This is a genomic window from Myroides sp. LJL119 (genome assembly GCF_054871605.1).
Map to the genome: position 1 here is coordinate 288357 of NZ_JBTXLO010000003.1, position 50185 is coordinate 338541.

The 50185-nt window shown below is 34.4% G+C and carries 35 protein-coding genes; 17 read left to right on the forward strand and 18 right to left on the reverse strand.

Annotated elements, in window-relative coordinates; translation table 11 throughout:
* The first annotated feature begins 163 nt into the window (after positions 1 to 163).
* Together ACYSNV_RS06225 and ACYSNV_RS06230 are read left to right on the forward strand one after the other, a co-directional pair.
* Positions 164 to 976: an META domain-containing protein gene (locus tag ACYSNV_RS06225; RefSeq protein ID WP_461761698.1), complete on the forward strand. Its 813-nt coding sequence runs from the start codon at positions 164 to 166 to the stop codon at positions 974 to 976.
* A gap of 44 nt (positions 977 to 1020) precedes the next feature.
* Positions 1021 to 1560, forward strand: coding sequence for an NADPH-dependent FMN reductase (locus ACYSNV_RS06230; RefSeq protein WP_461761699.1), 540 nt, complete (start codon positions 1021 to 1023; stop codon positions 1558 to 1560).
* A 438-nt stretch (positions 1561 to 1998) separates the two neighbouring features.
* Here ACYSNV_RS06230 and ACYSNV_RS06235 read toward each other — a convergent pair whose 3' ends face one another.
* The 3 genes from ACYSNV_RS06235 to ACYSNV_RS06245 all read right to left on the reverse strand — a co-directional run bounded on the left by ACYSNV_RS06235 (position 1999) and on the right by ACYSNV_RS06245 (position 5799).
* Positions 1999 to 3939 carry an OmpA family protein gene (locus ACYSNV_RS06235; protein WP_461761700.1) on the reverse strand — a complete coding sequence of 647 codons (1941 nt, stop codon included), beginning with the start codon at positions 3937 to 3939 and terminating at the stop codon, positions 1999 to 2001.
* A 178-nt stretch (positions 3940 to 4117) separates the two neighbouring features.
* A complete protein-coding gene (locus ACYSNV_RS06240; RefSeq protein ID WP_461761701.1) occupies positions 4118 to 4387 on the reverse strand; it encodes a hypothetical protein in 270 nt (89 codons plus the stop codon).
* Positions 4388 to 4677: 290 nt separating this feature from the next.
* Positions 4678 to 5799, reverse strand: a complete 1122-nt coding sequence (locus ACYSNV_RS06245) for a porin (protein ID WP_461761702.1) — start codon at positions 5797 to 5799, stop codon at positions 4678 to 4680.
* Positions 5800 to 6021: 222 nt separating this feature from the next.
* Between ACYSNV_RS06245 and ACYSNV_RS06250 the strand changes: the two genes are divergently transcribed.
* The 4 genes from ACYSNV_RS06250 to ACYSNV_RS06265 all read left to right on the forward strand — a co-directional run bounded on the left by ACYSNV_RS06250 (position 6022) and on the right by ACYSNV_RS06265 (position 14054).
* Positions 6022 to 6450 carry a hypothetical protein gene (locus ACYSNV_RS06250; RefSeq protein ID WP_461761703.1) on the forward strand — a complete coding sequence of 143 codons (429 nt, stop codon included), beginning with the start codon at positions 6022 to 6024 and terminating at the stop codon, positions 6448 to 6450.
* A gap of 324 nt (positions 6451 to 6774) precedes the next feature.
* Complete coding sequence (locus ACYSNV_RS06255) at positions 6775 to 10626, forward strand: efflux RND transporter permease subunit (RefSeq protein ID WP_461761704.1); 3852 nt, start codon at positions 6775 to 6777, stop codon at positions 10624 to 10626.
* A complete protein-coding gene (locus ACYSNV_RS06260) occupies positions 10613 to 11929 on the forward strand; it encodes a TolC family protein (protein ID WP_461761705.1) in 1317 nt (438 codons plus the stop codon). Before ACYSNV_RS06255 ends, ACYSNV_RS06260 begins: the two co-directional genes overlap by 14 nt.
* On the forward strand, positions 11919 to 14054 hold the full coding sequence (locus tag ACYSNV_RS06265; RefSeq protein WP_461761706.1) for an efflux RND transporter periplasmic adaptor subunit: 2136 nt from the start codon (positions 11919 to 11921) through the stop codon (positions 14052 to 14054). Before ACYSNV_RS06260 ends, ACYSNV_RS06265 begins: the two co-directional genes overlap by 11 nt.
* A gap of 208 nt (positions 14055 to 14262) precedes the next feature.
* Here ACYSNV_RS06265 and ACYSNV_RS06270 read toward each other — a convergent pair whose 3' ends face one another.
* Positions 14263 to 15138: a prephenate dehydratase gene (locus ACYSNV_RS06270; protein WP_461761707.1), complete on the reverse strand. Its 876-nt coding sequence runs from the start codon at positions 15136 to 15138 to the stop codon at positions 14263 to 14265.
* Positions 15139 to 15623: 485 nt separating this feature from the next.
* On the opposite strand from ACYSNV_RS06270, the gene ACYSNV_RS06275 reads away from it, so the two are divergent.
* The 3 genes from ACYSNV_RS06275 to ACYSNV_RS06285 all read left to right on the forward strand — a co-directional run bounded on the left by ACYSNV_RS06275 (position 15624) and on the right by ACYSNV_RS06285 (position 18278).
* Positions 15624 to 16124 carry a glutathione peroxidase gene (locus ACYSNV_RS06275; protein ID WP_461761740.1) on the forward strand — a complete coding sequence of 167 codons (501 nt, stop codon included), beginning with the start codon at positions 15624 to 15626 and terminating at the stop codon, positions 16122 to 16124.
* An 80-nt stretch (positions 16125 to 16204) separates the two neighbouring features.
* Positions 16205 to 17863 carry a 2-succinyl-5-enolpyruvyl-6-hydroxy-3-cyclohexene-1-carboxylic-acid synthase gene (gene menD / locus ACYSNV_RS06280; RefSeq protein ID WP_461761708.1) on the forward strand — a complete coding sequence of 553 codons (1659 nt, stop codon included), beginning with the start codon at positions 16205 to 16207 and terminating at the stop codon, positions 17861 to 17863.
* A gap of 70 nt (positions 17864 to 17933) precedes the next feature.
* A complete protein-coding gene (locus tag ACYSNV_RS06285) occupies positions 17934 to 18278 on the forward strand; it encodes a DUF2853 family protein (RefSeq protein ID WP_461761709.1) in 345 nt (114 codons plus the stop codon).
* Between the two features lie 292 nt (positions 18279 to 18570).
* On the opposite strand, the gene ltrA is transcribed toward ACYSNV_RS06285, so the two are convergent.
* From ltrA to ACYSNV_RS06300, 3 genes are all read right to left on the reverse strand, one after another.
* Positions 18571 to 19962, reverse strand: coding sequence for a group II intron reverse transcriptase/maturase (gene ltrA / locus ACYSNV_RS06290; RefSeq protein ID WP_461761710.1), 1392 nt, complete (start codon positions 19960 to 19962; stop codon positions 18571 to 18573).
* 598 nt (positions 19963 to 20560) lie between these two features.
* A complete protein-coding gene (locus ACYSNV_RS06295; protein ID WP_461761711.1) occupies positions 20561 to 21016 on the reverse strand; it encodes a copper resistance protein NlpE in 456 nt (151 codons plus the stop codon).
* Positions 21017 to 21103: 87 nt separating this feature from the next.
* A complete protein-coding gene (locus tag ACYSNV_RS06300; RefSeq protein ID WP_461761712.1) occupies positions 21104 to 21598 on the reverse strand; it encodes an ecotin family protein in 495 nt (164 codons plus the stop codon).
* Positions 21599 to 22172: 574 nt separating this feature from the next.
* Between ACYSNV_RS06300 and ACYSNV_RS06305 the strand changes: the two genes are divergently transcribed.
* Complete coding sequence (locus ACYSNV_RS06305) at positions 22173 to 23309, forward strand: DEAD/DEAH box helicase (RefSeq protein ID WP_461761713.1); 1137 nt, start codon at positions 22173 to 22175, stop codon at positions 23307 to 23309.
* 39 nt (positions 23310 to 23348) lie between these two features.
* Positions 23349 to 23540, forward strand: a complete 192-nt coding sequence (locus tag ACYSNV_RS06310; protein ID WP_461761714.1) for a cold-shock protein — start codon at positions 23349 to 23351, stop codon at positions 23538 to 23540.
* Between the two features lie 411 nt (positions 23541 to 23951).
* Here ACYSNV_RS06310 and galE read toward each other — a convergent pair whose 3' ends face one another.
* The 4 genes from galE to ACYSNV_RS06330 form a co-directional block, all read right to left on the reverse strand.
* Entirely contained in the window at positions 23952 to 24968 is a 1017-nt protein-coding gene (gene galE, locus ACYSNV_RS06315; RefSeq protein WP_461761715.1) for a UDP-glucose 4-epimerase GalE, read from the reverse strand.
* A gap of 574 nt (positions 24969 to 25542) precedes the next feature.
* Positions 25543 to 26946 carry a nucleotide sugar dehydrogenase gene (locus ACYSNV_RS06320; RefSeq protein WP_461761716.1) on the reverse strand — a complete coding sequence of 468 codons (1404 nt, stop codon included), beginning with the start codon at positions 26944 to 26946 and terminating at the stop codon, positions 25543 to 25545.
* Between the two features lie 170 nt (positions 26947 to 27116).
* Positions 27117 to 27551: an adenylyltransferase/cytidyltransferase family protein gene (locus ACYSNV_RS06325; RefSeq protein WP_461761717.1), complete on the reverse strand. Its 435-nt coding sequence runs from the start codon at positions 27549 to 27551 to the stop codon at positions 27117 to 27119.
* Positions 27552 to 28079: 528 nt separating this feature from the next.
* The gene (locus ACYSNV_RS06330; protein WP_461761718.1) at positions 28080 to 29603 is read right to left on the reverse strand and encodes an NAD(P)H-hydrate dehydratase; all 1524 of its coding nucleotides are present in this window, start codon (positions 29601 to 29603) and stop codon (positions 28080 to 28082) included.
* A 346-nt stretch (positions 29604 to 29949) separates the two neighbouring features.
* On the opposite strand from ACYSNV_RS06330, the gene ACYSNV_RS06335 reads away from it, so the two are divergent.
* Both ACYSNV_RS06335 and ACYSNV_RS06340 read left to right on the forward strand, forming a co-directional pair.
* On the forward strand, positions 29950 to 30510 hold the full coding sequence (locus ACYSNV_RS06335; protein WP_461761719.1) for an NADPH-dependent FMN reductase: 561 nt from the start codon (positions 29950 to 29952) through the stop codon (positions 30508 to 30510).
* A 650-nt stretch (positions 30511 to 31160) separates the two neighbouring features.
* Positions 31161 to 31583 carry a hotdog fold thioesterase gene (locus ACYSNV_RS06340; protein ID WP_461761720.1) on the forward strand — a complete coding sequence of 141 codons (423 nt, stop codon included), beginning with the start codon at positions 31161 to 31163 and terminating at the stop codon, positions 31581 to 31583.
* Between the two features lie 87 nt (positions 31584 to 31670).
* On the opposite strand, the gene ACYSNV_RS06345 is transcribed toward ACYSNV_RS06340, so the two are convergent.
* A complete protein-coding gene (locus tag ACYSNV_RS06345) occupies positions 31671 to 32702 on the reverse strand; it encodes a WG repeat-containing protein (protein ID WP_461761721.1) in 1032 nt (343 codons plus the stop codon).
* Between the two features lie 353 nt (positions 32703 to 33055).
* Between ACYSNV_RS06345 and ACYSNV_RS06350 the strand changes: the two genes are divergently transcribed.
* Complete coding sequence (locus ACYSNV_RS06350) at positions 33056 to 33466, forward strand: hypothetical protein (protein WP_461761722.1); 411 nt, start codon at positions 33056 to 33058, stop codon at positions 33464 to 33466.
* Between the two features lie 41 nt (positions 33467 to 33507).
* Here the strand turns inward: ACYSNV_RS06350 and ACYSNV_RS06355 are convergent, their stop codons facing one another.
* From ACYSNV_RS06355 to ACYSNV_RS06380, 6 genes are all read right to left on the reverse strand, one after another.
* Positions 33508 to 33840 (reverse strand): DMT family transporter, encoded by a 333-nt coding sequence (locus tag ACYSNV_RS06355; RefSeq protein WP_461761723.1) that lies wholly within the window; start codon positions 33838 to 33840, stop codon positions 33508 to 33510.
* Between the two features lie 59 nt (positions 33841 to 33899).
* A complete protein-coding gene (locus ACYSNV_RS06360) occupies positions 33900 to 34463 on the reverse strand; it encodes a Crp/Fnr family transcriptional regulator (protein ID WP_461761724.1) in 564 nt (187 codons plus the stop codon).
* A gap of 431 nt (positions 34464 to 34894) precedes the next feature.
* Positions 34895 to 37369 (reverse strand): phosphocholine-specific phospholipase C, encoded by a 2475-nt coding sequence (locus ACYSNV_RS06365; RefSeq protein WP_461761725.1) that lies wholly within the window; start codon positions 37367 to 37369, stop codon positions 34895 to 34897.
* Between the two features lie 12 nt (positions 37370 to 37381).
* Positions 37382 to 38854, reverse strand: coding sequence for a SusD/RagB family nutrient-binding outer membrane lipoprotein (locus tag ACYSNV_RS06370; RefSeq protein WP_461761726.1), 1473 nt, complete (start codon positions 38852 to 38854; stop codon positions 37382 to 37384).
* Positions 38855 to 38868: 14 nt separating this feature from the next.
* A complete protein-coding gene (locus tag ACYSNV_RS06375) occupies positions 38869 to 42036 on the reverse strand; it encodes a SusC/RagA family TonB-linked outer membrane protein (RefSeq protein WP_461761727.1) in 3168 nt (1055 codons plus the stop codon).
* Positions 42037 to 42279: 243 nt separating this feature from the next.
* A complete protein-coding gene (locus ACYSNV_RS06380) occupies positions 42280 to 43566 on the reverse strand; it encodes an aldehyde dehydrogenase family protein (protein ID WP_461761728.1) in 1287 nt (428 codons plus the stop codon).
* Positions 43567 to 43890: 324 nt separating this feature from the next.
* Here ACYSNV_RS06380 and ACYSNV_RS06385 point away from each other — a divergent pair, with 324 nt between their 5' ends.
* The 3 genes from ACYSNV_RS06385 (at position 43891) to ACYSNV_RS06395 (ending at position 49837) form a co-directional block, all read left to right on the forward strand.
* Positions 43891 to 44220, forward strand: coding sequence for a DUF6660 family protein (locus ACYSNV_RS06385; RefSeq protein WP_461761729.1), 330 nt, complete (start codon positions 43891 to 43893; stop codon positions 44218 to 44220).
* 77 nt (positions 44221 to 44297) lie between these two features.
* On the forward strand, positions 44298 to 48653 hold the full coding sequence (locus ACYSNV_RS06390; RefSeq protein ID WP_461761730.1) for a CusA/CzcA family heavy metal efflux RND transporter: 4356 nt from the start codon (positions 44298 to 44300) through the stop codon (positions 48651 to 48653).
* Between the two features lie 5 nt (positions 48654 to 48658).
* Positions 48659 to 49837, forward strand: coding sequence for an efflux RND transporter periplasmic adaptor subunit (locus tag ACYSNV_RS06395; RefSeq protein WP_461761731.1), 1179 nt, complete (start codon positions 48659 to 48661; stop codon positions 49835 to 49837).
* Positions 49838 to 50185: the final 348 nt, after the last annotated feature.

Genomic DNA, 50185 nt, shown 5'->3' on the forward strand with positions numbered 1-50185 from the left:
CGCCAATCTTGCTATTAACAAAGTAAATTCAACAGGCATATAGTCTTTACTAATCGGATAAATCTATTATTCAAACCACCACTTTGCAAATAGGTTTAATTTTATTATGTATCTTGCAAAAGCAAAAAAACAGATTCTACAATAGATTACCTCTTAATTACCTATGTATAAAAAAACCTTATTACTACTTGGTATACTAACAAGTTTTAATCTTTACGCCCAGGAGATTTATGATACTAAATGGGTACTTTGTCATAGTTCCAATATAGATTCTTTGAATAGGGAATTAAGCATTTTCATACCTCAGGACAAAACCTATATACTGGGAGATAGCGGATGCAATAACTTTTATATTCCAATACAAGAAATAAAACAATCCGATCAACAATATATTTTCACTACCAAGGAATTGGTATCCCATGATTTAAACTGTGATGGTAAGATTATGGAAAACGAAAAAAAATTTCAAAACGCCTTTTCCAATCAAAATATTTGGATTCGAAAAGACATTGACTCCCTTTTTATTGGGAATGACCAAAAGCAAAGAATGGTGTTTACTTCTGAAAAGATAGATCGCCTTCGAGATTATATCCAAGATAATAGTTGGAAGTTAATTCAAATAAATCAAACCGATTTAAACCCAGAGAGTCAATTAATATATTTTCAATTAAACCTCGATGACCATTACATGGAGTTAATCACCCCAGAAATGGTGTATTTCGCAAAAGTATATTTAAACAAGACCAATACCAAGATTAGTTTTGAAACCTTTTATGCGTGTAATAACTTGGTGACCAAAAAAGCACCAGATACTGTTAAACAAGTAGTTTCCTTACTAGAGAAAAAGACCTTTGATTTTGATATTGCCGATCAAACCTTTAATATTTATAAGGATAATAAGTTAATACTTATCTTTGCAAGTTTTAAACCAGATAGTAATACTAATTGGAATCAAGAATCTACCGCTTTAAAATAAAAACACAAACCAATACCTTTAATAATTATAATAATCACATTTATATGAAAGCTATCCTCTTTAACGGTTCTTTAGACAAAGAATCCTTTAGAACTTCTAGAAGAATTGCTAGTTACTACAATGAAAAACTCCAAGAACAGGGTCTTAGTGTACAAGAATTACATTTATCGGATTATAATCTTCCCATGTTTGACGTAGAACTAATCAAACAACCACCTGTTGCGGTAAATAAGTTCGTAGCGGATTTTCAACAAGCAGATGTGTTTATTTGGTTGAGTCCTTTATACCATGGTTCAATCCCTGGAGTTATGAAAAATGCTTTAGACTGGCTAGAACTCCTTTCGGATAACGAAAATATTTATTTAACAGATAAAGTAGTTGCTTTTACCGCTTGGAGTGCTGGAAATCAAGCCATGCAAGCTATAAACACCTTGGATAATATAGCCAAAGCGCTTCGCGCTTGGTCATTACCATATAGCATAAGTATTTCCACATCTGATCTTTACACAGATAATGACATTTCAAAGCCTTATAAAGCAAAAATGGATTTACTGGTTGACCTGTTGGTAAAAAGCAGTAAATAAAACAACATCTTTGTAAATAGTTGTATTTTAACCTACAACGGATTGTAAAAAACAACTGTTTTTTCAAAAAGGGACTATCACACTAAACGATAGTCCCTTTTTTAATTTATTTAGCAAAGAAACAACCACAATTTTAATATGCTGTAAAACCTTAATCAAGTTTTTGTATCGTTCAGGTATTTAATAACTCATATATAATAGAATTACTTGTTAATAAAAAAACACCAAAAGATGATGTATCTTTTTTACAAATACTTTATAACCCCGTTGGATTTACATATACCCAAATTAATAAACTAATGGCTTTATTTTTAAAAACCAATAATCCTTTATCTACCACTTTTAGCTAAAAAACCTAGTATTGTCTTTTAGGTACTTATAAAACATCTAATTTTTGGATATCTGTGAAAAGCATACCTTTTTTATTTTAAAACCTGCTTATTTTTGTAAAATTATAAATTCACTTCGACGATTCATTGCATCTTGTAATTCACTACAATCTTTACAATCTACCTTGGGTTTTGAAGATCCGAAACCTTGATATTTTAACCTATCCGAGTCAATACCCTGTGAGATAAGATAATCATAAGTTGCTTTGGCTCTATCGGAAGATAGTTTTAAATTATAAGACTCTTTCCCTTTGCTATCGGTGTGTGAGTTAATTTGGACAACCATAGAGGCATAACGCTTCATTACCTTTACTAACTTATCCAATTCTTGTTTACTCTCAGGGGTGATTTCTTTTTGATCAAAAGCAAAATTAATATCAGCCAACTCAATAAAAGAGTCTTTAATTACTAAGTCTTGCAAAGGAGTTAATTCCACAATAACTTGCATTGAAGCATCTTGTTTTTTCACCACTACTTTTAATTGTTCATCCAGAAAATCTTCATGTGAAACATCTAAAGTAAAAGCTCCTTGGCAATTCAAAGGTATAGAAACAGTTCCTTTTAGATCTGTAAAGGCAGGCTCTAATTCTTTACGAACTGAATTGGTAAAAAGTACCTTGGCGCCATACACAGGCATTTGTAGCGTTTTACTTTTTACTATAACCTCAACTGGTACTTCACACACAGGGAACACTTTATAAATATCGGTTCGTCCAATTCTATTGGTTGAAACAAAACCTATGTTGTTTCTGGGATAAAAACTAAAGGCAAACTCATCTCTTGGGGTATTTAAAGGAGCTCCTAAATTTACCACCTTTGCTTTTGGATCATTTAAATCATAACTATAAATATCCATACCTCCATATCCTCCCCATCTATCGGAAGAAAAATACAACACGTTATCTTGACTTATAAAAGGAAAGTCATTTTTTGTACCTGAATTAATCACAGGTCCCAAATTCTGCGGCTCTCCAAAATCTATTGCATCGTCTAAAATTTCAACTCTCCAAATATCGAGTTCTCCGTAACTCCCAGGCATATTCGAAGCAAAATACAAATAAGTAGAATCTGGACTTATAGCAGCATTTTGATAAGTATAGTTACCTTGGGTAAAAGGAAGCTTTTTAATTTTTCGATACTTATTTTTCTTTTTAGTTGCGGTAAACAAATTCTTTATTCCATCTCGTTGTTTAACCTGTTTAATTTTTCGATAAGCGCGAAAACGATAACTATCGCTAGTGAAAATAACTTGGTTTTTTACCACCGATTGAATCAAAGGCCCATCATTGAATCGCTTATTGATTTTTCCTTTTAGTCTTGTTGAAATAAAAATTGGCTCCTTTGCATCTTTATACTGAGCCATATAAATATCAAAATTAGGCTCTCTTTTACTAGGAGTACGAACCTCAAATAATTTACGAGGAATCTTCTTTTTATGTTTTGTTTGATTCGAAACAAAAAATAGTGTATCCCCTGGAGTAAGTATAGCTCCATAGTCTTGAAACTGTCTATCGTTAAAACCAGTCTCGGCAAACATGAAATCCTCAGGTAATTTATAAAGTTCGTAATATGCGTCTGGATTTTTTAAAAAGTCTTTAGCCTTGGAGTCCTGCGGCTTTAAAGCTGCATAATCATCCATCATATCACGGGCAACTTCGTATCTACCTGTTTTTTGCAAAATTTTTGCATAACGATAGTAAATCTCCGCATCCACAGAAGCATCATTTTGTATGGCTTTACCATAGTACTTTGAGGCTTCAATATCTCGATCTAACTTATTGTAACAATCTGCTAATTGTAAATAAATATAATTATCTGTTCGCCTACCTCTCTCCAGGCGTTTATATTCTGAGGCTGCCTTGGTATACTCCTTATTTTTGTAATATTTATCTGCTAGTTTTAAACTAGGTTTTCTTTTACCGTGCATAGAAAAACTACACAAAACAGCCAAGAAGACCAATACAATTTTACTAGAAACAAGTTTATTCATAATTTGTTTTTTTTTTACATACCGCTACCTTGAGCTATTAACTATAACGCAAATTACATGTATTAGTTGTCTTTAAAAAGTCAAATTATAATTTTTTAAGGTAAAACCCAGGATTGTTTTACAATAGCTTGGAAAAATGTTGTAAAAATAAAAGCCCCGCTTTTAAAAAAACGGAGCCTTAATTATCAAAGAATTCATAATGTTGTTTAAATACTACTTTTTGATTTTTTAACAAACATACCCCTTTAGGATTTTGTAATAACTGATACACATCATCTTTAAATCCAGTATAATCGCCAGTTACAATATAAGGCAGATATATTTGTTTACCTTGTAGCTCAATCCTAGCCCATTTGTTATGGTTGTCAATTGATACTCTCATGGATTTACCTAAAGAGTCCTTATAGGTATGATCCGAATTAGCAATAGGCTCTAAAGTACAATACATACAATTATGGGGTTGTAAAAAAGTGCTTTTGTTTTGTTGCTCACATGAAATAAGTAGATAAAAAACAACAACTAAAAAAACAATTTTCACAGTCTTTATTAAAGTCATAAAAACACAAGAATATGGCACAAAAAAATCCTTGTCAAAAGTCCTTTTTCAATAACAGGTATAACCATATTATAGCTAAGGGACTCTTAACAAGGACAAAATTACTTGTTTTCTTAGAATTTAATAGTATAAATATTTAATAGATTGTTAAAAAACAGTATATCAAATAGATTCTACTTTATTTAAAAAATTGGTACCATCCAGCGAACACCTATAGCCACTTGGCTTTGGTTGTTATCACTAATAGGATTTACTTGTTGTTTATACTTATAATTATAAAAATTATATGCCGCAAAAAGTCGCAAGGCTGAAAATGCAGGATCACTAAAAGGGTTATATTCCACAACCCCAGAGATACCGCTATAAACATAAGAAATACCTTGATTGATATCTTGACGGTAGTTATGCATCACCTTTATAAGAGGTGTTACTTTATTTATTTTATACTTAAAGGTAGCCATTACAACATTATCCTTTACGTAATTTATTGTAGGGTTTTTTTGGTCATTCATCAACGCAAATTGCGGATCGGCTAAATTTCGGTAACCATAGATCCAATCTAATTCCATGGCAAAATCATTGATAGAAATCTGGTTACCTAAAGTTACCCAAGAGTAATACTTATTGGCATTGTGTTGAAACAAGCCATAACCATATCTTGTTTTCAAAATATCTTTAAATAACTTCCCTTCCCAAAGAAATAATCCTGCGTAAGCCTTGTCTTTATATGCCTGGGAAGCAAACTGTTCTCCTGGAGAAATTACCTGGAATTTAAAACTCTGCCCATGTGTTTTATAAGTTACACTAACCCCAGGAGAGAATAATTCAATGGAATTGATAATATTGGAAAACATATATAAATCCGCACTGTTGTAAGACAACTCCATGGATCCCCAAGCGGTAAACATTTTACCCATACTTATGGTCCAATTAGGATTAAAATGATACTCTAAAAACGCAAACTCTAACGCATTTGAGGCATCTTTTTCATTTAAACGGTAACGAAGTCCATAACTAATCTTATCCTTATAATCTCCTTTTAAATAAACACGGGTTTGAACTACTCGAAATTGACTTTGGTCAGTACCTTGGGAATTAAAGCTAGTTAAATTCTCGTATTTGGTATCTAAAAACATGTTTACAAACTTCTGCCTTTGTGTCGGGGAATGTCCCAAATCCTGCACTACGGCCTCGTAAAGCGTATTTGCCGCTAAACTATCTGCAGGTTTTTCGGAATTAAGACTTTGACAAAAAAGGCTACTGTGCACTAACACAGCTAACAAAGATGTAATAACATATTTCATTTTAATAAAATTTATAAACATGAAATATATAATTTAAAATCCTAATTATCGCGCCTTTTTATCCAAATATTTTTGCCTTTTTTTTTCGAAAACCTTTTAAATGTTAACAGACACACAAAACTTACTGCTTTTCAAAATATTAGTGGTGTTTTTACAAGAATTTATAAAAAAACTTTTATATTTGCTTTTATCTATTTAAAAACGAAAATCACAGCATTTCAGGTGAAAAAACAACTAGCCATATTACTTGTTCTACTATCTGTTTTCACAGTAGTGGGGCCTGTTATACAGTGGAGTTGCCAAGAGCAATCCATTGGTTTTTGTACCATGAATATGGATTCTAGTGACCATAAGGCTGCAGATTCATGTTGTTCACCCGATCAAAGTGAACCCATGCAAATGATGTGTTGTAACACAACTAGTTCACGTGTTATCAGTAATCTAGTGGATTTGCAAATACAGGTATCAAGTGATATTCAAAGACCAGAATCCAAAATTGCTGTTATAAAAAACAAGTGGTTTAATTCCAACTACTTAAGTGATTTATCTTTTGTTTTCCAAGGCATATCTAAATTTGATACCTACGCCACCGATGCTTTTAAATATAAAAGTACTCAGCGCCAAAACTTCCTATGTATTTATAGAATATGATTCTTTTTTAGGGATAAAACCTGATTTTATCCACTTGTTTCCCAAGAGACACTTTGATTAAAGTGTCTGATTTATTTGTATACCATTTTATCGCTTTGCATTTGACCTAGAAGGATTTAACTAGGAAAAATTCTTATTTTATTGTCTATAAAATAAACCGTTTATCCTGGGATAAATTTCTTACTGTAAGAAAAATGGATTATTTTCCTTTAGTCAAAGTCTCGGCAAAGCCTTGTTAGTAAATTGTACTCTTTTATAGGGTATTATTTACGGTATGGTTATACAATTAAAAAGTCATATTCATTCTTTATAAATACCCATACTATGCTTAATAAAGCTATTGATTACTTTTTAAAAAATAGAGTAATTACCTTATTAATTTTGGTGGTAATTCTTATCTGGGGACTTATCACCGCACCCTTTAACTGGCACAATGGAATTCTTCCAAGTGATCCAGTGGCAGTGGATGCTATTCCTGATATTGGCGATAATCAGCAAATTGTCGCCACCGAATGGATGGGGCGATCACCTAAAGATATTCAAGAACAAATCACCTATCCTTTAACTACTTCCTTATTGGGAATCCCTGGGGTGAAAACCATCCGAAGTAGTTCCATGTTTGGCATGTCGTTTATCTATATCATCTTTGAAGAGGATGTTGAGTTTTATTGGAGTAGATCACGAATATTAGAGAAACTCAACTCGCTACCCTCGGGAACCTTGCCCAAGGATGTTATACCAACTCTAGGACCAGATGCTACGGCTTTGGGACAAATTTTTTGGTATACCTTACAGGCCACAGACCCAAACACTGGCCAACCAACAGGAGGTTGGGATCCGGATGAACTACGAACTATTCAAGATTTTTATGTCAAATACTCTTTAGCATCAGCCTCTGGTGTGGCCGAGGTGGCCTCTATTGGAGGGTATGTAAAAGAGTATCAAATCGAGGTAAATCCCGAGGCCCTAAAGGCCTATAATATCTCTGTGGTAGATGTAATGATGGCCATTGAAAACAGCAATTTGGATATTGGAGCCGAGACCATTGAGATAAACAAAGTAGAGTATTTGGTACGTGGATTAGGCTATATAAAAGATGTAAAAGATATTGAAAATGCAGTAGTTACCCTAATAAACAACAAACCTATAAAAATAAAAGACTTAGCATTTGTTAGTCTTGGTCCTGCAACAAGAAGAGGTGGCCTTGATAAAGAGGGCGTGGATGCTGTGGGAGGTGTTGTAGTGGCGCGATATGGTTCAAATCCGATGCAGGTTATTGGCAATGTAAAACAAAAAATTCAACAAATGCAAAACGGTCTACCATCTAAGGTTCTTCCCGATGGTAGTGTATCGAAAGTTACTGTGGTTCCTTTTTATGACCGCTCTTCTTTAATCAATGAAACCATAGGTACCCTGGAGACAGCTTTAGCCCACGAAATACTTATAAGTATTATTGTTGTGATTGTACTTGTTTTTAATCTAAGGGCTTCGCTTATTATCTCTAGTATTTTACCCATTGGTGTACTAGCCACTTTCATTATTATGAAATACACCGGAGTGGAGGCCAATATTGTTGCTCTCTCGGGAATTGCCATTGCCATTGGTGTTATGGTTGATGTAGGAATAGTCTTTGTGGAGAGTATCCTCAAGGAAATGGAAAAGGCTAAGAAAAATGGACATTTACCCAAAGGCAAGGCTTTTTTAGATTTAATAAGCAAGGCGGTTGGTCAAGTCTCCGGTGCTTTATCCACGGCTATGTTAACCACTATTGTATCCTTTTTACCGGTTTTTGCCATGCAAGCTCAAGAAGGAAAGTTATTTAAGCCTTTGGCCTATACGAAAACCTATGCTTTATTATCGGCCTTTATTCTAGGTATTATAATACTACCTACTTTGGCCTATTACATCTTCTCGATACGATTAAACACAGATAAATTAAAAAAAGCAGCCAATGTATTGCTAATTATTTTTGGATTGTGTTTTGGCCTATATACCCAAGAATTTTTAAGTTTTGTATTGTGTTTGGTTGGATTAAACAATCTAATCACCCCTAAATACTACTCTTTAAAAATAGTGAATTACATCAATGTTGGTTTAACTTTATTTATAACCACCTACTACCTTAGTATTCACTGGCTTCCTTTGGGCACCTCGCAAAGCTCGTTTTTGAATTTTATCTTTGTGAGTGTTTCCGTTGGTAGTATTTTAGCCATGTTATGGATCTTGGTGATATACTACGAACGAATTTTACGTTGGGCCTTAACCAATCGCTGGAAATTTATGGCAATTCCCCTGGTAACCCTTATTATGGGAGTACTAATATGGCTGGGATTTGAGAAAACTTTCAGCTTTATCTCCTACCCCTTACAAAGCATTGGATACACACAGGTAAAGCAAAGTGCTTTATGGCAAAAAGGGCAAGCTAGTTTCCCAGGAATAGGTAAAGAATTTATGCCTGCGTTAAACGAGGGTTCTTTTTTACTAATGCCCACCACAATGCCCCATACAGGTATTGAACAAAATTTAGACTTTATTGCACTTTTAGACAAGCGAATCTCTAACATACCTGAGGTAGAATTAACCATTGGTAAATGGGGACGTGTTAACTCGGCTTTGGACCCAGCTCCTACCCAAATGTTTGAAAACACCATTAATTATCGCAGTGAATATATGCTGGATCAAAACGGGCATAGACAGCGCTTTAAGGTAAATAGAAAAGGCCATTTTGAATTAATTGATGGTTCGTTTTACGATTCTAAAAATCACTTTAGAATAATAGACCCAGATAGTTTAATTCCAGATAAAAAAGGAAAGTTTTTACGTCAATGGAGAGATCATATTAAAAAGGACCAAGATATTTGGCAAGAAATTATAAATGTTTCCCATATTCCTGGGGTGACCTCGGCTCCTAAACTTCAACCCATCGAGGCTAGATTAGTAATGCTAACCACTGGAATGCGAGCTCCGATGGGCTTAAAAATATCTGGTCCTGATTTAGCAAGTATTGAACAGGCCGGCAAGATTTTAGAGTCTGCTTTAAAACATGTTTCAAGCATTACCCCGGCGACTGTTTTTTACGACAGAAGTGTGGGGGCTCCCTATATTGAGATTGACCTAAACAGAGATAATATGGCCCGTTATGGGGTTATGGTCTCCGAGTTACAAAGTATTATTGAATCTGCCATTGGTGGAATGGCTATCACCACCACAGTGGAAGGTAGAGAAAGGTTTCCGGTACGATTAAGGTATCCCAGAGAGCTAAGAGACTCTCCTGAGGCATTAAATAATCTTTTAATTCCCACACCAAGTGGCGCTCAAGTTCCCTTGGGTGATTTAGCTAGTATAAATTATGCTAAAGGTGCCCAGATGATTCAAAGTGAAGATACCTTTTTAATTGGATATGTCATTTTTGATAAAGTAGCCAATATTAGTGAAGTAGATGCAGTAAATACAGCTAAAGATTACTTACAACAAAAAATAGATCAAGGACAAATTACCTTGCCAAAAGGTGTTAGTTATGAATTTGCAGGGAATTATCAACAACAAGAAAGAGCCTCTGCAAGACTTTTAGTTGTAATTCCCATGAGTTTACTGGCTATTTTGTTGATTTTATATTTTCAATTTCGAACAATCACAGCCTCTTTGATTCACTTCAGTGGTGTATTTGTTGCCTTTGCTGGTGGTTTTATACTGTTGTGGCTTTATAGTCAACCGTGGTTTATGAACTTTTTTGTCGGACAGGTTAACATGAGGGATTTATTTCAAATACATCCGATTAATTTAAGTATTGCGGTCTGGGTCGGTTTTATCGCACTTTTTGGTTTAGCTACCAACGATGGGGTTTTAATGGGTACTTATATCCATGATACCTTCCAAAAAACAGACCCAAAAACCAAGCAAGAGATCCGTGAGGCGGTAGTTTATGCAGGTTTAAAAAGAGTAAGGCCCGCAGCAATGACAACAGCCACTGCATTAATTGCCCTACTACCGGTGTTAACCAGTACCGGAAAAGGAGCAGAAATAATGGTACCTATGGCCATACCAACCTTTGGAGGGATGTTAATCCAGAGTATGACCATGTTTGTGGTTCCCGTATTTCAATGCATGTGGCGAGAATGGGCTATTAAAAAAGAACAAAAAAACAACCCTAAAATCAAAACAGATGAACTCTCGTAATATATTTACCTATTTAACATTAACTCTTTGTGGCTTTGTATTACTGCCCCAGCATTTAAAGGCTCAACAAGGCAGTTTACAGGATTATATAAAAATCGGTATATCTGAAAATCCCGGTTTACAAGCGCAAAAACTCAGTTTTTTAGCCACTGAAAAAGATATTGATTTAGCTGGGGAGTTTTCCGACCCCGAGTTATCGGTTTCTTTTTACACCAAACCAATGGATATTATTGGTGGTAGAAGTACTGCTGATTTTACCCTAATGCAGAGCCTTCCTTGGTTTGGAACAAAAAAAAGTGCTAAATCACAAGCCAAGCACAATGCCCTTGCGGCCTATCAAGATTATCAAATAGCCAAACAAGAACTAATTGTTTTGATAAAAACCCAATGGTATATTCTTTTGGATTATCAACAACAACTTATAAGTCTTAAGCAAAACCTGGAACTCCTAGAGCAATTAAAAACCCTTGCTTTACAGAAGTATACCACACCACAAAAAAGCCAATCAACTAGTTCCAATAGTATGTCTGATGTATTAAGAATTGGTCTTGAGATTCTTGAAACACAACATAATATAACCAACACACAGGCCTTATTGGACAGTGAAAAAGGAAAATTCAACCTATTGATTAATCAAAAAATAGATAATCCGGTTGATCTTCCAACCACTTTAAAGAAAGTTGATTTTTTACCCGATACCCAAGCTAACCTACAGCTTATTACCACGGAGAACCCGGCTATTGAAAAAATCAACCAACAAGCCCTGGCCTATCAAGCCAAAGGGCAAGTGGACAAAAAGATGAGCTATCCTATGATTGGGATAGGCCTTCAGTATATGGTAATTTCCAAGACAAGTGACCCTATGTTTGCCATGGGTAGTATGAACGGTAAGGATATGATTATGCCTATGGTTAGTGTTTCACTACCTGTGTTTAGAAAAAAATACAAAGCCCAAGACAATCAAAATAAACTTTGGTGGGAATCCTCTAGTTTTAACAAACAACAGGTAATAAACCAATTATCATCGGATTATCTAAGCTATATTAAAGAGCTTGAGAATGCCAGTAGAACAATTGATTTATATGAAAAACAAACCGAATTGGCCAAGACAACTTATCAGTTAATTGTAACGGAATTCTCAGCGGGTAAAAATGATCTAACCAATCTTTTTCAAGTTCAAAGCCTGTTGATAGATTATCAATTAAAACACACACAAGCCATCGTGGCATATAACACCCTTGTGGCATCCATAGAAAGTTTGATGCCCAATACCTACACTAATACTTTAAACAATGAGCAATAAGAAAAATATATGGAAAAACCCTAGCGTAAAATATGTAGGGATTCTATTAATAGGATTATTTATAGGTTGGGTAATCTTTGGGGGAACCAATGGTCACACCCATGAATTAACCTCTGAACAAGACCAAGAGAATTCGGTGATTTACACCTGTTCGATGCACCCTCAAATCAGACAAAACACCCCTGGTAAATGTCCATTATGTGGTATGGACTTAACTCCATTAAAATCTACTGATTCCGGGGAAGATCACCTGGATGATTCGGCTATTGTTATGAGTAAATCTGCGGTTGCTTTGGCCAATATCCAAACCTCAAGAGTTACCACAGAAAACCCTGTGAAAGACATTGAATTATATGGTAGTATTCAAGTTGATGAAAGACAACAACACTCCCAAAGTGCTCATGTCTCTGGACGCATTGAAAAACTTTATGTCAACTTCACCGGAGAGACCGTTAAACAAGGTCAATTATTAGCCACTATTTATTCCGCGGAGCTATTAACTGCGCAACAAGAGTTATTAGAGGCTTTAAAGCTTCAAGATTTCCAACCCTTGTTATTGCAGGCTGCTAAAGAGAGGTTACAATACTACAAAATGACTCCTTCTCAAATTCAAAAGGTAATTGATACTAAAAAAGCATCCGCACTGGTTAATATCTACTCCAATACCCAGGGAACTGTAATAAGTAAAAATGTTGACCAAGGAGATTATGTTGAACAAGGATCTATTTTATACAACATCGCAAACTTACAAACCCTTTGGGCTGTATTTGATGCCTATGAACAAGACCTGCCTTTTTTAAAGGTAAACGACGTGGTGAGTTATACCCTACAAAGTACCCCAGGAGAGGTCTATAATGGTAAAATCTCTTTTATCAACCCTATATTAGATGCACAAAGTAGAACGGCTAAGGTACGAGTGGAAACTCAAAATAAAAATCAGCAGCTTATGCCACAAATGTATGCTAAGGCAATTATACAGGCTCCTTTAAAAAATAGTACCAATGAAATTGTTATACCAAAAAGTGCGGTATTGTGGACCGGTAAAAGATCTTTAGTTTACATTAAAATACCAAACACAACCACGCCTGCCTTCCAGGTTAGACAAGTCACATTAGGTCCATCTTTGGGCAACAGCTATGTGATTCTTCAAGGACTTACCCCTGGAGAGGAAATAGTTACAAATGGGGTGTTTGTCTTGGATGCCAGTGCGCAGTTAGAGGGTAAAAACAGCATGATTAACTCGGATAATCAAACCACAGAAAACCCCACCTATACCCATTCATTACTAGTAAATGGCAATTGTGAAATGTGTAAAGATAGAATTCAAAAAGCAGCCAATAATATACCTGGGGTATTATTAAGTTCTTGGGATTCCAGCACAAAGATACTGGATTTAAAATTAGACACCACTAAAACCAGCCTGCAACAGGTTTCCAAACAAGTAGCCAAAGTTGGGCATCAAACCCAGTTTGACAATGTTAATGAAAAAGATTATCAAAACCTTGCAGCGTGTTGTAAATACGATCGAGATTCCTTTTCTAAGTTAGTGGGAGAAAAACAGTCCAATAGCTTAAAGCTTTGGGTAAATGGCAACTGTGAAATGTGTCAACAAAGGATACAACAAGCGGCCCTTGCCCTACCAGGGGTAAAGACTGCTTTATGGGATGTAAAGACCAAAGAATTAAGTCTAGAGATAGATCCAAAGAAGGTTACTTTGGATAAAATATCTCAAAGTATTGCAAACAAAGGCCATCAAACCCAACTTCACAATCCACAAGATAAAGTATACCAGGAATTACCTTCTTGTTGCAAATACACGCTAAGTGAATCTAAAGCCACCACACATAAAACATCAGACAATCTAACAAGTCTTGTGGTAAAAGGAAATTGTGAAATGTGTAAAGATAGAATTCAAAAAGCTGCTACCACCTTAAAGGGGGTTAAATCCGCTCACTGGGATATTGCTAGTAATTTATTGACTGTAGATATAGACCCAAAACTCGTTACCCTTGCTCAGATCTCTAAAGTAATTGCAGAATCTGGCCATGATACGGCATTAGATAAAGCAAGTAACGCTAGTTATATGTCACTACACACTTGTTGTAAATACACCAGAGAATCTTAAAGGTTCTTATTCTTTAAAAAAAAGAGCTATAGTTTACAAAAAACAATAAAGATTAGTGTTGTTTTTTCAATAAAAAGATGCCCAAGGTTTTAGACATAAGACAAACCCCTAAAAGTTAGATACTTTTGAGCTTTGTCCATTGGCTTTTACCTGGGGCATCTTTTTTAATTTACATTCATGCCCTTTTGGCATGTTATTTTAATTTGATTTAATAAATCATCGAGGCATCTACTTTTTGTTCTTCCGGTCTTTCAATAATTAATTTGTCCTCCATATACTGACCAATTACACTTAAATGACGCGTAACATCTTTAAGTTTTTCCAAAGCCTGATAATACAGGTCGTAATTTTTATTTACCAAAACAACATTTACGTGGAAAGAATATTGAAATACACTACCGGAGATAGGTACGGATTGAATTTTAGTTAAATTCATCTCATGTTGGGCTAGAATTTCTAATACTTTACTTAATCTTCCCTTTTGGTGATCAGTAAAAAAATATAAAGTAGCCTTATCAAAGCCATTTACATTCATTGGTTTGGTCCCAACTAAAAAGAATCTAGTAAAGTTGTCATATACATCATGTATATTGTGTTGCAAAATTTCTAAATCATACATTTTGGCTGCCAAAGCAGATCCAATTCCCGCTACGCCATACATTTGCTTTTCTTGAATATTACGAGCGCAAGTGGCCGTATCATCCATAGCTAAACGTTGCCAGTTTGGATTTTGATCTAAAAAATTCTCACATTGTAAAAGAGCCATAGGATGGGTTCTTACCTGGGTAATATCATCTAAGGTCTGTCCCTTTAAAGCCAATAAGTGATGCTTGATGGGAAGGGCAATCTCTCCTCCAATATATAGCTTTTTTTTTGTCATTAAGGAATAGTTAGGTAAAATCGAACCTGCAATTGAATTCTCCATGGCCATCATCCCATAATCTACCTTGTGATCTACTACTTGATTTACAAGTGTGGTAAAAGTAGGACTATCCACTATCTCTACGGGTTGTTCTTTGAAAAAACGTTCTACCGCCTCGTGGTGGAACGATCCTTTAATTCCTTGAATAATTACGGACTTCATATTTGTTTTGGTTTTTGGTAAATAAAATAACTATCAAAGTTATTATTTTCTGGGACAAAATTACGGTGGGTCATTTATTTTTATGCGATTTATCTAAAAACCATCTTTTAAATAAACAAACTTACATTTGTTGTTTGTTTTTTAGTTAATAAAATCAATACAATTATAAATAACAAAAAATATTGCACATCTTAAAATAAACAGGTGTTCAAATTTTAGTAAATTCATCCGATAAATCTTAATTTGACAACAATACTGTAAACACAGGATCTAGAAATAGTTAAAAAAAAGTTTTCTAAATTTTATCTGAGTAAAAATAAAATTAGATTCGTAACTTTAAGCCAATTAGAATTGTAGGACTAAAACAATTCATTTAAAAACAAATTACTATGCTTAGAAATATTCTCATGGCCTGTTGCTTAACCTTAGCCACTGGTCTTTATGCAAAGAACATTGATACGTTAAATCTACAAAACTCAAAACAAATGAATCAGGATAAAAACCAAGGCACTATCTACCAATTTAAAGTGGAAGATATTCAAGGAAACACCTTTGATTTTGCCCAGCTAAAAGGAAAAAAAATATTAATTGTCAATACAGCCTCTGAATGTGGTTTAACCCCACAATTCGAGCAATTAGAAAGTTTATACAAAGAATTTGGTCCTGACAACTTTGTTATTGTTGGATTTCCAGCTAATAACTTCGCGGGACAAGAACCGGGCAATAACCAAGAAATAGCAGCTTTTTGTCAAGCCAATTACGGGGTTAGCTTTCCTATGATGAGTAAAATATCTGTAAAAGGAGATGATATGGCAGATATTTACGCATTTTTAACCCAAAAAGACCAAAACAATTTGCAAGACTCCCAGGTAGAATGGAACTTTCAAAAATACTTAATTGACCAAGACGGGCATCTACAAAAGGTTATTTCACCTAGAACCCTACCAACCGATCCGGAGATTAAGGACTGGATTAAAGCCAAGTAAACTCCTTGCGAAAAATATAGAACGGTGTGTGTGCAAAATCTTAGGTTTGTTTGTATCTTTGAGCTTTACACCTAAGATATATGATTTATCCAGAGATACCTTTAGCACAAAGCATAATACAAATTTGCAAAGCGAAAAATATTCAAAATATTATCATATCACCAGGATCACGAAACGCACCTTTAACTATAGGTTTTGCTAGTGATCCTTTTTTTACATGTTATAGTATAGCCGATGAACGATGTGCTGGTTTTTTCGCTATGGGAATGGCCCAACAAACCCAACAACCCACAGCTTTAGTTTGCACAAGTGGTTCTGCTGTTTTAAACTACTACCCTAGTGTGGCAGAGGCTTTTTATAGTCAGATTCCACTACTGGTTATCTCGGCCGATAGACCTTTGAATAAAATTGACATAGGCGATGGTCAAACTATTCGTCAAGTAGATGTATTTTCCAATCATATTGTCTACAGTGCTAATTTACAACAACAAGCCAGTGAAAACAATGACATTCTTATCAACAATGCCATTAATGCCTGTATAGCTCAAAAAGGCCCCGCACATATTAACGCGCCCTTTGAAGAGCCATTATACCAAACCACAGAACATTTAAGTGTTAATCCTACTTTGATTAACCCTCAGATTATAGATCCTTTTATTATTGATTACCAAGCCTATGGACAAAAATGGTCTAAGGCCAGTAAAAAACTTATTCTTGTCGGGGTTAACAATCCCGGGGTATTAACCCAACAGGTAATCGATGCTTTAACTAAAGATCCAAGTGTTGTGGTTTTAACCGAGTCCACCTCTAATTTACATAACCCTAGCTTTATTGATAATATTGATCGTTTTGTAAACAAGTTTTCCTTGCAACAAGTACTGGAATTCCAACCAGATATATTAATCACATTTGGTGGAATGGTAATTAGTAAACACATAAAAAAACTACTAAGACAATATCAACCACAAGAGCACTGGCATATTGATATGTTAAGACACTATAATACATACGATTGTTTAACCAGTAAAGTCTTAGATACCCCAGATCGCTTTTTTTCTAATATGACCTGTTTATATCCCACCGATATTAAGAGCAATTATAAAGACTGGGCTACTGGAATTGACCATCAAAAAAATGAGCTGCAAAATCAGTTCTTAGATCAAACACCTTGGTGTGATTTAAAGGCTATGCAAATTATACTTGAATCCCTACCAGAGAATTGTATTACCCAATTAAGTAATTCCTCGGTGATACGTTACGCTCAGTTATTTCAAAGTAAATCCAGTATTTCGGTGTTTTGCAATAGAGGAACCAGCGGAATAGATGGTTGTAGCTCAACGGCTATAGGTGCTAGTGTGGCAAAAAAGGATAAGCAAGTTGTGTTAATTAGTGGAGATGTAAGCTTTTTGTATGACAGTAATGCTCTTTGGAACAACTATATTCCAACTAGCTTTAGAGCTATTGTTTTAAATAACCAAGGCGGAAGTATCTTTCGATTCCTTCCCGGGCATAAAAACACCCCATTGTTTAACACGTATTTTGAAACCACCCACCAACTTGGGGTAGAACATTTAGCCAATATGTATGGTTTAACTTATTTAAAGGCAGCTAATCAACAAGAGTTAAAACAATGCTTAGAAGAATTTTACAGCGATAGCTCCAAACCAGGAATTCTAGAGGTATTTACTCCTTTGGAATTAAACGATCAAATTTTAAAACAATATTATTCATCCATCTAATCTTAGAGTTAAAATACACTAGTTTATTTGGGATTTTTTACTTAAATTGTAGCGTTTAAAAAAAATTACTATGAGTAAAAGAGCAGAATTAATTCAAAAGTACGCAGAGGATCTAAAGTCTAAATGCGGTGTTACTCCGGATATGGAGTTATTAGAAAAAGTTACTATTGGCTGTGGACCTTCGATCTACAACAAAGATTCTTCCACTGTGGCTAGTAGCTCCGAAAGTGAGTTATTAACCGTGAAAAATAACTTTTTAATTAAAAAACTAGGGCTAAGTGAAAAAGATGACTTAGATGGTGGTATTTCTAAAGTTATGGATCAGTACGGATCTTCAAACCGCAATAAATACAGAGCCGTGGTTTATTACCTGTTAACCGTTCACTTTAAAAAACAAGCGGTTTACAATAAATAATCCTAGCTATAAAAAATAAATAGCTTAACAATAAAGGCTTATTAAAAGACTTGCCCCAAGGAGTTAAAAACTTTTTGGGGTATTTTTTTAAGATATACCAAAGCTGAAAATAGTCAATAGATAATTCTATTTCTTTGTTTAACAAAAAACTACTATAAAGCCACCCTGCTGGTTTTGCCCTGCCCCTATATTATATAGCCTTTATAAATCGAGTAGGAGGCTGAAGATTATTTCTTCAGCCGACCTCTCACACCACCTGGCATACGGTTCCGTACCAAGGCGGTTCTTAACTTTACGATACTTTTGAGTAGATGTCATTCAAAGATGTATAGCCTGCTCGTTTTAGTACTTGCTTATTTAATGTAGTCTGAAGGACAAAGCTCAAGGCCGTTCGACAGTAGCTCTTACGAGTATTTGCCCACTGATAGGCTTGATTATGATTGACTCCTAACCTTTTAAGGTTTACCACTCTTGTCTTTGTTTTACTCCAACTCTTCCATATAAACATGCGTATTCGAAAACGTAACCATTCATCTATACGCTTAATCTTTGTTGACATATTTGCTAGTTTAAAGTACGATACCCATCCTTGTAGGAACAACCTTAGGGATGCTTTTAATTTATCGTACCCTTTTCCATTATTACGTTTTGTAATTTCCCTAAGTCTTTCTTTGAGTTTACTGTAACTTTTAGGATGAATGTAGTATGCCCATTTCCTATCTTTAGTTACATAAAAACTATATCCTAGGAATTTCTTTCCTTTGATATAACCAGTAGTTGTCTTCTCTTTATTTACTTTAAGATAGAGTACTTCTTCTATGAACTTAGTGATACTTTCTTTCACGCGGTTGCAAGCTCTTTTACTTTTACAGAAGATTAAACAATCGTCTGCATAGCGTATAAAGCGTAGTCCTCGCCTTTCAAGTTCCATATCTAGTTCGTGTAACATAATGTTACTAAGTAAAGGACTTAACGGACCTCCTTGAGGTACACCTAAAGTACTCTCTTCGAATTTTCCTTCCACAACTACACCAGCATTTAAATATTTATGGATTAAGGATATTACTCGAGGGTCTTTCACTCTTTTAGATAGAAGTTGGATTAATCTGCTGTGATTAACCGTGTCGAAGAATTTCTCTAAATCTAAGTCTACCACATAGTGGTATCCTTTATCTAGGTGATTCTTTACTTCTTTTAAAGCGGTATGACATCCTCTTTTAGGTCTAAACCCATGACTGCTAGGGAGGAATTCCTTCTCGTATAAAGGAGATAGTACCTGAGCAATACTTTGCTGGACTACTCTGTCTACTACAGTTGGTATTCCTAGTAGGCGTACTTTCCCACTTTCTTTAGGTATTTCAACTCGGCGAACGGCTAAAGGAGAATATTTCCCGTCATTTATGGATTGAATTAATGACTCCTTGTTATTTCGGAGCCATTCTAGCAGGTTCTCCGTAGATAACTTGTCGATTCCATAGCTCCCCTTATTGGACTTTACCCTTTTATAGGCTAGGTTCATATTGTTAGAGCCAAGGATTTGAGCAAGAAGACTCTCGCTACTAAAATGTACTTCCATGAGGTTGTTTTCAGTTATCCCAATAAAGGTCTGCACTCCTTGGTAGCTTTCGGATTCCGTCCTATCCTTTCCAAGGTAGTTATCAATATATTTTGATATTTTCTGCATTCCTTCCTTCATTAGGTAACATTCATTTACTACTCATTTAAATTAAGTTCAGTCCTTCAGTATTTCGTAAGGCTCTTGGTATTGCCAAGCTTGTATCCATACCTACTATGACCTCTGCTGACTTCTTACAGCAATTGTTATCCATAGTTCTGTAAAAAAAACTTTCCTATGTCTGTAAGACCTCCCCAGGTAAGAACAGTAACTTTCCCCTCATATACCTGCTATATTTACCCTAAATATCTCCGTACAACTTTGGACTTCAGTTTGTTTTGCAACCTTATCCGATATTATTGAGCCTGATATAGTTTCTGTTCGTCAGGTCAAGGGTTTGCCTAGCGCTTCCTTCAGATTCCACCTCGCGATGGACACCCTTGCATTTGGCTAACACTTCCCGTTGTAGAGGCGTGTTCGGGACTTACACCCTAGAGTTACTACCCATGCTGGGCACACAAAACACAAAGGATCATATAAAAATTATATGATCCTTTTTTCTTACCCGGACTTCTACGATTTTTCGAAAGTAAAAGACCTTATTAGCCTTTGTTAAATAAGACCAACAACTAAGTTGGCACTTATAATATAATAATCTAACTAATCCCTATTGTTTTGTAAGTACGTAATTATCAGCTAATTCTCCTGTTATGATATTACCCTGGGTATCTAACATAACCATACTTCCTTCGCGAACTTGAAACTGAGAAACCTCATCTTTACTTTTTAAAGTAACTATCCTTCCATCTTTATCCCAAGTAAAAGTACCTACTTGTTTAAATGTTCCATCTTTTTTATCTTGATAAACATCCTCTCTTTGGAATGTACCATCCGGATTCAATACAATTGTAACCTCTATTCCAGGGCAATCAGCGCAAGGTAAAACTCCCTTATATGTGCCATCCCAATCTACTGAATTCTCAGTGGTATGCCCATCTTGACCAGTAAAGGTCTGTTGTTCAACTACGGTTTGCTCTACTTTTGTATCGGCTTGTTTTTTACAGCTTGTAAAGGCCAAGGCGCCACATAATAAAGCAACAGCTAAAATACTTTTGTTTTTCATGCTATTTATTTTACTATAAAATTAACGATAATTTTTATAATATACCAATTATTTATTTACTTTTATTTAAATAATCAAATTTAGTAACTACTGTTTTTTAGCAGCCACCTCAACACCTTGAAACTCCTCCTGGTCTGTTTTGTAAATTTTATAGCGCACTTGGTATTGATCTGGAACGTAGATTAAAATTGGCATTTTACCATTATAAGTGATAAGTTCAGGTGTTGAACTAACAAAGCTCATTTTTTGGGTATTATCCAAACACCCCATTTGCGTACTGGCCACAACCCCATCGCTTTGAAACACATAGTAACTATACCCCCATCCTGGTAAATCCTTTTCTTGTAATTCACCGATTAACCAATAAGAATTACATGTATCGGTAGAGATGGTCTCCCCTACATAGAACTCCACCTTTTTAGTTGAATCCTTCAAAGAATGTGGCAAATTTATTACAACCTGTTTATACCCTGGCATAGGTTCTGGAAAGATTCCTAGGTCTATCTGGGTCAGATTTTGTTGACCAAACATAAAACTTGTAAAGCCAAACACGGCCAAAAAAACAGCAATTGATTTTCTCATAACTTCTTATTTTGTTTTTACTATTTCATTTTTTTTATCTAACTGCACTAGATAACTTGCAATTCAACTACCAAAAGGTAGTAAAAAAAACAGTATAATGTTAATTCCAAACATAAAAAAATCCAAATACACCTAGGAATCAGGACCCTTAAAGTCAATAAAATGATGATGTTTATACCTATTTTATAAAAATATCTAAAAAAATTATTTTTCTTGGCTTTATAATTGTAGATTTGTGCCGTATTAAAAAGATTACTACCTAATCTATACCACAAAGAAGATCACAAAATCAATTGTACTCTTTACTTTAGTAGTTCGACCAAACCAGTAACTTTTGATTTTAGTTAAGATAAATATTTTATCGAACGGATTTGTGTACATTCTACCTATTTCTTTTCCATAAAATTATAGAAGCTTATTAAATATTTTTTTAAAATTGTGCATAAACAATAGGAATTTAAATAATTAAGCTATATATTTATATAAGACGACAATCGTTAATACGTCGATTTATAATATAAAATAATGCTGTTTTTTATATTTGATTCAATAATAAAAAACAGACCAAGTATCAATGAATTTTAAAGATTTTACTCTTTGCCCTTCCCTGTTAGATTCTATACATGCCATAGGATACAAAACACCCACAGCCATTCAGCAACAGGCAATTCCTGCTATTTTAGCCAAACACGATGTTTTGGGTTGGGCCCAAACCGGTACTGGTAAAACAGCCGCTTTTGCCATCCCTATATTAGAACTTGTCGCAAGAACAACTAGTAAGTCATCGGCTATACAGGCTTTAGTGGTTGTACCAACTAGAGAATTGGCCCTACAAGTAGAGAAAACTTTTGTGGATATCAATGCAGATAAGCACATAAAGATAATCAGTATTTTTGGTGGGGTATCTCAAGTAGCTCAGGTAAAGAATCTAAAGAAAAGCCCACAAATTTTAATTGCAACCCCGGGAAGGTTACTAGATTTAATTCAACAAAAACTTCTATCCATATCTCAGATTAAACAACTTGTTTTAGATGAGGCAGATCAAATGTTAGATATGGGGTTTGTTCATGATATTAAAAAAATACTTCGTTTGACTCCAAGGGATAAACAAACTTTATTTTTCTCGGCCACCATGCCGCAAAACATTGAGGAGTTTGCCAATACCATCTTAGTAAAACCTACTCGAATTCAGGTTAAATCCCAGAGCTTAACTGCCGATAAGATTCAGCAATTTGTTTACTTTAGTGAACAAGACAAAAAAAAGAATCTCTTAAAGCAAATTATATTGGATAATCCTAATACGCAGATTTTAGTATTTACAAGAACCAAACACGGTGCAAATAACCTTGTAAAATTCTTACAAAAATCCAACATAACCTCTGCTGCTATTCATGGTAACAAAAGTCAAGGCGCACGGGTAAAGGCTTTAGAGGAATTTAAAAACAAAACCAATAAAATTTTAATTGCAACAGATATTGCTGCAAGAGGAATTGATATAGATAAATTACCCCTTGTGGTAAACTACGAAATCCCGAATATTCCAGAGACTTATGTTCATCGAATTGGCCGAACGGCCAGAGCTGGAGAAAACGGCCAGGCTATATCCATGTGTAGTACCCAAGAAAAAACAGACTTAAAAAAAATAGAGAAGTTAACCAAAGTCAAAATAAAGCAACTTAAAAACCCTTTAGAACACACCAAGGTTAACTAAAGCTCTAAAAATTACATAATCATTTTAAATTTAATAATCATGCAAGAAGGAATCGTAAAATTCTTCAACGAAACTAAAGGATTTGGTTTCATTACTCCAAATGATGGAGGTCAGGACATTTTTGTTCACGTTACTGGATTAAAAGAAACAGTTAACGAGAAAGATCATGTTGTTTATGAAGTAGAACATGGAAAAAAAGGACTTAACGCAGTTAACGTTCGTAGAGCATAATAAATAAAAGGGGCATCTAGCTTTTATATTCGAAAGCTAGATCCTTTAATGCCATTTACATCTGTATATTTTATACACGCAAAAAACAAAAGGGTATTCTTTAAAAAAGAATACCCTTTCTGCTTTTTATATCTCCATAAAATTACATTAAACCCCACTATGTAACCTTATGGTAATTATCAAAAAGAAAAGCCTCCTTAAAGGAGGCTTTTAATAATATGAACTTTTAAACACAAAAAGGTATAAGTCGAAAAAATAGTATAGATAAATCTATATAAATACCTTTTTTATATGTTTATATCACTTTCTTTTTTCAAGTCAAAAAATACTAGTTGACTTTAATAAGACAAAAGTAGGGATAAACTTTAAATAAATCAAACAAATAAATTAAACTTTACTTATTATTTTAAACTAGTTCTGATTTTTGTTTTCCCAAGCCCATGCACTGGCTAACATTTGATCTAAATCTTTGGTTGGTTGCCAATTTAATTGCTCATAGGCCTTTGTTGTATCTGCCCATGCTGCGTCTACATCTCCGGGCCTTTTTTGTACAATTTTATAAGCTAGATCCACTTTATTGACTCTTTTAAAACTCTCTATTAACTCTAAAACCGAGTATCCTTTACCGCTGCCTAGGTTAAAAACCTCTATATCTTGCTTGTTTTGGTTTTTTAAAAGCAGCTCCAATGCTTTAAGATGTGCCACGGCTAAATCCTGTACATGGATATAGTCGCGAATACAGGTTCCATCCGGGGTGTTATAACTATCACCATAAACACTCAAATAAGGCCTAATCCCTTTTGCCGTCTGGGTTAAGTAAGGAATCAAATTATAAGGCACTCCTTGAACCGATTCTCCGATACACAAGGAATCATGAGCTCCAATTGGATTAAAATAGCGAAGCAAAACACTTTTTAAAGGATAAACCTGAGCTAAATCTACAATAATTTGCTCTCCAATTTGCTTGGTGTTTCCATAGGGAGACAGCGCCTGTTTAATAGGAGCTAGTTCTGTAATTGGCATTTTATCTGCCTGCCCGTAAACGGTGCACGAGGAACTAAAAATCAAATTATTTAAATTGTATTTCTTAACTCCTTGCAATAAATTAATTATCCCAATTATATTATTTTGATAATACATCAAAGGCTCTTGCATACTTTGCCCAACGGCTTTACTTGCCGCAAAATGAATAATTCCTTTAGCATCTTGATGAGAGCAAAAAAAACGATCGGTAGCCACCGGGTCTTTCAAATCCACTTTTTCAAATAAAGGTTTAATTCCTGTTATTTGCTGGATGCCATCCAAAACACTTTGCGTAGAATTAGATAAATCATCTAGAATTACTACCTGATAACCCTTTTGTTGTAATTCTACCACGGTATGGGATCCAATATACCCGCATCCCCCTGTTACTATTATTTTCTGCACAATTACTTGTTTTATTTTTAGTTTGGTTATATGTTACTTGCAAAACACTTTAACTTTTAAAAGTACTGTATTTTATTAAAAATTTACATACCCACCTTTTTTAGTAACTTAAGGTAAGTTAAAAGTTATTTTGCCATGGTTATGGCTGTTGTTTTCAACTTTATAATTTTAAAAAAAATCCTTCTTAGCCTAGAGCAATTCTAGGTTTTTGATTTTAAATGCTTTAAAAGACATTTAATGGCTAATTTTTTACTATATTTGATTAAGACAACAAAGGAGGCTTTTTTTGATTAAAAAACAAGATTTATCTTATTGGCCTGCTTTTTTTTAACCCCTACCACAAAGTAGGTATAAACAGATATAATTAAAAAAACAATTCTATAAAAGTCATTAATTAAGACTTGGTAAATATCAAAAGGCATTAGATTCAATTCTATACAATTTCCACTACATCTTTTTAATTCAAACACCTAAAAATATTTACAAAAAAGTCTATAGAAAACCTTGCTAGAGATAGCAAGGTTTTTATCTTTATAGGGCTTAATTATATCTACTTATTTTATCCTTATCGTTTTTATTTACTCCCCACCCCTATACTGTAGAGTTTAAAACCTATCTCTTGTAAAGAATCCCTATCTAAAAGATTCCTTCCATCAAATATAAAGGCAGGCTTTTTCATGTTTTGATAAATACGTTTCCAATCATAGTTTTTAAACTCATCCCATTCGGTTAAAACAGCAATTGCATGGGAATCCTTTAATGCCAAATAAGGGTCAGCGTGCACTTTTAAAAGCTGCTTGTTTTCACAAGGAGTTCTAGAGTGTAAATGATCCAAATCGGTTAACATTTGCTCTTGACTTACCTTGGGATCATAAACGTGGATAACTGCCATTTCCTCCATCAGTTCATTTGCCACATAAATAGCAGCAGATTCACGGGTATCATTGGTGTCTTTTTTAAAAGCCCACCCCAAAAAACTTATCTTCTTATCATTAACGGTATTAAATAATGTTTGCACTATATTTTGCGCAAAACGACTTTTCTGATAATTATTCATAACAATTACCTGATTCCAATATGCCGCAACTTGATGCAAGTTATAACTTTGGGCGATATAAACTAGATTTAATATATCTTTTTGAAAGCATGAACCACCAAAACCAACCGAGGCATTCAAAAACTTACTACCTATACGGGAATCACTACCAATGGCCTTGGCAACCTCTTGTACATTCGCCCCTGATACTTCACATAACTCACTAATGGCATTAATAGAGGATACTCTTTGGGCTAGAAAAGCATTTGCGGTTAATTTAGAAAGCTCCGATGACCATAAATTAGTGGTTAATATTTTCTTGGGATCCACCCAGCTACTATATATATCAACCAAGGCCTGTATGGCCTGGGTGGCCTTAAAGGAGTCACCTCCTCCAATTAAGACCCTATCGGGGTTTAATAAATCTTCAATAGCTGTACCTTCGGCCAAAAATTCGGGATTAGATAAAATTTCAAAATGCACACCATTTCCAGTTTGATCCAATATTTGTTTTATAGCCGAGGCTGTTTTCACAGGTAAGGTTGACTTTTCAACAACAATCTTATCACTTGTGGCCACTTGAGCGATTTGTCTAGCGCAAAGCTCAATATATTTTAAATCCGCAGCCATACCCTTTCCTTTACCATAGGTTTTTGTAGGGGTATTAACCGATATAAAAATCATATCGGCCTGCTTTATAGCACCTTGCACATCTGTATCAAAAAACAAATTAACATCTCGGGTTTGCTCAATAATATGGGCAAGACCTGGCTCATATACCGGTAGTTTAGATAAATCCTTTGAATTCCATGCTGCAATACGATCTGGGTTGATATCCACAACCCTTACCTGTATCGATGGGTTTTTACAGGCAATAACTGCCATGGTCGGCCCGCCTACGTAACCTGCGCCGATGCAGCAAATATTCTGAATTTTTTTCATTATGTTACTTTTGTTATCTGCAATAAATAATACTAATGCAAGGTAGAAATTTTATTGGTCTTTACCATCAAAAATCCACAAAGCGTTTCAAAAGAGATTCTGTTAAAAAAACAAAAAAGCACAAAGATGGCTTTGTGCTGACTCTATAGCGTTTTTAATAATCTTATTATCTAACCTATTTTAACAATTTTCCCATTCTCTTTATCGGCAACTTCTTTTCGAAGTAAACTACTTGAGAATCTATGGTCTCTTTGATTATAATAAAGCTCGATTCCCTTTTCTTGGCAATAAGCCTTAGCTGTGAAATCCTTATCGGCATATTCTTGACCTAAAATACGTACATCTATTTTAAAGGAACGCAATATATCCTCTAAGTCTTGTTCGGTGGCATAAGGTACAATCTCATCGACAAACTTACACCCTTTTAATTGAATATATCTCTCTACAATACTTTGTGTGGGCTTATTCTTATTGGGACGATCAATAGTTGGATCGGTTTGTAGACCAACAATAAGATAATCACACTGAGCTTTTGCTTGCTCTAACATCTTTACATGCCCTGCATGTAAAAGATCAAATGCACTAAAAGTGATTCCTACTCTCATCTGTGTGTTTTTTAAACTAATACAATAGTTAATCACAATAACTAAGCCAAAAAAAATAATTTACAAATACTTCTTTTTTATAAAGTTCAAAAAAACAATCAAACTTTAATGACCTGGCTATTTTCTTTTACTAAGACAATTGAAAAATCCTATTTTTTTCAATAATTAGTACTACTTTTCAAAAATACAATTTTAAGCTAAATTCTGAAATAAAATTAGGGTTTTTTCTTGTATGAATTTAGCTTTTTAGTATAAAAATAAGCTTATTATCTACACCAAAATAAAATTCTATACATAAAAAAATCGCTTATTATGATCATAATAAGCGATTTTAAAACTGGTCATTGCTTTTTAAAAAGCAATGTAAACCGTGTTATCTTTTAGCATACTAAAAGAATAAAGTCCCCACTATTATTCTTTAGCATTACGATAACAAATGTATTAATACTTATTTAATTATTCCAAATAAAAAAGATAAATTTTGATAATCTTGTAAAATATTTAACCAACAAGCTAATAATCAGAACTCTATCTGTTATAAAGCACTTGTTGATACGCTAAACTTATTGCATTTATCACATCGCTTGCCGTTACCGAAAACCCACTGGTGTTTAAAACACAACAGTCGGCAGCTTTTCCATGTAAATATACCCCAAGGATTGCAGCTAAATCACTACTATAGCCTTGGGCCAATAAACTTACAATCATCCCGGTTAAAACATCACCACTTCCCCCACTGGCCAATGCCCAGTTACCAGTTGAATTAAAATACACATCACCATTGGGTAAAACTACCTCACTATGGGCTCCTTTGACAATAAATATAACTTGATACTTTTTGGCTATTTCCTTTACTTTTTGGATTTTTGCAAAATCATCGTCCCACCCCCCTATTAAGCGCTCTAATTCTTTAGGGTGGGGAGTTAAAATAGTATTTTTTGGCAAATAAGCCAGGTATTCCTTATTCTGGGAAAGAATATTAAGTGCATCGGCATCCAAGACTAATCTTACCTGAGAATCGCTTATTTTATTTAAAAATTTTAAAAAAGCTTGCTCGGTTTGTTCATGGGTCCCCATCCCGGGGCCAACTCCTATGGCTGTGTATTGTGATATTGGCGGAAAATCAGTCAGATAATTGGCCTGTTTGTCCGTTAAACACATCACCTCCCATAGGGAGCTTTGCAAAATCGAATATCCTACACTAGGTAAATAAGCGCTCACCAAACCACATCCGGTTTTCAAAGCAGCTTTACTAGCAAGGGCGACAGCTCCTATTTTTGAGTAACTTCCACCTATAATTAACCCATGACCAAGAATTCCTTTATGGGCAAATTTATTTGGTACTTTAAGTTGCTGTTTCACCCAATTCTTACGTGTGTAATAATAGTTGGTTTGCAGTTTGTTTTTAGTTTCTTGATCCAATTGAATATCCACTATTTCAAATCCCTTGGCATAATTGGCCGATAAAGGTAATAATAGAGCTAACTTCGCATTTTCAAATGTATAGACCATTTCAGCACAAAACACACCCGAATTGCTAACTGTAGCCTTATCGCAAAACAAACCACTAGGCATATCAATAGATATGGTATCTAGGGGATTGCTTTGTTGAATTTTTTTAAAAAAAACGGCCCAACTCTCCTCTAAAGGCTCTTTTAATCCAGTTCCAAAAAGGGCATCAATAACAATATCATTGCTTTTAATATTAATCGTGTTTTTTGTTGGTAAGAACTTCTCTATTTTAATTCCCCTATCTTGTAATAGATCCTGATTACTTGTATTATCGGTAGAGTACTTTTTGCTTTGTAATAAATATACCTTAACAAATCCTCCTGCTTCTTTAACTAATCTAGCCAAGGCTAAACCATCTGCTCCATTGTTACCACTACCGCATAAAAAAACAAAACTACTGTGATATAACTTATGGCGATTGGCCAAAGCCTCTACCAGTTTACTAGCAACACGCTCGATTAATTTAAAGCTGGAAATATATTGGTTGCTTAAAGTTTGCTTGTCCAACTCTTTTATTTGTTCAACGTTGAAAATCTTCATATTACATTATTGTTTTTGGTGGCTAATACATTAAATGTATAAGCTTATTTTCAAAAAATCAAATTCCTATATAACTATAAATCAAATTCCTACGACTATTACTTATACATGGCGCACTATAAAAAGCCAACTTATCATAAAAACAAGAATTATCTCATACATATATCAAAATACATGTATTTTTATCAAATAAAACAACATTATTTTTAATATATATCACTAAAAACTTTAACACATTAGATAACCAAAAATAGTTACATCGTATATTTTTATTGTTCTAGGTTAAGTGCCTTTATGTGTTTTGCGTTGTATTTTTGCCTTAGATAAAATAATAAATCAATATATTATGAAAATAACTGGATTTGCAGCCACTAATAATACAGAGAGTATCAATTTAGAATTAGTAAAAAACGTAATAAACAATTTCCAAGATCATAACCCTTTGGTAAACATACTAGATTTAAATAACTATGAAATGCCTATTTACTCGCCAAAGAGAAACCAGCAAGGGATTCCTGATTTGGCAAAAGATTTCTTAGATCAAATAGCCCAATCAGATATTCTTGTTATTGGTCTAGCGGAGTACAATGGTAGTTTTTCCACAGCCTTTAAAAACATTTTTGATTGGAGCTCTAGAGTAGATATGAACGTTTTTCAAAACAAACCCATGATTTTAGTTTCCACCTCCCCAGGTCCACGTGGAGCTAGTACGGTTTTACAAGCAGCAAAAGGAACATTTCCTTTCTATGGTGCGGACCTAAGGGCTAGTTTTTCATTACCAAGCTTTTTTGAAAACTTTAAAGATGGGCAAATTATCAACGAGCAGCTTAACCAAGAGTTAGCCCAGGTAATAACTCAATTCAAACAAAGCTTAGTGAATCAAGAATCTACGCAACAGGCTATTTAATAAATAAAAAAAATAAATGCTTAGAAAAGCCCCAAAAAGTGTCTAACTTTTTGGGGCTTTTTTTAAATAACCTAAAGCTTCAATGGTATTATTTAAAAGGCCCTTTGACATCCTTGATTTCTTATACACAAAACACTTTGCAAAAACATTACCATAAATTATCCTAAAAGCTGTAATTATTAAAAATAGATTGTTTCTCTAAAAGAGCTCACCTTGATTATTGGCACAATTTTTTTGTCTTGTTTTTTACAAAAGCCCTATATACCTTGTTTAATTTTTGGTATTTTATTTTTTAGAATCTCAAGAAATTTTAACCTAAACTTAGCTTAAAAATGTAAAGGAATTGCCTATCTTGAAAACCAATAAAACCTTTATTTATAGGGTTTTTTCCATCCTATATGATAAAGATGTTTTTAACTGAAACTTTATTTTAAAAGGTTAATTGTCAATTTTTATTATTACATTTACAGTTAAGACTAATGGATTACTCGATTTCTAATAAGTCTAGCAATAAACCCACTCTACGGTGGGTTTTTTTGTGGATTCTCTTGTCTTTTCTGGCACTACTTGTACTTATTTTACGTTTATTATTATGCAAGACTTACAATTTTTTGTATTTTCAAAAACTATTAATTCAAAATTGATTTGACATGATTTGGAACAAACCCATTGACCTGGAGCAGCTAAATAACACCCCTGAATATATGGGAAGCTTTTTAGATATTGTCTTTACAGAATTTACCCCAAATACCCTAACAGCTACGATGCCTGTGGTGGAAAAAACACGACAGCCCTGGGGTATCTTACACGGAGGTGCTTCGGTGGTATTGGCCGAAACCATTGGTTCTTATGCAAGTAGCCTGGTGATTGATTTACAAAAATACACCCCGGTGGGATTGGAAATTAATGCCAATCACCTTCGTCCAGTTACAAGAGGATTAGTACAAGGGGTTTGTAGCCCAATACACCTGGGTAGAAAAACCCATGTTTGGGATATAAAAATACACGATGAGAATCAAAAATTGGTTTGTATAAGTAGATTAACAGTAGCTATTTTAGAAAAAGAAAAATAATAAAAAAAACACCAAAGTCCATCACAGACTTTGGTGTTACCAAAAAACTATAAAAACTATTAAATAATTAATTTAATTAAGAGTTCATTACGCAATACAGACTTGCTGTAGTTTACCGTATTTTGTCAAACGGTAATAGGAAAATTTGTTGGGGGCGGCGTTTACTGGTAATTTCACTTCTAATAGAAAAATCTCCTGATCGCTTAAAACATCAATATGAGTGATATTCTGCCATATATCCACTAAATCCATTTGCGGGTCTATTTGTATGTCCGTTAGATGGGGTGGTAGATACATCTCAAAGGCACCATTTACATAAAAACGACCACTTTTCTGGGTATCTCTATAAATTATAGTTTGCCTATTGGACTTACTCTGTTTGGTTTTAACCTCCACTAAATATTCTTTTCCTTTATGATAAATAGTAAAGCTACTACTTGGTAAAATTTCATACGAAGCAATGGCTTTACCCTTCATATTAAAGGTGGTGACTTTGTGTGGGTTTACCTGACTAACAGCCTTACTATTGGAGTCAAATAAAGTCACAAAATCCTTGACAATCTTTTTCAGATTGTCTTTTTTTATTTTATATAAATTATTATTAATTAAAATCAAGTTCTTGTTTAAAACAAGTAAATCCTCACCAGGTAGATCTGTGTCGATTACCGGCATGGCCTGATGAAAGACAACAAGGGTTTTGCCAGTTTTTAAATCTTCTACTTTCTCTTGTTGCAAAACAGGATATTTTGTCAACAAAGGATATAAGTCTTTAAAATAAGAGAATTCCTTTTCTAATAGATTAGAAAAATATCCTGACTTCCAAAATCGCTCATGCCCTTTATAATGCACAAAACTATGCATAAGAGATACCTGTTTGATATTATGAAGTACAATACGATCAAAGCTAAAGGGTCTAACTAAAGTATTTTTAGTATCAATAACCCCGTATCTCCCGGTACTATTTTGAACCACAGCATAACCGCATTGTGTAAAATCCTGTGCATGTAGATACATGGGAGGAATTACCACCTTGCTTTGAGCGTCCTTATAACCATAAAGACCCTCTAGACCAATAAATGCCTTGTATGACAACTTTAAATCGACCTGTAGTCCTTTCATTTTCCTGTTTTAATTATATAATAAAAATAGAATTAATAAATTACATAACCAACAAAAAAACGACTTAAATCATGTATTTAACATAAATTAAATCATATTTAATTATAATAACAACAATTACAATTAAAACTAAACATTGTCCTAAATCCCTCAAAAAAACCTTCCTAGTCCCAAGAAGATACATTTATAATGCAAAAAAATCTCATTTTTTGGTGTATTCGCATTTTGACATCATTTTCCCCTTAAATAGTGGGTATTAGCACAACTATTAAAAAAATAAAGTACATTTTATCTAATTTTTCACTAACTTACCTTTGTTAATTCACCCACTATTAATCTAAAAACTAATTGCTATGTCACAAAAAAGATATCCTTTTAGCAAAGTTCTACCATACCTACAGCAAAATGTAGCAGATAGTAGAATACTACAAGACTGCATAGAATTGATAGAATTGATGCAAAATTGGACTGGTTATCCAAGTATTTTATGGAATAATGCCACCGTAGGATTTGGCAAACGCGAAGTGTTGATACCAGATATAAAGAAATACAAGAAGATTCCTCTTGTTGGCTTTACCCCCAGGAAAAAAGATATTTGTTTAGATGTGTTTACTGGATTAAAAGAACATGAGTATTTACTAGAACACCTTGGAGAGCATACCAAAATTAAATCCTTACTTTATATACAGACTCTAAAAAGAGTGAATTTAATTGCACTTGAAACTGTTGTCTACAAAACAATAGAATATCGCCGCACACAATAAACAAATTAAAATAAAATACACTAAAAATAGTTTCGTTTATTTTAATGCGCGGTAGTTTTAGAGAACACATTAATAATTATAACACCAGCAATAATAAAAACCAGACCAATGATAGCTGGTAAATCAGGTTTTTGGTTATAAACAACAATACCAACTAAAGTTACAAGAACAATACCTATGCCCGACCAAAGTGCGTAGGCCACTCCAATGGGAATACTCTTTAGGGTTAAACTCAAGCAATAAAAAGCTAGACCATAACCAATCACAGTGATTATACTGGGAACTATTTTTGTAAACTCCTGCGAGGCCTTTAAACTACTTGTTGCTATTACTTCAAAAACAATTGCTATTAGTAGATACAAAAGATGTTTCATGTTTATTTTTATAAGTGCACAAAAATACACAACTATTTATCTTTTGTAATTGATATAAATCAAATTTTTCGAATACGACTAAGTGTCTCGGGAGTTATTCCTAAATAAGAAGCTATATTTCCTAAAGCAACTCGATTTGCATTGGTTCCTAAATCTTGAATAAGCTTACAGTATCTTTGAAAAGCACTCATGGTCTGTAAAGCAAAGGCTCTTTGTTCTAAATCCAAACAGTAATCCTCGGTAAAACGCCTTGCAATGATGTTTAATTCGGGAAATTCTCTATATAATCGTAGTATAACCGCATTAGGTATAGCATACACAACCGAGTCCTCCATGCACTGGATACTCTCTAGACTAGCCCTACTTTTATACATCTGGTAGGTAGATCCTATAATTGTATTCTCAAAGGCAAACCACAGATCTATCTCTTTGTTATCCGCGGTGTTGTAAAACGCTCTTACAAACCCTTTTTGTAAAACATATAAACTCCCACTTAATTGACCTTGTTTTAGTAAAAAGTCTCCTTTTTTCTTGTGGAAAGTTTGGGTATTTTGTTCCAGGGCCAATTTACAGGCACTAGATAAATAACCGTATTTTTCAAAAAGACGCACTAAAATATTCATAGTTGTTGGATTTTCTTTTACAAATGTAATATACTATTTTTTACCAACTTATCCCATAAAGGTTTATTTTTTAATACTTGAATTTGTTAAAAAACACCAATACCCAAAACAACTAGTTGGTTTACTTATTGGCTTTTAACAAATAATGATTATTGAAAATAACTTGATTTTTTTATCTGCCCTTAAACTAGGCGATAATTAAAAGATAGCACAAAAAAACTATGTAATGTTTTTTTAATCTGCCTACTTTTTAAAATTACAACTCTATGGTGGTTAACAACATGTTTTAACAAACCAAAAACCTCATGTCTTTAAAGGACTACAAATGGTAAATAATGCCTTTGAATTAAATAAAAAAGTAAACGCAGCCCGGCAAGACTAGGCTCGGGTTTTGCGTTTACTTTTTTTACTAATACGAAAACAAAAAATGATTAGTTGGATAAACTAGCCATGTAAGGATCGGTTATACTTGGTTTATTATTTTCAATATGTCCTGCGTAGACTTGCAAGAAACTTGAGTTACCTTGGATTAAAACCTGTAACTCGTACCACCCGTGAAAACTCTGGTAATTAAGTTTAACCTTCTTTTGGGCATTTTTTGGAACCTTTTGAACTTGTTCTTGTTTTAAATACACTTTATCTAACAATACAATATCTAGATCTTGTTGACTTAAATTCACCAAATCCACCAATAATTCTTGCTCTAAAGAATAACTTACCTTTACCTGTAGCCAAGGTTGATTTTTACGGTCTTTAAATTCTCGGTAAAATCCATTGGGTCCATGCATGGCAAGGTGATACTCTTGGCCCTGAAAGTCTTTCACATTCCAATTAAATTGTAGATTTTGTTGCTTTAAGACCGTAAAATTCCAATTGGACTTAACATCCTTATCATAGGCTACTTTACTATAAACCTGTAAAGGGGCAGCGTAATTTTTATTACTATTGTTTAAAGCCATAGATCCAAAGTCTAAAACAAGCTGTTCTTGGTTGATTTGCAAATCAGCCAAAATATTATAGGGCAATGCACAGGCTTTTTTCACACCTTTTTCTTGTTTAGCAAACCCAGGTAAATCACGATAATTTGCCTGTTGTAAAATCTGGTTTTTACTATAGGTATTAAACTGGTTTGGAGCTTTATTATCTTTGGCATTAATAACCCTTTGAACTAAAGATTTTTGATTGACAAAATCTAAATCCACCTTGGAGTGATCCATTGAATTTTGAAACACAGAACTCATATTTCCGCACACAGCACGACGCCATGGCGAGATATTATCTTCGTATACTTTTTTGCCTGTTTTTTTCTCTATGAAATACTCTAAGAACTGAATTGTAGAGGTTAAATCACATACCTCAGAATTAACCCATCCACCTTTTGTCCAGGGAGAAACAACCACCATAGGAACTCGGAAGCCTAAGCCAATTGGACTTTGAAAATCTCTTTTGGGGTCCTTGCTACGCAGTCTTTCTTGTTCTTTGGTCACCCATTCTTGATCCGAGGCTAAATCCTCTGACATTTTACCAGTTTTTAAATCACCACTTAAGGCAGGAACAAACGGAGCGATATGATCAAAATAACCATCATTCTCATCATAGGTTAAAATAAAAATAGTCTTTTTAAACACCTGTGGATCTTTAGTTAGAATATCTATCGCTTGGGATAAATACCAGGCACCAAACCAAGGTGCTCCTGGGTGATCTGAGAAATTACAAGGAGCTACAAGCCAGCTCACCATAGGTAAATTTCCACTATCCACGTCTTTTCTAAATTGATAAAAGATATCTCCTTTGGGTAAAAATGTTTGCTTTTTTTGTCCCTGATGTTCATATTCCATAAGCTCTAAACTATGGTAATGCGGATCATCAATATTGGTAGTAAAAGCCTTTTTATGGATGTTTTTTTCAAAATCAGATAACTCTTCAAATGCCTGTGGATTGTAAATCTTCACATCGTTTTGTAGTTTTATCTGCTTTTGTTTTAATTTTTCAAGCTCTTGATAATCCAAGGAATTCGAACTGGAAAGTTGTTTGTTTACCCTTTCTAGTTCAAGTAACAAATAATCGGTATGGGCCTTGTGAAGACGTACATTATATTGTTTGTGGAACTCTAAATTATTATCTGTAAAATTAGCCAACCAATTCTCCTGATCGTTATCTAATCCCAGTGGAATACTAAGTTCATTTTGATAAACTTTCCAGCTAATCCCTGCTTTTTCCAATTTCTCAGGGTAGGTGGTCCAGGAAACATCTTTGTAATTGATTTGGTGGTTATCCAAATGCGCAGTACTCTGGGGATTATCGGGTTGCTTTCTAACTGTTCCGCTCCAAAAAAAAGAACGATTGGAGCTAGTCCCTGTCAAAGAGGAACAGAAATGCTGATCGCAAACCGTAAAGGCATCGGCCAATGCGTAGTAAAACGGTATATCCTCACGGGTGAAATATCCCATGGTTAAAGGAGCAGATTTATATTGGGTTGCGCCAGGTCTTTTGGCATCTATCCAATTATCCATACTTCCATTATCTCTGGCCGATACCATATCTGTCCAACTATGAGGTAGACTCCCCATCCAGGTAATTTTCGTGTTTACAATATCTAGATGAAATGGACCATAGATTTTATGATCCATCGGATCGCTTTGAAACCATACCGGCAAGTCATTTGGCATTCGCATAGCTCTTGGGTCATTAAATCCTCGAACTCCTGTTAAACTACCATAAGCATGATCAAACGAGCGGTTCTCTTGCATTAAAAAAACAACATGTTCTGCATCTAAAAAACTACTGCCCTTCTCCGGTTCGATACTCAATGCTCTTGCAATACTACTTGGCATAACGCTATTGAAAGATAGCCCACTTGCAAAAAGGCTAGAAATTTTAATAAAGTCTCTTCTTGTAGAACTCATAACTATATAATATTATTTTAACCACCATGTTACCGAACGAATATTATCCTGGGATTGGAATTGTCGCTCTATAGCTTTTTCAAGGTTAGCTTGGTTTGTATTGTATTCCGATAATGGGTAAATCCATCTTTTTGGCGGGGTAATCCCGTCTTGTAATTTAAACTCAGGATAACCTGTTCTTAAATTATCGTAGTAAATACTCCAATTTCCTTGGTGAAACATTGTGATGTACTTTTGTGTTAGAATCTGTTTTAATTCACTTTGTAAATCTCCAGGTTGAAACTTAACCTTATCCTGGCTAATATACTTATCAAATTGCTGATTTGTATAATAAGTAGCGTATTGTTTTGCATACAAATTATAAAACTCAAAGTTTGCTTGGATTCCTTTATTGTAAAACAATTCAGGGTCCCCACTGATCCAACCTCTACTGGCTGCTTCTGCTAAAATAAACTGCAATTCACTGTATGATAAAACACCGGTAGGTTCATTGGTTGGATTTTGATAATAGCGGCTATTTACCTTGGAGATATTCTTGGCACTTACCAGTTTTTCATTCTCCGCGTAGGCCACCACTGGGTCTCCTCCATTGTAGGCATTAAAGTCATCAATCAAAAGACCTTCCTCTAGGGCTTTAGCTGTGGGTTGGGCAAAACAAAACAAACGCGGATCTTTTAAATCTTGTAAAAGATCTATAAACGTGTCACTCATATACATACCAGAACCATAAGAACTTGAGTTAAATTGTGGATAACGACTTCCGGCTTGATCAAAGTAAGTTAAATAACCACTATCGGCATTGTTACGCATTAATTCCTGATTTTGGTAGATTTCATTAAAACGTGCTGCTACATCGATATCTCCAACTTTTTGCTTTTTAGAAAGGCTCATTAAAACCTTTAATTCATAAGAGTTTATCAATCGTTTCCATTTGTCTAAATCCCCCCCATAGATAATATCTCCTTGTAGAGTTTGGTCTAACTCTATGAGACTTTGAGCTAAATCTAATTGCTTTAAAACCCCTTCCAAGACCTGCTCTTGGGGATCATAACTAGGAAATTTTATATCCTGCTCTCCTTGTAGGGCCTGGGAATAAGGAATATCTCCAAATCTTAAAGTGATTTGATAGAAAAAATATGCCTTTAAAAAATGCCCCACAGCAAGATATTGTGTTTTTTGGCTCTCTTGTGCCTCTTGCATCATTTTATCCACTTGAACAAGATCCTTATACTCACCAAAATCCGATCTGTCCCATTTGTAATATTGACTAGTATTTTCCCCATCGGTACTAATTAACATTCGCGAGGCATACTCTTTGGAAATTCCCTGCATCGTAAATGCTTTTTTTGCCATTGGAGTTAACAATAAATGGGGAGCAGCACTGGTTACTTTATTAGGGTCTTTATTTAAACTATCTAAATCTTGACAAGATCCAAGGGTTAAACAAGATAAAGCAAAAACAAGTATTTTGTTATATGTTTTCATAGATAAGTGAAAAATTAAAATTTAATATTAAGTCCTAAACCAATCCAACGTGAAGCCGGATCTTGAATATCATTACCTCCTTGGGTATCGTAATCTGGATCGGAGTATAATCCCTTGGATTTTTTCCAAATCAATAGGTTATACCCTGTTAAACTAGCAGATAATTGACTTATTTTTTTTGTCTTTAAAATAGGTGTGAAATCATAGGTTAATGCAACGGTTCTTAATTTAAAGTAAGTACGGTCAAAAACATTGGCAAACTCCTTACTTTGTTTTTGCGTCACCCTAGCCCTGTATGGGTAATTTTGGGCCCAACTTTGCCAAGAAACCGGTGTGGTGTGCTGTTGATAAACACGGGTATCGGAAATCACATTGCCATTTACATCGGTAATAAGTTCCCCCGATACTATATTAACCCCCTGTGGAACATAAACCGGGGCGCCATTCTCATACTCCTGATCCCTGTATTGGGTACTTTTAGGATGTTTACCTCCCCACCACATTTTCTCAACCACCTCAGAGCGCATAACTCCACCCCAAATTCCATCTATTCCTATATTCAATGCCCAAGATTTATATTGGAAATTATTATTCCAACCCAAAGTCCATTTAGGGTCTAAATGACCTATTTTTTGTGGATTTTTATCAAATGATGGCAAGCCTGTTGTTTGGTCCAAAATTAATTGTCCATCCGGGGTGGTTTGCCAAACGGTTGCATAAAAAGCATCTGCTCTATCATTTAACTGATAATTGCCATATTTGGCTGCATCTTGATAAATTTTAGTCAATTTCTTTTCTCGTGTACTCCAATTAACAGAAGATTTCCAAGTAAAATTAGGCTTATCTATGATTTTACCCTGCAAAGAGATTTCAAAGCCATTTGTGGTATACTGATTTCCATTAACTCGCATATTATTAAATCCGGATCCTTCTGAAACGGGAAAGTGAATTAAAAAATTAGAATCCAATACTCGGTAATACGTCAAATCCAAGCTTAATCGATTATTAAAGGCAGAACTTGATAAACCAAGTTCAAAAGATCTTGATTTCTCTGGCAATAAATCTGGATTTAAAATCGTGTTGGGATACTCAACCATTTGATTACCGTTAAAAGATGGATTAATTGGTGAGTATACGGCTTGTAATAAATAGGGATCCAAATCACTGGATACTTCCGCCCAAGAGGTATAAAGTTTCATATAATCCATCTTTTTAGGCAAACTAATTAAATTTGAAAGCATAACACTTAAAGAAGCCGATGGATAAAAATAGGACCTATTTTTTTTAGAAAGCGTAGAAGACCAGTCGTTACGAGCTGCAAAAGACAAGAAAAAGGCGTTATAAAAATCAAGCTCTACCGAACCATACACACTATTGACAGCCTTTTTTGTAATACTATTATTAGCCGTTACATTTCCTGTGGAGTTACCAAGGTTATACACCCCAGGAACCGTTAACCCATCAGCCGCAGCGTAATTTGCATTTCTTTGATAATAACGAGAGGCCGCACCTGCATTAACATTTAAAGAAATCACCGAGCTTATATCTTTGTTATACATTGCTAAAAAGTCATATTCCACATCCAAACGATTGTCATTATCAATGCTATATCCTCCCTCTCTAGAGGCACTATAATTAAAATAAGATTTGGGGCTTTGTAATTCGGTTTGATTCGCGCTTGAAATTGCCGAAGCCCTACCTTGAAGAACTAAATCCTCGGTGGCTTGATAAGATAAACTCAATTGGGCATTTACCACGTCTTTATCCCAAATACGTTTAAAGTACTCTGCCCCAAACCAAGGGTTATTATACCAAGCATAATTATAATTGGCTTGTCGGTATCCTTCCATACCTGGAACCCATAGGTTATTTTTCAAATCATTGCCATTCACATCATTACCCATCCATATTAAAATGGTATACATGTGTCCCGATGGATTGTAATCGTAATTCGGTACATTAGGCGCATGTATTTTACCGTAAGAGAACTTTGTATCAAAGGTTAATTTATCGGTGATAAACGAAGTACTTTTAAAACTTAAATTCCCTCTATACATGGAAGTATTTGGTACCCTATCTTTATTGTAATTAAACTCCCCTGCGATACGATAGGAGCCTTTTTCTGATTTGCTTGAAACCGAAAAATTAGTTCGAGATATAATTCCGGTTTGCATAAAATTCTTTAAATTATCATGATTCTTCCAGGCAATAGGAACTCTCTCGTACCTAGATTTATCATCGTATTGGGTTGCTTCCACATTGCCATACCAAGGAATAATCTCCCCACTTTGTTTATCTCGTATCGGAGAGTTCCATTGCGCAATTAGTTTCTCAGAATCAAATTTAGGTCCCCAAATCATATCCCCGTCTGAAATCCCTCCATCTTTACCATCCCAAAATTCATATTGTCCATTACTTCCACTACCATATTGGGTTTGTGTTTTGGGATAGACCGTAAAACCTGCACTTACCATGGTGTTTTGAGAAAAACTCACTTGAATACCAGGCTCTAAAGCAGACTTTGTTGTTATTAAAATAGCTCCATTTCTACCTCTAGAACCATACAATACCGAGGCACTTGTACCTTTTAACACATTGATATTGGCAATATCCTCTGGAGAAACATCAAAGAAATCCGTGGCCACTGGTATTCCATCAATTACCACTAAAGGTGTTTTTCCTCTTAATGAAAACTGTGGACTTTGCATTAATCCTGGTGGGTTTGAAACCACAAGACCCGAAACCTGACCAGAGAGCAAGCTACCTACATTTGGCGTGGCTACTTCCTGAATTTTCTTTGCATCAACTTGTTGGGTGGCATAACCAATTGCTTTTTCTGCCTTGGTAATACCCAAAGCGGTAATAACCACTTCGTCCAAAGAGGAGCTCTGTGGAAGTAAAGTAACTACTAATTGATTGTTAGTTCCAACCTCTTGTTGTTTTGTATTGTAGCCAATAAAGCTAATCACTAACACATCTGTGGGCTGCACCATAATGCTGAAATTCCCATCAAAGTCTGTTGCTACACCCTTGTCAGTGCCTTTAATCATGACAGAGGCCCCTGGTAAAGAAAAACCATCGGGATCTAAAACCGTCCCTGTAAGGTTATGTTTGTTTTGAGCCAAACTAGTTGCTAAACAAAACAAGAACATTAGGTTGAAAAACAGTAATTTTTGTTTCATATTTTTATAGTTGTTTTTTGTTTGTGGCAAACTTCCAGGTTTTTCAGCAGCCCTAGATTAACAAAACACTAACAAAATCAACTACATATTAGATGATGGTTAAATCTGTTATAAAAAATTAAACATTTCCTTAACACATAAAATCTCTTTTAAAAGCAAGATTTATTTAAACTTTCAAAAAAATAAAAGAGCTGTATTTAAAAAAACACAGCCCTTTAAAAACAAAACAACAAAACTCTATTTTTACAGTATTCTTTGCCTTAACCCATCCAATGAAGTGTTAAAGTTTAAATACTCTTGTAATTCAATTTTACTTTGTGAATTTTCAACAGATGAAATTCCTAAATGATTTAAATATATTTGCTGAAAATTAATGGTTTTAAAAAAACACGTTATAAATTCACCTTGTCCTTGGCTAAAAACACTAATATCTCTGCCAACCGATTCGCAATCTAACTCAGGGATAATTTGTGTTAAACTATCATAGACCCGCAGAAAAATAACAGGCGCCTTTACTTGGGTATAAAAAATCTCCATTTCTGGGCTTACTCCAGATAAAACCACAGGACGCAAATACCCTTTTGAATCAGTTTTATTATCCATTAATCCTTGCTCTAAATATGCACCTTGCAAAATAGCCTGTTCGATTAAACTGGTAATCTGTTGTATCTCTTGCTGATTCTTAGTACTAACACACTTGGTAGTTCTCACAAGACAACTACCGGTGGTAACTTTGGAAAGAAAATCCTTTACATAACACCTGATTTGCTCTAACAATTTCCGTGGTAGGTAAATCAATTGAGCTTTTAACCAAAGCTCTGCACCACAAATCATTCGGTAAGATAACAATTGATCCAGAGCATTAGATAAATTTGCATCACAAGCAATAAAAGCAACTTGGGGCTTTATCGCGTTAATATTACTTTTTTTTGCATGGTAGTTACCAATTGTATTTAAAAGCTGCGCTTGTTTATAATGTCCAAGAAAATTGATTTGCGTTATTCGGGTGTCTTTAAGTAAAGTTAAGCAATTTTGAAAGTCTGACTTGAAAATACAAAACAAAGATTTGGGCAGACCAAAAAATACAAAGATTTTTTGAAGCTTAACAAGACACATCTGTGTTTTATCATTGTAGATATAAATAGTGGCCTTAGGTGTTTGAATACCATAAATAAGATCAGATACAATTTGATAGAAAGGGTAATTAACCCTGGTTAAAACCACCTGGATATCATTCAAGGCATTCCATGTAGTTAAAGGTTTACTAACCAAGGCTGGATCGCTTATATATTTTGCGGATTTAGCGTACGAATTTTGTAAAAGTAAAATGCACTGCTCTACTTCTTGTTGACTATCTTGTATTAATTTACCACTTTGGATGCTAATTAAGTTAGCGCATTTGGTTTTATTTTTTTTCAGATAATATCCCACACGCTTTAAAATATGCATACGACTTGATAAACTACTTTTTTTAAAGTCATTAAGCTCTGTAATTGCACTATTTAACATCCTATTGATATTTGTTTGCACTACTTAATTCATTTTAAATTATTCTATTTTATTTTAACACTACTCCTTCCACATCTGTAGATGACCTACATGTTTTAAAGAAACACAATTTAACATAATTTTTTTAAATAAAACAATAATAACAACAATATATATTAATATAATTTACAAATACAACTAAACACTTATACTTATAAGTAAACCACTAGAATATACAACCACACTCATTTAAATATTTTATTTTAAGAATTCCTTGTTTTTTAACTAATTGCAACATTGTTGCAAAGTGGAACAAATTGCTATTGGTAGTAAAAAAAATAAATAATTTTCATTACTTTTGTAGCAATGAAAAACATCCGTTACATAGTAAACTTATTTTTATCCCTGTTAATTCTAGCAGTGGCAAGTTATCCGTGTACAGATAAATATAGTTCGGTTGATAGTCTAACCACCACATTAAGGATTGATGCGGATATGGATTCAAAGCATTCCTTAATGGATAGTTGTTCACCAATGTGCAGTTGTAATTGTTGTGCTACTTTTATAACCATTGCAAGTCGTCTTGTTGTTTGTGAATTAGAGCTAAAAACTCCCGTAAAAAGATACTTATCTTCCTATACCAGTGTGCTACAGAACGTAGATTCTAGCATTTGGCAACCCCCTAAAATATCGTAATTAAATTTAGCTTTTACATTAAAACACAACTTTTTTTTAGTATGTGTATAATCTATTTTTAACTAAATTTTACTACGATGTTAGATAAAATCATACATTTTAGTATCCGTAATAAGTTTATAATCGGTTTAATGATCCTGGCATTAATTGCAGTTGGATCCTATTCGGTGTCTACTTTACCTATGGATACCCAACCTGATATAACCAATAATCAGGTTCAAATCATTACCAGCTCTCCTACTTTAGCAACCCAAGAGGTTGAGCAATTTATAACCTACCCTATAGAACAGGCCGTAAAATCTATTCCAAATATCATTGAACTGCGCTCCATTAGTAGATTTGGTTTAAGTGTAATTACCGTGGTATTCACCGAGAATACAGATATTTATTGGGCAAGAGCTCAAATCAATGAAAAACTTGGTCAGGCCGGGGAAATAATCCCTAAATCTGTGGGAACTCCAGAGCTCGCACCCGTTAGTACAGGACTTGGAGAAATTTATCAATATGTGGTTTACCCCAAAAAAGGCTATGAGAATAAATACAATGCCATGGATCTTCGCACGATTCAAGATTGGATTATAAAGCCCCAATTAATTGGAGTAAAAGGAGTTGCGGAGGTAAACACACTAGGAGGCGAGCTTAAACAATACGAAATTGCCATTAATCCAGATCTTTTAGTGAGCATGGACACATCTATTGTTGATATTTTTCAAGCCCTTGAAGCAAATAATGAAAATACCGGAGGTGCCTATATTGATAAAAAACCATATGCCTATTTTATCCGAAGTGTAGGAATGGTCTCTTCTTTACAGGATATTGAAAAAATTGTAGTTAAAAATGTCAACGGAACCCCGGTTTTAATTCGCGATGTTGCCCAGGTGCGACTAGGTAGTAGTATACGCTATGGCGCCGTTACCATGAATGGTAAAGGTGAAGAGGTCGCTGGAGTGGTAATGATGCTAAAAAATGCTAATACCCAAGAGGTTGTTTCTTTGGTGAAACAAAAAATGGTACAAATCGAAAAATCGCTTCCCGAAGGTGTAGCCATCGAGCCGTTTATGGATCGCACCAAATTAATAGATAAAACAGTTAAAACCATCCAAACAAACTTAATGGAAGGAGCTTTGATTGTGATTTTTGTTTTAGTTATTTTCCTTGGAAACTGGCGTGCAGGACTTATCGTAGCCTCGGTAATTCCATTGTCTTTACTGTTTGCCATCTCCATGATGCGCCTTTTTGGAGTTAGTGGAAATTTAATGAGTTTAGGAGCCATTGATTTTGGTCTTATTGTAGATGGAGCGGTAATAATCGTGGAGGCTATTGTCCATAAAATACACCAAGGGAAAAACAGGAAACTCACCCAGGAGCAAATGAATGAGCAAGTTTATGGAGCAGCTTCTAAAATTAGAACTAGTGCAGCTTTTGGAGAAATTATTATCTTAATTGTTTACTTACCCATTTTAGCCTTATCGGGTATTGAAGGTAAAATGTTTGGTCCCATGGCCCTTACGGTTTCCTTTGCTATTTTGGGTGCATTTATTTTGTCCCTTACTTATGTTCCGATGGTTTCATCCTTGGCATTGTCTAAAAATGTTGGAAAAGAAAAGCCTAATTTATCCGATAAAATCATAGATAAAATATATTCTTTTTACAAACCTATCTTAGAGAAAGCCTTTAAAATAAAGAAAACAATTTTATTGGTATCTGCCATTTTATTTGGAATTTGTATTTATATATTCTCCAATATGGGAGGTGAATTTATTCCAACTTTAGATGAAGGAGACCTTGCCACCCACGTTATTATCTCCTCGGGGAGCTCTTTGAGTCAAGAGATTCAAACCACCACCAAAGCGGAAAGTATTTTAATGGAGAATTTCCCAGAAGTGAAAATGGTTATCTCAAAGATTGGTAGTGCCGAAATTCCAACAGACCCTATGCCTATGGAAGCAGCTGATTTAATTATTGTATTAAAAGAAAAAGATCAGTGGACAAGTGCAAAAACCAAACAAGAGTTGATTGATAAAATGGAGGCAGCCTTAGAACAAATACCTGGAGTAACCACGGAATTCTCCCAACCCATACAAATGCGATTCAATGAATTAATGACTGGAGTTAGAAGCGATGTGGCTATTAAAGTATTTGGTGAAGATTTAGAAAAACTAGCAAGCATAGGTGAACAGATCAACCAACAAATTTCAGATATAAAAGGAGTTAGTTCCCCTAAATTAGAAAGAGTTACTGGTCTTCCACAAATATCTATTAAATATGATATGGATAAACTAGCCATGCATGGGCTAACTATTTCTCAGATCAGTCAAGTTGTACGAATGAGTTACGCAGGCCAAACAGCCGGGTTTATCTACGAAGGAGAAAAGAGATTTGATTTAGTGGTTCGCTTAGACCAAAGTTCACGAACTGATATTGAAAATATCCGAAACACCTTTATTCCTCTTCCCAATGGAGGACAGATACCGTTACAACAAATTGCAAAAATAGATTATGAAGATGGTCCGCAACAAATTAGTAGAGAAGACGGAAAAAGAAGAATTGTTTTAGGTTTTAATGTTAGAGGCACAGATGTAAAGAGTGTTGTAAGTGATATACAAGCCAAACTAGATGATAATCTTGAGTTACCCGAGGGGTATTATATTACCTACGGAGGTCAATTTGAAAACCTAATCGAGGCTACTAATCGCTTGATGATTGCAGTACCTATTGCTTTGGGATTAATTTTTATACTACTATATTTTACCTTTAAAAGCATTAAGCAATCTTTAATGATATTTACGGCTATTCCTTTATCTGCCATTGGTGGAGTGGCAGCATTGTGGCTGCGTGATATGCCTTTTAGTATTTCTGCTGGTGTAGGATTTATTGCTCTTTTTGGGGTAGCTGTTTTAAATGGAATTGTACTAATTGGACAGTTTAATCAATTAAAAGCTCAAAATATGGAACTATACGAAAGAATCATTCTGGGAACAAAAATAAGATTAAGACCTGTGTTATTAACTGCCTTGGTTGCCTCTTTAGGATTCTTACCAATGGCTCTTAGCACCAGTGCTGGAGCGGAAGTTCAAAAGCCTCTTGCCACAGTTGTTATTGGTGGCTTGGTATCTGCCACGATCCTTACTTTAATTGTCTTACCTATATTATATTACTATGAAGAAAAAGGCATAAAATGGAACAAAAAAGCTACTAAATCTACACTTATTACCTTGTTGTTAATCGGATTATCGATTAATGGATATAGTCAAGAGAATAAAAGGATTCTTTCCTTAGAACAAGCCCTAGAACTGGCCAAGGCAAATAATCAAGCTATTGAATCATCTGATTTAGCGGTACAAAGTAAAAAACAACTTACCAAGACTTCTTTTGATCTTGCTAAAACAGATGTCTCTACTAGTTTGGGACATTTAAATACCAAGGATAACACCGATATTGCTTTGAGTATAAGTCAGCAATTTAGTCCTTTTACCTATGGTAAGAAAAAGGCTCTATTGCAAAATGATTTACAAAATGCTGTTTTACAACAACAAGCAACTGTTTTACAAATTGATTACCAAGTCAGACAAGCTTGGAATCAAATGCTTTTTGCAATGAGCAAACAAAAAGTCTTAGAGCAACAACAAGAACTACTAAAAGACTTCTCTAAATCAGCCGAGATTCGCTATCAAACCGGGGAAACAACATTAATGGAAAGTAATGTAGCCATGGCTAAAGAACAAGAAAACAATGTAATGTTAACCCAAAACAAGACCTTATTGGCCAATGAAAAGTCTAAATTAATGGCTCTTTTGAATCTTTCTGAAGATTTTCAACCAATGGAATCTGGTTTATTATTTGACCAACATGACTTATTAGAGCAAATTGATCTTAAATACAACAACACCTTGCAATTAGCTCAAAATCAAATAGAAGCTGTACAGGGTCAACGAAAATTAGAACGATCTGCTTTACTACCGGATATAAGTCTAGGCTATAATATTGAATCCGAAGCAGGTATTGAGCTTTTAAACAATGGCACTACAAAGAACTACGGTAGACAATTACGTATGCCTAGTTACACGGTAGGGATTTCTATACCTATTTTCTTTGGTAGTCAGAACGCTAAAATAAAAGCTTTAAAGACCTTAGAGAAACAAAAGCAAGTTGAAAAACAATATTTACATACCCAATTAAACGCAACCCTTGAACAGCAATTAGAGATGATTCAATCTCAAGAGGATGTAATTAATTACTATCAAAATAATGCTTTAAAAAACGCCACTATCATACAAGACCACGCCAATAAACAATATAAAAATGGAGATATATCTTATGTCGAGTTTATTCAAAGCATGGAAACAGCATATAATATAAAAATCAATTACCTAGAGGCTGTATTACAATACAACCTAAGTCACAACACTTTACATTATATCATTAATCAATAAGCAATATGAAAAGATCTATTATATTACCTCTTTTAGTTTTATCACTCCTTGTTGTTAGTTGTAATAAAACTAGTCCAGAACAAAACCCGCTCCTACCACAGCAAGAGCAATCCTTAGACAAGGATAATGAAAATAAACAGGTGGAATTAAACCCAGCTCAATACAAAGCGGCAGAAATAACCCTTGGACAAATTCAAGACAGAAACCTCAGTGATGTACTCAGGGTAAATGGTCAAATAAAACTTCCACCTGAAGATGAGGCTGAGGTTAGTACTTTTTTATCTGGTAGTGTAACCCAAATTCTAGTTGGAATGGGACAAAGTGTAAAAAAAGGTCAATTACTTGCTACAATAAAAAGTCCTGAGTTAGTACAGCTTCAAGAACAATATCTAGTGAGTAAAAACAATTTAGAGTTTTTAGAATTAGAATACCAAAGGCAACAAACCTTACGTCAAGAAAATGTAAACTCTTTAAAGACTTACCAGAAAATAAAATCTGATTTAAATATAGAAAAAGCTAGGTATCAATCTTTGACCAATCAATTAAAGTTGGTTCATGTACAACCAGGTAGCAATAGTACTTCATTAAATATAATTTCTCCTATTACTGGTAATGTAGCTAATATTTGGATTAAAATAGGTAGTAATATATCTTCTGGTCAAGCCCTATTTAACATTGTAGACAACACCAAGGTACATCTAGATTTGATGGTTTATGAAAAAGATATTAACCTGGTGAAAGTGGGACAAAAAGTTAGCTTTAATCTTACCAACACAGATAATCAGCAAATAAATGCTACTATTTTCAGTATTGGTAAAGCCTTTGAACCAGGAACAAAAACTATTGCGGTACATGCTGCTATAGATAGCCTTACTCAGAACTTAATACCTGGTTTTTACGTAAATGCTTTAATTCACACCGCAGAATCCAATCTACCAAGTTTACCTAACACTGCTATTGTAAAGGCAGAGGCTCGTGAGTTTATCTTTGTGCTTATTAACCAAGATCAAGACGATTATCACTTTGAGAGATTGGAAGTTATGACTGGTGTTAGTGAATTGGGATATTCGCAAGTAAAGATTCTATCTACTTTGCCTGAAAATGCGCAAATCGTATTAACAGGTGCCTATTATTTACAAAGTCACCTAATTAAAAATGAATCAGGTGGCGCTCATGATCATTAAAAAGCTGGTAATTACTAAAAGTCAATATTACTAGTTAAAAAAGCGTTTTCTTACTAGTAAACGATTTTTTTAAAAGCTAAAACTATGCCCTGTTTGCGTTTTACTAAGCTTAAGTTTTACCTTACCTAGTTTTAGAATAAATTAAATAAAAAAGGTTCTAGTGAAATCACTAGAACCTTTATTTATTTTAAAAACATTTGTCTATTATTTCTTATAACTCTAGGATAATAAACTCACTTCTTCTGTTTAATTGATGCTCTTGTATACTACAAGGAACCCCATTAGAACAATTATTTATCAACTGACTCTCGCCATAACCACGACCAGTTAAACGATCTGCGGAGATCC

Bases quoted from the DNA above. Each gene is read 5' to 3' on its own strand.
- ACYSNV_RS06360 (WP_461761724.1), bottom strand. From the start codon at position 34,463: ATGAATATTTTAGTGCGTCTTTTTGAAAAATACGGTTATTTATCTAGT.
- ACYSNV_RS06350 (WP_461761722.1), top strand. From the start codon at position 33,056: ATGTCACAAAAAAGATATCCTTTTAGCAAAGTTCTACCATACCTACAG.
- ACYSNV_RS06325 (WP_461761717.1), bottom strand. From the start codon at position 27,551: ATGAGAGTAGGAATCACTTTTAGTGCATTTGATCTTTTACATGCAGGG.
- ACYSNV_RS06385 (WP_461761729.1), top strand. From the start codon at position 43,891: ATGAAAAACATCCGTTACATAGTAAACTTATTTTTATCCCTGTTAATT.
- ACYSNV_RS06225 (WP_461761698.1), top strand. From the start codon at position 164: ATGTATAAAAAAACCTTATTACTACTTGGTATACTAACAAGTTTTAAT.
- ACYSNV_RS06240 (WP_461761701.1), bottom strand. From the start codon at position 4,387: ATGTATTGTACTTTAGAGCCTATTGCTAATTCGGATCATACCTATAAG.
- ACYSNV_RS06235 (WP_461761700.1), bottom strand. From the start codon at position 3,939: ATGAATAAACTTGTTTCTAGTAAAATTGTATTGGTCTTCTTGGCTGTT.
- menD (WP_461761708.1), top strand. From the start codon at position 16,205: ATGATTTATCCAGAGATACCTTTAGCACAAAGCATAATACAAATTTGC.
- ACYSNV_RS06390 (WP_461761730.1), top strand. From the start codon at position 44,298: ATGTTAGATAAAATCATACATTTTAGTATCCGTAATAAGTTTATAATC.
- ACYSNV_RS06365 (WP_461761725.1), bottom strand. From the start codon at position 37,369: ATGAGTTCTACAAGAAGAGACTTTATTAAAATTTCTAGCCTTTTTGCA.
- ACYSNV_RS06230 (WP_461761699.1), top strand. From the start codon at position 1,021: ATGAAAGCTATCCTCTTTAACGGTTCTTTAGACAAAGAATCCTTTAGA.
- ACYSNV_RS06310 (WP_461761714.1), top strand. From the start codon at position 23,349: ATGCAAGAAGGAATCGTAAAATTCTTCAACGAAACTAAAGGATTTGGT.
- ACYSNV_RS06295 (WP_461761711.1), bottom strand. From the start codon at position 21,016: ATGAAAAACAAAAGTATTTTAGCTGTTGCTTTATTATGTGGCGCCTTG.
- ACYSNV_RS06300 (WP_461761712.1), bottom strand. From the start codon at position 21,598: ATGAGAAAATCAATTGCTGTTTTTTTGGCCGTGTTTGGCTTTACAAGT.
- ACYSNV_RS06285 (WP_461761709.1), top strand. From the start codon at position 17,934: ATGAGTAAAAGAGCAGAATTAATTCAAAAGTACGCAGAGGATCTAAAG.
- ACYSNV_RS06320 (WP_461761716.1), bottom strand. From the start codon at position 26,946: ATGAAAAAAATTCAGAATATTTGCTGCATCGGCGCAGGTTACGTAGGC.
- ACYSNV_RS06260 (WP_461761705.1), top strand. From the start codon at position 10,613: ATGAACTCTCGTAATATATTTACCTATTTAACATTAACTCTTTGTGGC.
- ACYSNV_RS06305 (WP_461761713.1), top strand. From the start codon at position 22,173: ATGAATTTTAAAGATTTTACTCTTTGCCCTTCCCTGTTAGATTCTATA.
- ACYSNV_RS06255 (WP_461761704.1), top strand. From the start codon at position 6,775: ATGCTTAATAAAGCTATTGATTACTTTTTAAAAAATAGAGTAATTACC.
- ACYSNV_RS06270 (WP_461761707.1), bottom strand. From the start codon at position 15,138: ATGAAGTCCGTAATTATTCAAGGAATTAAAGGATCGTTCCACCACGAG.
- ACYSNV_RS06330 (WP_461761718.1), bottom strand. From the start codon at position 29,603: ATGAAGATTTTCAACGTTGAACAAATAAAAGAGTTGGACAAGCAAACT.
- ACYSNV_RS06265 (WP_461761706.1), top strand. From the start codon at position 11,919: ATGAGCAATAAGAAAAATATATGGAAAAACCCTAGCGTAAAATATGTA.
- ACYSNV_RS06370 (WP_461761726.1), bottom strand. From the start codon at position 38,854: ATGAAAACATATAACAAAATACTTGTTTTTGCTTTATCTTGTTTAACC.
- ACYSNV_RS06355 (WP_461761723.1), bottom strand. From the start codon at position 33,840: ATGAAACATCTTTTGTATCTACTAATAGCAATTGTTTTTGAAGTAATA.
- ACYSNV_RS06395 (WP_461761731.1), top strand. From the start codon at position 48,659: ATGAAAAGATCTATTATATTACCTCTTTTAGTTTTATCACTCCTTGTT.
- ACYSNV_RS06335 (WP_461761719.1), top strand. From the start codon at position 29,950: ATGAAAATAACTGGATTTGCAGCCACTAATAATACAGAGAGTATCAAT.
- ACYSNV_RS06275 (WP_461761740.1), top strand. From the start codon at position 15,624: ATGAATCAGGATAAAAACCAAGGCACTATCTACCAATTTAAAGTGGAA.
- ACYSNV_RS06245 (WP_461761702.1), bottom strand. From the start codon at position 5,799: ATGAAATATGTTATTACATCTTTGTTAGCTGTGTTAGTGCACAGTAGC.
- ACYSNV_RS06340 (WP_461761720.1), top strand. From the start codon at position 31,161: ATGATTTGGAACAAACCCATTGACCTGGAGCAGCTAAATAACACCCCT.
- ACYSNV_RS06345 (WP_461761721.1), bottom strand. From the start codon at position 32,702: ATGAAAGGACTACAGGTCGATTTAAAGTTGTCATACAAGGCATTTATT.
- ltrA (WP_461761710.1), bottom strand. From the start codon at position 19,962: ATGCAGAAAATATCAAAATATATTGATAACTACCTTGGAAAGGATAGG.
- ACYSNV_RS06375 (WP_461761727.1), bottom strand. From the start codon at position 42,036: ATGAAACAAAAATTACTGTTTTTCAACCTAATGTTCTTGTTTTGTTTA.